Source organism: Gallibacterium melopsittaci, assembly GCF_042433085.1.
GTDB classification, from domain to species: Bacteria; Pseudomonadota; Gammaproteobacteria; order Enterobacterales; family Pasteurellaceae; genus Gallibacterium; species Gallibacterium melopsittaci.
In genome coordinates, this window is the sequence record NZ_JBHLWA010000045.1 from 1 (window position 1) to 53,860 (window position 53,860).

Here is a 53,860-nt window from a genome sequence, read left to right on the forward strand (position 1 = left end):
ATGGACTGAGTCCTGTTCAATACAGAATTCAGTCCTTAAAATAATCGTCCAACTTTTCGGGGTCAGATCACAACAGCACCTTTTTTATTTATTCCATAAAAAACCCAGTTATCAAAACTGGGTTTATTTCATTTATTTACTTTCAGCATATTGCTTCAAAATAACATACATTTCATCTTTTAAGCGTAATTTCATTTTCTTTAAGGTTTCAATTTCCTCTGGAGTGCCGTAATCAATCTTATCTATCATATTTTGAATTTTATGATCGAGTTCATTATGCTCATCAAACAACCTAGCAAAATGCTTATCTTCATTTTTTAATACGCTAATTAAATCACGATATTCTGGAAACATAATTTTCTCCTCTGGATAATTGCTCATAATTAATATAGCGTTTTTCCTTCTTGGCTGCTGTGAACAACATCACACTTTACTTTAATTGTTGCTTTATTTTCTCTAATAATGCTTCACAACAACTATCTAATAATTCATATGTTTCAGCAAAATTTCCTGTATACCAAGGATCAGGAATGTGATCTTTAGGTAATTGCGGACAAAGATCAGTAATTTTAAAAATTTTCTCTGGATGTATGCCAAATAGATCTTCTAAATCACTGATATTGCTGTTATCCATACCAATCAAATAATCAAACTGTTGAAAATCTTGTTTTTTTACTTGTCTGCTACGAAAATTATTACTCTCGATTTTATGTAAATCCAACATATCTGCCGTACCGCAATGCATTCCTTCACCACTATGCCAACCTGCTGTGCCTGCACTATCCACAAAAATTCGATCAGCTAAATTTGCCTTTTTTACCTTATGCTTAAAAATAAATTCTGCCATTGGTGAACGACAAATATTTCCCAAACAAATAAATAATACTTGAACTTTCTGCATCCGATCTCCCTGAAATTATCTATAAAAAAGGCAGATCAAAAATTACTGCCTTATAGATTAGAGATCAAGTAGTTAATTAGCTTAACCAACCTAATTGATAAACAATAAAGAACAGTGCGAATGCAGTTAAATATAATAAGCCAATTAATGATAACCAGTATAAGCCACCTTTAACTTGATGAGATCTACCTCTTAGTGTTAACAACATATTTAAAGTGGCAAAAATTGGTGTAGTAACAAAAGAAGCTATCATGGCAAATTTTAACATTGGTCCTAAGGCATTATTAAAGAAGAAGATAATCATCGCTCCCGATAAAGTAGCAAGAATAAATGAAATATTTAAATAAGCTGCTCGAGTACCTTTTTTATGCAGTAATAGTCGCAAACTCTCTACATTAGTACGTGAATAACCATCAATAACGGTTAATGTAGTGCCGAACATACAAAGAAATGCAATTAAAGCAATCAATCCTCTTGCCCATTCCCCGATTGTAGAAGAATACATACCTATCAGTTGTGCAACATATTTACCACCAACCATTTCAACTGGTACCCCTGAACCATATTGCACTAATGCCCCTAATGCGAGAAAGACTAGTGCTAAAATAGCCGTACCAATGTATCCAACATTAAAATCAAAGATCCCATCACGATAAGAAACTTCAGTGATACGTTTTTTCGCCACTACCCACATTGAATTAATTGCAGAAATTTCGATTGGTGCAGGCATCCATCCCATTAACGCAACAATAAAAGCTAATGCACCTAATTGCCATGGACTTTCACTCACATAATCTGCTGGAGCAACGCCACCTCGAACAGCAGCAATAGCAACTGCTAATACGGTTGCTATCGTCAAGCAAATCATAACTAATTTAGATAAACCATCTAATAGACGATATTGCCCTAATAATAAAATTCCTAAACTTACAACCAAAACAGTCAAACTCAGCGTTGGTACAGGTAATGGAATCACAAACGATAAAATCACAGCCGAAAGTAATGCTACTGCTGCAGTATTAATCATAGTGGCAAAAATATTTAATAAGAAGAAAATCCAAAGGTAAAACACACCTTTCTCTTTATACCCTTCTAGTAAGGTTTTATTCGTTTCTAAGGTATATTGCACCCCAAAACGGAAAAATGGATATTTAAATAAATTGGCTAAAATAATAATAATCGCTAACTGCCAACCATAAATTGCACCTGATTGCGTAGAGGCAATTAAATGTGAACCGCCAACTGCAGCAGATGCCATTAAAATACCAGGACCTAATGCAGAAAGACGGCGCTTTATTGTAGAAGATTGATCATTCGTAGTAGTTGTAATATTCATAGTAGTTCTCTAGATAGTTATCATAATATTGTGTTATCTAGAAAATAACATCACAAAAAAATTAGCAGATCAATCTACAAAAAAAGAATCTTTGTGAAGAAAAATTTTATAAAAAACTACTTTTTTATAATTTATAAGCATAAAAAAATCACTTCATTTTCCGCTAAAGACGTTTGTTTCTTATCTCAAATTATTAGTGGTGATTAATTTTTTTATAAAAGTTGTTACATAAAAATTTAATTGCTGATTATTTAAACTATTTACCTTTTAAATTAATAACTTACTGCCACTATTTAATATAAAACATTTCACTAATAATCCTACTTTCAAGTACAATCTTGCTTTTGCTCCCAACAAATAAAATACAATATTTATGTTATTAACTATTCTTTATTTAATTGGTATCACTGCCGAAGCGATTACTGGTGCATTAGCGGCTGGTAGAGAAAAAATGGATATTTTCGGCGTGATTATTATTGCTTCTGTCACTGCCATTGGGGGCGGTTCTGTACGAGATGTGTTGTTAGGACATTATCCGTTAGGTTGGGTCAAGCATCCTGAATATATTGCGATTGTCGCTGGTGCTGCGGTATTAACCGTTATTATTGCCCCATTAATGCGTTATCTAAAAGCCGTTTTCTTAATTTTAGATGCACTTGGTTTGATTGTTTTCTCTATTATCGGCGCACAAGTTGCGTTAAATATGGGACATGGTTTTATTATTGCTTCAGTTGCTGCCATCATTACAGGTGCATTTGGTGGTGTGCTACGGGATTTACTCTGTAATCGTATTCCATTGGTCTTTCAAAAAGAGTTATATGCAAGTATCGCTTTTCTTGCAACTGCAATTTATATCGGATTACAAGAAACTCATATTCCACCAGATGCAGTCACTCTCATCACATTAGCAGCCGGTTTTCTAGCTCGCCTTTTAGCAATTAGATTTAGGTTAAGTTTACCGGTATTTGATTACCAAGAGGATAAAAACTGGTCTTGGATGGAAAAACTGCCTAAACGGAAAAAATAAAATGATGAATCAAATTACTTTTTATCAACGTTTTCAACAGAATATTCTAAATGGCAGCAAAACGATCACAATTCGTGATGCAAGTGAAAAAGATTTCACTGTTGGTAGTATTGTTGATGTATTTACTTTTGAACAACATCAATGGTTCGCAAAAATCAAAATTCTTTCAGTTACGGCAATTTCTTTTCAGGAATTAACTGACATTCACGCACAACAAGAAAATATGACACTGAATGAATTAAAAACAGTCATTCGAGAAATTTATCCTAATACGAATCAACTGTTTGTGATCCATTATCAACTGGTTGAACCGTAACTCGTTGTCGCCAATAAGTGGCAAACTTAGGTTTTCCTTTCGCCGTTTCACCACGATATTTATAAGTAATCACACTACCAATCGGTGGTGGATTTGTACGTTCTGCAAGAGAAAACCCCGAACCAATTTTAAATTTTCCTCGATAATTCTCACAAGTAAGCGATCCCATTACATTATGGAATTGTCCTTTCCCTTTATGATGAGCTATCACTGTACACTCTTCATCTTGATGACGTTTAAGTTTTAAAATTTGATTGCTACGTCCTACCAAGTATTCAGCTTTTGGATTTCGCACTACTACACCCTCACCCCCTAATTTTTCCACCTGATCCAAAAACTGAAAAACCGCCTGTTTATTTTCAATCGGTAATTGTGGAATAATTTCAATATAAGAAGAAGGATGTTTAACTAAATAATCTTGTAATACTGCCAAACGCTGCCATAAATCCCCTTGTGCTTTTGGAACATCAAAGACATATAGTTTCAATTTATGCCAACCTTTATCCTCTAAACTTCTAGTAATACTAGAAATTTCTTCAAATTTCCCTCGTTCACTAAATAATTCACCATCAATCGCAAATGGGGGAAAATCTTTAATAAAGTACTCTGGAGGAAATAAACGATTCTCTTGCCGAGTAACTAATTGTTTACCATCCCAATAACCTCGTACCCCATCCAATTTCTCACTCATTACCCAACCTTGCAGATCTTGATCACGATACTCATTTAATAACATCACCGACTCTTTTGCGATGACAATCGAACAATAACAAAAACAACATAGCCCTAATAAAAAACGCATATTCATTCCTCAACATAATTACCGCAATAAGCATACAAACTTAATTTGAAACAAATAACTGTTAGTCAAAAAAATGTGAGCTAATTCGAAGAAATGAAATTAACTTCAAGTAACAGATTGGAAATAAAATATTTTAATGATAATTTATCGACGCTTTTACAACACTAACTACTAAGGTGATCGAAATGAAAAAATCATTATTAATCTTATCTTTGTGTAGTATTTTTAGTATTGCTGCAACTGCAAGTAATACCCTCACGATCAATATGAAATTATTAGATCCTACAAATGGTGATAAAGATATTGGCGTTGTTGAAGTAACTGAATCGCCATATGGTCTTGTATTTACACCAAAACTTCACGATTTAACACCTGGTGTACATGGTTTCCATATTCATGAAAATGCCAGCTGTGCAGCAAAAGAAAAAGACGGTAAATTAACCGCTGGATTAGGTGCTGGTGGACATTGGGATCCAAATAAAGCAAAACAACATGGTTTCCCTTGGCAAGATGATGCTCACTTAGGTGACTTACCTGCATTAGCAGTTAATCATGATGGTAATGCCTTAAATCCTGTATTAGCACCACGTTTAAAATCATTAGATCAAATTAAGGATAAAGCATTAATGATTCATGCTGGTGGCGATAATCATTCTGATCATCCTGCTGCACTCGGCGGTGGTGGAGCAAGAATGGCATGTGGCGTGATTAAATAATCTTCGTGTTTTTCTTATTAAAAAGCTGTACTTCTTCAAGTACAGCTTTCCTTTTTAATATTATTTTAATTATGCTTTGTGTTTCATCGCAGGGAATAAAATCACATCACGAATTGAAGCGGCATTAGCAAACAACATCGCTAAACGGTCAATCCCTAATCCTTCACCTGCTGTTGGTGGTAAACCGTGTTCCAATGCAACAACGAAGTCTTCATCTTTAAACATCGCTTCATCATCGCCTGCTTCTTTGGCTGCTACTTGTGCATCAAAACGTTCATTTTGATCCTCAGCATCATTTAATTCTGAGAAACCATTACCAATTTCACGTCCTCCAATAAAGAGTTCAAAACGATCAGTTACATCTGGATTTTGATCATTACGACGCGCTAATGGCGAAATCTCGGCAGGGTGTGCCATTAAGAAAGTTGGTTGGATCAAGTGGTGTTCTGCAACTTCTTCAAAAATAGCATTAACTAAACTACCCAACCCCCAAGATTTTTGTACTTCAATTCCTAATTTCTCTGCAACAGCTTTTGCACGCTCAAGATCATAAAGATCTTCTTTTACAATGCCTTTTTCTGCACCATACTTCAATACGGCATCGTGCATTGTAATACGTTCAAATGGTTTACCGAAATCAAATTCATATTCACCATAAGGAACAATAGTTGTCCCTAAAATATCGATTGCTAATTTACGCAATAATTCTTCAGTATTATCCATCAAATCATGATAATCAGCATAGGCTTGATAGTATTCCAACATTGTAAATTCTGGATTATGGCGTACAGAAACCCCTTCATTACGGAAATTACGGTTTAACTCAAATACACGTTCAAATCCACCAACCACTAACCGTTTTAAGTATAGTTCTGGCGCAATACGGAGATACATATCAATATCAAGAGCATTATGGTGAGTTACAAATGGGCGTGCAGATGCCCCACCTGGGATCACTTGCAACATTGGTGTTTCCACTTCCATAAAGCCTTTGCCAATAAAGTATTCACGAATACCCGCAATCACTTTAGAACGAATAACGAAAGTACGGCGTGATTCTTCGTTACTAATTAAATCGAGATAACGTTGGCGATAACGCATTTCTTGATCTGATAAACCATGGAACTTATCTGGCAATGGACGTAATGCTTTAGTCAATAACTCAATTTCTGTACAACGCACAGTTAATTCATTGGTTTTTGTTTTAAATAATGTCCCTTTTGCACCAACAATATCACCAAGATCTAACATCGCCATCACTTCTTCATACGCACCTTCAGGCAATAAATCACGAGCAACATAGAGTTGGATCTTACCGCTCATATCTTGAATAGTGATAAAACTAGCTTTTCCCATTTTACGACGAGTCATAATACGTCCCGCTACCGCAACAGGAATTTCCTTATCTTTTAGTGCTTCACCATCTTCATTTTCATAAGAAGTATGTAAATCACCTGCAAGACTATCGCGACGAAATGTATTTGGAAACGCATTTCCTTTTTGACGTAAACTTGCTAATTTTTCACGACGAGCTAGCATCTCACCATTTAGGTCAAGTTCTTGATTATGTTCTGACATAGTTATACCTTTTATTTCTCAATTATTTTTACAATCCAGCTTTTAAACTTGCTTCAATAAAGCGATCCAAATCTCCATCTAATACGGCTTGAGTATTACGATTTTCCACACCTGTACGCAAGTCTTTAATACGTGCATCATCTAACACATAAGAACGAATTTGGCTACCCCAGCCAATATCGGATTTACTGTCTTCCAACGCTTGCTTTTCAGCATTTTTCTTTTGTAACTCAAGCTCATACAATTTAGCTTTTAATTGTTTCATCGCTTGATCTTTATTTTTGTGTTGCGAACGATCATTTTGACATTGCACCACAATACCACTTGGCATATGGGTAATACGCACCGCACTTTCCGTTCTATTAACGTGTTGCCCACCTGCCCCTGACGCACGATACACATCAATCCGCAAATCAGCAGGATTGATTTCAATATCAATATCATCCGTAATTTCAGGATAGACAAACACTGCACTAAATGATGTATGACGACGATTATTAGAATCGAAAGGACTTTTACGCACTAAACGATGAATCCCTGTTTCAGTTCGCAACCAACCAAAAGCATATTCACCACTAACACGAATTGTAGCCGACTTAATTCCAGCTACATCACCATCTGATACTTCCATTAATTCAGTTTTGAAGCCTTTACTTTCTGACCAACGTAAGTACATTCGCAATAACATTTCGGTCCAGTCTTGTGCTTCTGTTCCCCCCGATCCCGCTTGTAGATCAACATAACAATCGGAACTGTCATGTTCACCACTAAACATACGACGAAATTCTAATTTTGCTAAATTTGCTTCTAACTGATCTAACTCAACAATCGCTTCATCAAAGGTTTCTTGATCGTCTGCTTCAACTGCCAACTCTAACAAACCTTCTACATCTTCTAAACCTTGTTGTAGATCTTTAATAGTATTGACAACAGCTTCCAATGAAGAACGTTCTTTACCTAACGCTTGTGCTTTCTCTGGATCATTCCAAATATCGGGCTGCTCCAATTCTGCATTCACTTCTTCTAAACGCTCTACCTTACTATCAAAGTCAAAGATACCCCCTAAGCGCTAGGGTTCTTTCACCAATATCGCTAATTCTGTTTTTAATAGGGTTAATTTCAAACATAATTTCAATCTTAAGTCACATTAGAAATCGGCAATTATAGAATATTCCTGTTATGAAGCCTAGTTTCTTTCAGAGAAATTTGTCAGCCACATCCAGATTTATGTGTGTTAGAATACATCGCTTAAGTAAAAATCAAGACCATAAATATTTATTACAAGGAGGAAACTCAATGAAATCAGAATTAGATACTTCAACACTTTCCTACCGAGATAAAATGGCGATTGAAGAGTATGAACGTCTCAGTCCTCGCCTACTCTACGAGATCATTCGTCAAGACGGAATAGAGGAATTAACACGTCCAACCAAAGCACTTATTTTTTCAGGAATCACTGCTGGTCTAGTTGTGACTTTTTCATTTGTTTTTAAAGCAATTTTTACTGCTTATGTTCCTAATGAACCTTGGGCACCACTAATTACCAATATGGGCTACACAGTTGGCTTTTTGTTGGTTATTTTAGGAAGAATGCAACTATTCACTGAAAATACAATTACCACTGTTGTCCCTTTGTTTAATCCACTAACTTGGCGTAAAGTAACGGCAGTTTCACGGCTATGGTTTATCGTATTTATTTCTAACCTCATTGGTACGGCTTTAGCAGCGTTATTCTTACAAAATCACCAAGCTTTTAATCCAGAGTTTGTCAATGCAATGCATGAAATTGCTATGCATGTAAAACATATGACTGTATCAGAAAATATTTTGAAAGGAATTCCTGCTGGTATTCTGATTGCCTCGGTCGTGTGGATGATGCCGTCAGTAAATAGTGGGAAGTTTATTATGATCTTCTTCTTTATCTATTTGATCGCATTAGGTGATTTTGCTCATGTTATCGTTGGTTCTGCGGAAGTCGCTTATTTAATATTCCAAGGTGAAGCCTCTCTCTATGACTACTTTATTACATTCCTTCTGCCAACCTGTTTTGGTAATATCTTAGGAGGAACAGTTGTCTTTACAATGATGATTTATGGTCAGGTCAATCAAGAAATTGAATTGCGAGCTAACCGTTAGCCATACACAAAAAGAAGGCAGAAAATATACTTTCTGCCCTTCTATTACGCCAACCTATTAAGCATTTAAAATCTTACGAATCTCTTCTGCACTGAGATGATATTCATGAGGGCAAGCACGCCAAGCTGCCAACATTTTTTGATATTTATCTGCCATACAAATTTGTGCGTCACTATCCTCAGTATAGAACACTACATCTGTATAAAGTTTCTCGGTTTCACGTAAGAACTTAACGTATTGGCAATATTTTTTCTCTCTTACCGCACAGTAACCAACAAATTTAATTTGGTGTGCACTCACCACTGATGGATCTTGTAGATTATTATAAGAAACTTGTAACGCATGATACATTTCCAATGTATCTCGTACCATCTTACATTCAGCCTCTGTTAAATAAGAAAAACCCTTATCTAACTCTTGTAACTCTTTTGCAAAACCACTTTGTACAATGGTTTTCAAACGACGATAATACGTAGCTTGTTCTGGATTAAGTAATGCCATTAATTCATATTGATTAGCTAAAATTAAACGTTGAGTGGAGGTCATTTCCATAATGCTATCCTTCTTACAAAACTAAAAATTTAATGCTGCTTACTGTAAAAGATCACAAATAACACAGCATTAATTTGAATCAAAAAAAGAGGAGATTAATCGATTTCATCGACAATATTTTTATCCAATGTTTCTTTTGGTTTATTATCAGATTTTCCATCTGATACTTTAAATTGTAAATTTTGGAAATAGGCTTCTCGATAAGTCACATAAGGATCTTGTGCTTGTTTAAGCAGAGCATCTTGATCTAACACACTAGCTCGCTTATCAACACCTTGAATTCCCCATTTCAATAAGCTCCATGGGCCTAATAGTGACAGCATTGGATAAGTCATATCTACGATATGCCCTAAATCTTGACGAGGTGTTGCTGCACCATAACCAGGTAAAACAACATAACTTCCCGTTCCCACACCATAATACCCCAACATATCACCAAATTCTCTGGTTTCATGCACTCGCAATGGCTTACTTGCACTCGCAATATCAATAAAACCGGCTAATCCAAAGACACTATTAATCCAAAAACGATCGAAATGAATCATCGCTTGTTTAAAATTGCCTTCTAATAAGCGATTCACAAAACTCATTGGCTCATCTAAATTACTAGTAAAGTTAGTCAATCCTGTTTTTACTGGTGCAGGCACATAATCCCGCCAACCTTGTGCCACAGGGCGTAATACATAAGGATCGAGATAATTGTAATTAACATTCCACATTGCCCGATTAAATCCTTGCAAAGGATCATTTCGTTCACCATTTTCATTATGACTAGCACAACCAGTAGTCACTGCAATCGCTGTCACTAGCATTAAAGATTTTTTATTCAGCCACTTTTTCATCATTTTATTTCCATTTGGATCAATAACTTTACTATTCTAATCAAAAATTACTGGTAAAAAAATGTTTACCAAAAAATAATACTTGCCTTTATTGAATAAATATTCAAAAATACTGCATATTTTTTCATTTAAAATAATCTTTCGTTTGTATTTAAACGTTTGCTCCATTAAAATAACCCGATTTTTTCGTTTATAGAAAAAACTTTCAGACACGATTTAGCCAACATAGTAAATGTATTATGCTATTACTATGTGATCTAAGTTGTGGTTAATGAGCATTCGTAAGTGTTCGACCAACACATAAATTTTATTTAGGAGTAATTGATGTCTGAACAAGCTATTCTCGTTCTTGCTGATGGTTCAATTTTTCGTGGCACAGCCATCGGTGCATTAGGACACACAATCGGTGAAGTCGTTTTTAATACCTCAATGACTGGCTACCAAGAAATCCTCACCGACCCATCCTATACCAAACAAATCGTTACCTTAACCTATCCTCACATTGGTAATACAGGTGCAAATAATGAAGATGTTGAATCTAATGCAATTTATGCCGCAGGTTTAATTATTCGTGATTTACCGTTATTACATAGTAATTTCCGTAGTGAAATGTCATTACAACAATATCTTACACAAAATAATGTGGTAGCGATTGCGGATATTGATACTCGCCGTTTAACCCGTTTATTACGTGATAAAGGTGCAATGCCAGGTTGTATTATGGCTGGTGAAATCGATGAACAAAAAGCCCTAGAATTAGCACAAAGTTTTGGTTCTATGGCAGGTAAAGATTTAGCAAAAGAAGTCACTTGTGATACACCTTATGAATGGACAGAAAAAGTATGGCAACTTGGTGTAGGCTATCCACAACAAGATCATTTCCGTTTCCACGTTGTTGCTTATGATTTTGGGGTTAAACGTAATATTTTAAGAATGTTGGCAGAACGTGGATGCCGAATTACTGTCGTACCAGCGACGACACCAGCCCAAGAGGTATTAGCGTTAAATCCTGATGGTATTTTCTTGTCGAATGGTCCAGGCGATCCCGAACCTTGTGAGTATGCAATTACCGCAATCAAAACTCTACTTGAAAGTAAAAAACCAATTTTTGGTATCTGTTTAGGACATCAATTATTAGGCTTAGCTGTTGGCGGAAAAACAAAAAAAATGGCATTTGGTCATCACGGTGGCAATCACCCAGTAGAAGATCTTGATAATAATAAAGTATTAATTACTAGCCAAAACCACGGGTTTGAAGTGGATGCAGACAGTTTGCCAAATAACGTACGCATTACTCATCGCTCACTCTTTGATGGTTCTGTACAAGGCATTGCTTTAACGGATCAATCCGCTTTTTCATTCCAAGGTCACCCAGAAGCAAGTCCTGGTCCACATGACGTAGCTTATCTATTTGATAAATTTATTCATGAAATGGAAGTTGCTCGTCATACTCATACTGCTGCTTCTTATGTGGTTCGTTACTAAACAAGATACAAATTAATGGAAAATAGATTATGCCAAAACGTACAGATATAAAATCAATCCTTATTATTGGTGCGGGTCCAATCGTTATCGGGCAAGCGTGTGAATTTGATTATTCAGGTGCACAAGCCTGTAAAGCCTTACGAGAAGAAGGCTATAAAGTTATTTTAGTCAATTCAAATCCAGCGACTATTATGACCGATCCTAATATGGCAGATGTCACCTACATTGAACCAATCCGCTGGCAAACCTTAGCAAAAATCATTGAAAAAGAACGTCCTGATGCCATTCTTCCAACCATGGGAGGACAAACAGCATTAAACTGTGCTTTAGATCTCTCTAAAAATGGAGTATTAGCGCAATATAACGTTGAGTTAATTGGTGCAACTGAAGATGCGATTGATAAAGCAGAAGATCGTGGTCGTTTTAAAGAAGCAATGCAAAAAATCGGACTCAACACACCAAAATCTTTTGTTTGTCATAGCTTTGCAGAAGCTTGGCAAGCTCAAGAAGAGGTCGGTTTTCCAACCTTAATTCGTCCCTCTTTTACGATGGGTGGTTCTGGTGGTGGAATTGCTTACAACCGCCAAGAATTTCAAGAAATTTGCGAACGTGGCTTTGATGCGTCGCCAACCCACGAACTCTTAATTGAGCAATCCGTTCTTGGATGGAAAGAGTATGAAATGGAAGTGGTGCGAGATAAAGCAGATAACTGTATTATCGTCTGCTCAATCGAAAACCTCGATCCAATGGGCGTACATACTGGTGATTCAATTACTGTTGCTCCTGCACAAACATTAACCGACAAAGAATATCAAATTATGCGTAATGCTTCGCTTGCAGTATTACGTGAAATTGGTGTTGATACGGGTGGTTCCAATGTGCAATTTGCCATTAACCCAGAAAATGGTGAAATGATTGTGATTGAAATGAATCCTCGTGTGAGTCGTTCTTCTGCATTAGCATCAAAAGCAACTGGTTTCCCGATTGCTAAAGTCGCTGCTAAACTTGCCGTAGGTTATACCTTAAACGAATTACGCAATGATATCACTGGCGGTTTAATCCCAGCTTCCTTTGAACCATCTATTGATTATGTGGTTACGAAAGTACCTCGTTTCGCCTTTGAGAAATTCCCACAAGCCGATGATCGTCTTACCACGCAAATGAAATCCGTTGGTGAAGTTATGGCAATGGGCAGAACCTTCCAAGAGTCATTACAAAAAGCCTTGCGTGGCTTAGAAACAGGCATTTGTGGCTTTAATTTACGTTCAGAAGACAACGAAAAATTACGCCATGAAATTTCTAACCCAGGACCAGAACGCTTACTCTATGTTGCCGATGCTTTTGGTTTAGGTTGGTCTTTAGATGAAGTTTATCGCTATACCAAAATCGATCCTTGGTTCTTAAGACAAATTCAAGATCTTGTTTTAGAAGAACTCGCATTAGAAAAGAAAACCTTTGATCAATTAGATTATGCTGAATTACGCCGTTTAAAACGTAAAGGATTCTCGGATAAACGTATCGGACAACTGACGAAAGTTAGCGAAGAACAGGTAAGAAATCGCCGTTATGAACTCAATCTGCACCCAGTGTATAAACGTGTCGATACTTGTGCTGGTGAATTCAAATCAGATACTGCTTATCTCTATTCAACTTATGAAGAAGAGTGCGAAGCAAATCCATCTACTCGTAAGAAAATTATGATTCTTGGTGGTGGTCCGAACCGTATTGGTCAAGGGATTGAATTTGACTATTGTTGCGTCCACGCTGCTTTAGCCTTACGAGAAAGTGGTTTTGAAACCATTATGGTGAACTGTAACCCAGAAACAGTTTCTACTGACTTCGATACTTCAGATCGCCTTTATTTTGAGCCACTTACCTTAGAAAATGTATTAGAAATTATTCATCTCGAACAACCATTTGGGGTAATCGTACATTATGGTGGACAAACACCATTAAAACTGGCTAATGCACTACATGCCAATGGTGTTAATATTATCGGTACCTCAGCAGATAGCATTGATGCGGCAGAAGATCGCCAACGTTTCCAACAAATTCTTAATGATCTTAACTTAAAACAGCCACCTAATCGCACTGCTCGCAATAGTGAAGAAGCTGCTAAATTAGCAGAAGAAGTGGGCTACCCATTAGTCGTTCGCCCATCTTATGTATTAGGCGGACGTGCAATGCAGATTGTCTATAACGAAGAAGAATTAAATCGTTATATGCGTGAAGCTGTGCAAGTGTCCGAAGATAGTCCGATCTTATTAGATCACTTCCTTGATAATGCCACTGAAGTCGATGTGGACTGTATTTGTGATGGCGAAATTGTTGTGATTGGCGGTATTATGCAGCACGTTGAGCAAGCAGGTATTCACAGTGGCGACTCTGCATGTTCATTACCAGCCTATTCCTTGAGTCAAGCTATTCAAGATGAAATCCGTCGTCAAACCGCAGCAATGGCAAAAGCCTTAAAAGTGGTTGGTTTAATGAATGTGCAATTTGCCGTACAAAATGACACAATTTATGTCCTCGAAGTCAATCCGCGTGCATCTCGTACTGTCCCATTTGTGAGTAAAGCAACTGGCGTACCATTAGCCAAAATCGCCGCTCGTGTGATGGCTGGCATCTCCCTCACAGAACAAGGCTTCACCCAAGAAGTGATTCCAGAAAAATTTGCAGTGAAGGAAGCCGTATTCCCATTTATCAAATTCCCTGGTGTCGATACGATTTTGGGACCTGAAATGCGTTCTACTGGTGAAGTAATGGGGGTTGGTACAACATTTGAAGAAGCCTTTATCAAAGCACAACTCGGTGCAGGTGAACGTATTCCACAAACAGGCAAAGTGTTCTTATCCGTTGCCGATCAAGATAAACAACGTATTTTACCTGTCGTGAAACAATTACAACGCTTAGGTTTTGGGCTATGTGCAACTTACGGTACAGAACAGTTCTTAGCTGAACACGGTATTGTCGTGCAACATATCAATAAAGTGCGTGAAGGCCGCCCTCATATCGTTGATGCAATTAAAAATGATGAAATTGCATTAGTGATTAATACGGTTGATGGCAAACCAGAATCCATTGCAGACAGTCATTCTATTCGTCGTAATGCACTACAACATAAAGTTATGGTGCTAACAACTGCGAATGGCGCATCTGCACTCGTTAGTGGTTTAGATAAATTAGAACAACTCGGTATTTATTCACTACAAAGTTAATTATTATATCCTCTGTTATCTTTTATTAAGATAGCAGAGGATTTCTTATTTTAATCTCTCCTTTAAATTTTCTCGTTTTTTAGCCTTAAAATTTATTTTTCAATATCCAAGCAAACGATTGCATTTTTCGATAGTAGATTTTTTTTATCTCAGGTAAAATTCACCTCTCTTTTTTATAAGTGTCATTTTTTATAAAGGTAATTCAATGGCTAATATGCTTGAACAACGTTTTGAACTCTCCGCCCGTAAAAGTTCTTTACGTCAAGAAGTAATTGCGGGACTCACTACTTTCTTAGCAATGGTTTATTCTGTGATTGTGGTGCCAGGAATGTTAAGTAATGCGGGCTTCTCTGCAGAATCCGTATTTATTGCAACCTGTCTAGTGACTGGTCTAGGCTCAATCTTAATTGGTTTCTGGGCTAATGCACCAATGGCAATTGGGGTAGCAATTTCACTGACTGCATTTACTGCATTTAGTTTAGTACTTGGACAAAAAGTGAGTATTCCAGTTGCATTAGGTGCTGTTTTCCTAATGGGGATCTTATTTAGTATTATTTCAGCCACGGGAATCCGTGCCTGGATTTTACGTAATCTACCAGCCAGTATTGCTCATGGTGCAGGGATCGGAATTGGCTTATTCCTCTTATTAATTGCCGCTAATGGTGTTGGCTTAGTTGTTGGAAATAATGCTGGATTACCTGTAAAACTCGGCGAGTTTACTTCATTCCCCGTAATGATGTCATTATTAGGTTTAGCGGCAATTATTGGCTTAGAACGTTTAAAAGTAAAAGGCGGTATTTTATTAGTGATCATTGCGATTACTTTAATTGGCTTAATTTTCGATCCAAACGTTAAATTTGCGGGCCAAATTTTTAAACTTCCATCATTTGGCGAAACATCACATTTCTTACAATTAGATATTGCTGGAGCATTACAACCAATGGTACTACCAGCAGTATTTGCCTTAGTAATGACCGCAGTATTTGATGCAACAGGGACAATTCGTGCTGTTGCTGGACAAGCAAATCTATTAGATAAAGACGGGCAAATTATCAATGGCGGTAAAGCATTGACCTCTGATTCTGTAAGTAGCATTTTCTCTGGATTATTTGGAACTGCACCCGCTGCCGTCTATATTGAATCTGCTGCGGGTACTGCCGCTGGCGGTAAAACAGGTATTACAGCGATTATCGTTGGGCTATTATTCTTATTAATGTTATTTTTCCAACCATTAGCCGCATTAGTACCAGGTTATGCGACTGCACCAGCGTTAATGTATGTTGGTTTATTAATGCTCAGTAATGTTGCTAAATTAGATTTTGATGATTTTGTTGGTGCAATGAGTGGTTTAATTTGTGCCGTATTTATCGTGCTAACAGCCAATATTGTCACTGGTATTATGCTTGGTTTTGCAGCATTAGTAATCGGTCGTGTGATTGCTGGTGAATGGAAAAAATTAAATATTGGTACCGTTGTTATTGCCATGGCGTTGGTCATCTTCTACGCTGGTCATTGGGCAATCTAACTTCCCTAATCATAACGTGTATGAATAAAATTATTCATACACGTTTATTTTATCACCAGAAATACGTTTTCAATGTGCGTTAATTCTGTTTTTATGCTATTTTGATCAGCAGTTTTTTATCTTTAAAAAGGTCTTATCATTTATGGAAAAAGTGATTATCGATGAGAGTCAGTTTTTTCGTACAATTTCACGTATTTCTCATGAAATTATTGAGAAACATCATTCACTTGACGATGTCATCATTGTGGGTATAAAAAGGCGTGGCGCAGAGATTGCCGAATTGTTACGACAAAAAATTGCCCAACTTACCAATATCACCTTGCCTTATATGGAATTAGATATTACGTTTTATCGTGATGATCTTGAATACGCCGATTCTACCGAACTTCCTGTCTATCATGGTGCATCAGGGCATATTAATATTCAAAATAAAAATGTGATTTTAGTTGATGATGTTTTATTTACAGGAAGAACGATTCGTGCTGCACTAGATGCACTAATTGATTTTGGACGAGCGACTCGAATTGAACTCGTTATTTTTGTTGATCGTGGGCATCGTGAATTACCTATTCGTGCAGACTATGTAGGTAAAAATATCCCCACTTCTCGACAAGAACAAATTCAGGTTAAAACAATGAAATTTGATGGTTGTTATCAAGTGGATTTATTAAAGGCAGATTGAAACCTTTTACATTTTTAATACTCTAACCAAACCGTGATGTTAAATAGCAAAATAGGACAACATTGTATGAAAAATAAATGGATCAAATTCCTTCTTTTAGCGAGTTGTTTATCTGTGGCTGCAACAAGTTATGCCGTAGAAAAAGTTGTTGCAACTGTTAATGGAACACCAATTCTCAATAGTCAAGTGACTCAAGCATTAGGTAAAAAAGCGAATACACCAGCAAATAGAGCGGCAGCACTTGACGGTATTATTGATGATATGTTAGTTCAAAAAGCAATTGCTGATGCCAAAATCTCTGTTTCTCAACAACAGATTCAACAAATCATGCACCAAATTGCGGATCAAAATGGATTAACCTATGGTCAATTCTTAGATGCTTTAGACTATCAAGGTATTGGCGAAGCAAAATTTCGTCAACAAATTGCTCATCAAATCATTATGGGACAAGTACGCAATAAAACGATTAGTGAAAGTATTTCTGTATCACGTGAGCAAGTAGAACAATTAGCAAAACAGATGTATAACGATGCTAAACAAAAAGGTACACTTAAAACTGTCACTGCTCCAGAATATCTCATCAATCATATCTTGATTAAAACCAACCCATTGTTAAATGATACGCAAGCCAAACAACAATTAAGCTCACTACGTGCCGATATCTTAGCAGGAAAAACTTCTTTTGCTGATGCTGCGAAGACGTATTCAAAAGATTATCTTTCTGGTGCTAATGGTGGTAGTTTAGGTTGGAACTTTCCTGAAACTTATGAGCCAGAGTTCCAAGCGATGATTAAAAATACGAAAAAAGGAACTATCTCACAACCTTTTAAAACAAAATATGGCTGGCATATTTTACAAGTTGTTGATACTCGTCAAGGTGATAGAACCAAAGACAGTTATATGCAAAAAGCCTATCAACAAGTAGTAAATCAACAAGCAATGGAAGCCTCTAAAGATTGGGTGAAAACTTTACGCCGTTCTGCTGATATTAAGATTTTGCAAAAATAATCCTTGTAGCATAAACTGCATCACTTACCGACCGCACACACTCTGTGCGGTCATTTTTTCCCATAATAAAAAAGTAATTGTAGATAAAAGATTATGAACTCAAAAACACATCTTGGACATACTGCTCGTAAACGTTTTGGACAAAACTTTTTACATGATGATCATATTATTCAAAGTATTGTTGCTGCTATTAATCCACAAAAAGAAGATTTTCTCATTGAAATTGGCCCAGGATTAGGCGCACTGACGGAACCTGTTGCTGAACAAATTGATCATTTGACCGTCATCGAATTAGATAGAGATCTCGCTGAAAGATTACGTCATCACCCTTTCTTACATCAAAAACTTACTGTCATTGAACAAGACGTAATGCGCTTTGATTTTCAACAGCTTGCAGAGAATAGCAAACAACCTTTGCGTATTTTTGGTAATTTACCTTATAACATCTCAACACCATTAATGTTCCATTTATTCCAATACCATAATGTGATTCAAGATATGCACTTTATGTTACAAAAAGAAGTCGTCAATCGTTTATGTGCTGGAGTGAATAGTAAAGCATATGGCAAATTAACCATTATGGCACAATACTTTTGCCAAGTTATTCCCGTATTAGAAGTCCCGCCAACAGCATTTAAACCTGCGCCAAAAGTGGATTCTGCGGTCGTACGCCTTGTACCACATAAAACATTGCCTCACCCTGTAAAAGATCTTTATTGGCTAAACCGGGTATGTACTCAAGCCTTTAACCAACGCCGTAAAACATTACGTAATTCATTAATGGATCTCTTTTCTGCTGAACAATTAACCGCATTAAATATCAACTTAACCGATCGTGCAGAAAATCTTAGCATCGCCGATTATGCACGTTTAGCAAATTGGTTAGCAGATAATCCCCCACAAATAAAAAGCGATATTACCGATGAGGTGAATGACTAAAATGGAATATCTCACATTACTGCTTGGTATTGTTTTTATTCTTTGGGGAGCAGATCGTTTTACTGATGGTGCGATTGCCCTAGCTAGACGTTTTCAAATCAATGAACTCGTTATCGGTTTAACGATTGTTGCCTTTGGAACTTCATTACCTGAATTTATTACCAGTTTTTGGGGTGCATTAAAAGGTAATTCTGGTGTATCAGTTGGTAATATTGTAGGGAGTAATCTATTTAACACGCTTGTTATTGTTGGTGCTAGTGCATTAGCTACCCCTATTTTAATTAAATCAAGTTCAGTGAAAAAAGAAATTCCCTTTTCTCTCATTGCGGCACTCGCTTTTATCATCTTATGCTTTGATAAATTTCTAAATGCTCAAGACAATGACATTATCTCACGGGCAGATGGTTTAATTTTACTACTCTTTTTTGCCATCTTTCTTAGCTATACTTTCTCTACAGCTAAGCAACAAGATATGGAACAAGAAGAAATTTCCGTCATTCTGCCAATGACAAAAGTAATTTTTTATCTTGTTATTGGGCTTGCTATTTTAATCTGGGGTGGCGATCTCTTTGTTTCAGGTGCTATCCAAATCGCCCATAATTTTGGGATTAGTGAAGCAGTGATTGGGTTAACTATTGTTGCTGCTGGAACTTCATTACCAGAATTAGCTACTTCGGTTTTTTCTGCAAAAAAAGGAAGTTCCGATCTTGCAATTGGTAATGTTGTAGGAAGTAATATTTTTAATATCTTTTTTGTAATGGGGGCTTGTTCAGCAATGTTCCCTTTATCTGTGGGTGAAATTTCCTATCTTGATTTTGCAATGTTAATCATCAGTACTTTATTACTTTGGTGGTTTGCTGCAACAGGACGGAAAATTACTCGCTTAGAAGGCGGGATTTTACTTGCAACCTATTTAATCTATTTAGCATATTTATTAAGTACACTGTAAGGAGAAATTGTGGCTACTTATATTGTTGGTGACCTACAAGGCTGCTTCGATGAATTACAACTATTATTACAGCAAGTTAACTTTAATCCTAATCAAGATAAACTCTATTTAGTGGGTGATCTGGTTGCTCGTGGTGATAAATCGCTCGAATGCTTACGATTTGTGAAGTCACTTGGTTCTGCGGCTCAAACTGTTTTAGGTAACCACGATCTCCATTTACTTGCAACCGCTTATGGCATTAAAAAAGTTAAAGCAAAAGATCATGTGGATGCTATCTTCTCAGCACCTGATTTTACTGATCTTATAACTTGGTTACGTCAACAACCTTTATTAATCGATCGTGTCGTGGAACAAGGTTTTGTCATTACTCATGCTGGAATCAGTCCCGAATGGGATCTCGCCACTGCAAAACAATGTGCTAATGAAGTAGAACAAGTTTTACAGTATGGCGATTATCAAACTCTACTCACTGAAATGTATGCCGATTACCCCGATCATTGGCATCCTACACTCACTGGCATTGAGCGATTACGATACAGTATTAATGTATTCACTAGAATGCGCTATTGTTTCAATGATAAACGATTAGAATTTGCTTGTAAGTTTCCTCCACAAACTGCACCAAATGAATTAAAACCTTGGTTTGAGTTAGAAAACCCACTCTACCAACAAATTAATATTCTATTTGGGCATTGGGCAAGTCTGGTCGATTATCCAACGCCAAAAAATATTTATGCCTTAGATACAGGTTGTGTGTGGGGTAATAGAATGACGATGTTACGCTGGGAAGATAAACAATATTTCACACAACAAGCAGTGAAACCCTATATCAAATAAAAGATTTCAGTTTCAAAAACTGACATACTATTTCTATTCTCCAAAAACTAAAAAAGCCGCAGATAGCGGCTTTTATCAAACTAAATTTTAAATTATTTAACAGCGTCTTTTAATGCTTTACCTGAAACAAAAGCTGGAACTTTAGTCGCAGGGATTTTAATTTCTTTACCAGTTTGTGGATTACGTCCAGTGCGTTCTTGGCGTTGATTAACTTTGAATGTACCGAAACCGATTAATTGTACTGGATCACCTGCTTTAAGGCTTGCTGTAATTGCTTCTAAAGTTGCTTCTAATGCTTCTTTAGATGCTTTTTTACTTAAGTTAGTACGTTGTGCAATTACGTCAACTAATTCAGTCTTGTTCATAAATAATTACCCTCTATAAATTTACTATGGTTACAAATTGAATAGATTATCTCTGTTTCAATCTCTTTCATCGAAAGCCGAGATAGCTTTAATTGGTGAATATCCCCTATTCCACCCCAGCTCAAGCCTTATTATGAGCCAACAGATTAATCTAACTTGCGTCAGATTAAAAGCTCTTTGTTATCAAAATTAGAAAAAAGTCACATTAATTGGTTATTTCAACTCCGATATTACTCATTTTTGTGGCACGGATCTCATTTTTTAAATCATTAATTACTGAAATATCTCGATTTTCTAACTCATTTAAGGTGCGATAGATCGCCCATTGTATATCTAATTCGGTCGTAATTAATTCGTTCTCTTTGAGCTCTTTTTCACTTAACTCTCGAGTTTCTTCTGTTTCCAATAATGCGACAACTGTCTGTAATGATAATATGCTAACTTTTACCGCCTGTTCTAAGGCTTCTCCTGCAATAATGGTATGCAATAAATCAGATAAAGCCTCACATGCATCTACTGCTGGCACAATACCAAAAAAATCATAGTCATTTATATCTGGAATGATCTCTTCAAACTTCTCTAATTGATGCTCAAAGTTAATTTTGGCATCCTTCACTGTTAAATATTCCCAAACGAGATTTAGGATATTGTGATACATTTTGGCATGTTGTGGTTGCTCAGTAATCTGACAAAACATGACAAAATTTGGATACATACGCTCACATAAACACGCCATAAAGACCAGTTGTTGCCAGCTTTCTAAATTAGCTAAGCGCTTTTGAATTGGGTTTCGCATTCTCTTTCCTTATGCTTTTTTATAGGCTTTAGAATAATGGTGAATCGCATCAACAAAGATTTTTGGACTCTCGACTGGCACATCTTGATGAATACCATGCCCTAAATTAAAGACGTGTCCATAGCCTTCCCCATATCCCGCTAAAATTGTTTTTACTTCTTGCTCAATACGTTCTGCTGACGCATATAACACGCTTGGATCCATATTTCCTTGTAACGCAACACGATCACCAACACGTCTTTTTGCTTCCGCAATATCAATCGTCCAATCTAAACCGATTGCATCACAACCTGTTGCTGCAATCGCTTCCAGCCATAAGCCACCACCTTTGGTAAACAAAGTAACAGGCACTTTGCGTCCCTCAGACTCACGAATTAATCCAGCGACAATCTTTTCCATATAACGTAACGAAAACTCTTGATACTCCTGATGTCCTAATACACCACCCCAAGTATCGAACACCATTACGGCTTGTGCACCTGCTTTAATTTGTGCATTTAAATATAAAATGACACTGTCGGCTAATTTATCCAGTAACTGGTGTAATAGCTGTGGTTCAACATAAAGCATTTTCTTAATTTTGCTGAATGACTTACTAGAACCACCCTCAACCATATAAGTCGCTAATGTCCAAGGGCTTCCTGAAAAACCAATTAATGGTACTGAACCTTGTAATTCACGACGAATTGTTCTTACTGCATTCATCACATAGCCTAATTCATCTTCAGGATCAGGAATTGGTAATTTGGCTACCTCTGCTTGACTGGTAATGGGTTTCGCAAATTTTGGTCCTTCTCCTGCACCAAAACTTAACCCAAGTCCCATTGCATCGGGAATAGTCAGAATATCAGAGAATAAAATCGCCGCATCTAATGCATAACGGCGTAATGGTTGCAAAGTTACTTCACAAGCTAATTCCGCATTACGGCATAATGACATAAAATCACCAGCTTGAGCTCGTGTCGCTTTATACTCTGGCAGGTAACGTCCTGCTTGTCGCATCATCCATACAGGTGTCATATCCACAGGCTGACGTAATAATGCACGTAAATAACGATCATTTTTTAATTCAGTCATAAATTTTTAATCCTCTGCACAGAGTGCTAATGTTGTTTTAATTAATTTGCGTGCGATTGTTCCTTCTGGCGGTAACATTGGCAAGGTTTCATCGTAACGAAACCATTTCGCATCATGGATCTCACTATCTTGTAAACGAATCTCACCACTTTCATAATCCGCCAAAAAACCCACCATCAATGAATTTGGAAACGCCCAAGGCTGACTACCAAAGTAACGAATATTTTTTACTTTAAGTCCAACCTCCTCAAAGATTTCACGTTGTACGGTTTGTTCTAGACTTTCACCTGCTTCAACGAACCCTGCCAATGTTGTGTATATACCTCCAATATGGCGTTGATGATTGGCCAACAAAATTTCTTTTCCTCGTCTTACTGCCACAATAATTGAAGGACAAATGACTGGATAATGACGATAACCACATTTAGGGCATTCCACAGCAAATTCATCAGTAGGTAAATAATTTCGTTCACCACATTTGCTGCAAAAACGGTGAGTAGTAAAAAAATAATTTAATGCAACGCCTCGATTTAAAAGATTAAACTCTTCTTCATCACGATACAGTTGTGTGCGTAATGAGACGTACTCACGTTGTTGATCATTGGGTATTTCTGCCACTAACCATAATGGCTGTTGATGAAATTCTCCAATCACACATCCTTGTAATCCTGCAACGCCATTTTCAACTGCATTACCATAAGGTAATTCATTCTTTCGTAAATAGAGTGCTGAACCTTGAGTTAATAACCAATAACCTTGATCTTGTGATTGAATAGTCTGCATCATTTTTTATACCTCTTTTAATTATCAACGTGCGACTGCATAACAATGGATTTTTTCCGCTCGCTATTATAGCGGAAATTCCGTGAATACTTCTGTGTTTTTCATACCTTATCTAAAGGATTTAACGCATTTATCAATCTGATTTCCTCAAAGAGATCTAATTCCGTTAATAAGATAGTGCGTAATTGGATTTTTTCTTGTTCTAGTAAACGTTGCCGTTGCGTTCCTGCTAATAAAGGTTGTGCTGGTGTAAACCATTCTCCTTGCCGTAAAAAAACAAGATTACCAATACTACAATCCGTAATTTGTCCTTGCCGTACAATTAAAATTTCATCAGCGCCTTGCCGCTGTTGGTATAACTGATTTAACGGTTCACGATGACAGTATTTAAATTGATAGTCGATCTGATCGGCAATCACTGGTTGGAAAGAACGAAATTGACGTCGTTGATAGGGAAAAAACTGCATTTGAAAATCAGTCTGGTTATAGTCAATGCGGCAGCGTACTAATCCTTGTTGAAATTCAGTTGGCACTTGAATAATTGTTGCAAAATCAAAGTGTTGATAATTCATTTGATAGCAGTGTTGTACCGTTCTCTGGTAGCGTGCTTGATGATAGCTTAAATTCTGTATTTCTCCATTTTGAATGGCAACCGTTTCAAAGCAAAAAAACATTCTCTATCCTCGTTGCGTTGGAATATATACTTTAGCTAGCAACTCTTGGTATTCACTCTCCACATCACTATGGCGAGTGATGCCACCACCACTACGAAACTGTAAACCCTGTCCCGTGTTCTCAATATAACGGATACATACCGCACTTTCTAAACATTCACCATCAAAATAGCCAAATACTCCCGTATAAAAGCCTCTTGGCTGCTGTTCTGCACGCTGAATAATCTCTACCGTTTTCGCTTTTGGAGCCCCACTAATTGAACCTGCAGGTAGCATTTTTTTGATAATCGCTAACGGATCATCTCGCCAATTTAAAGGCAAATCACCAGCAATTTCCGAACTTGTTTGCCAAATTGCCCCTCGTTCAGTCTGAATTAATTCTGCATAACGAAAACGCAAGACTTCAATATTGCTCGCCACCATCGCTAAATCATTTCGCATTAAATCAACGATGGTATTATGCTCCCATAATTCTTTTTGCGAAGATAATAACTGTGCTTTTGCATCTGGCAATGTTGCATCGATCGTCCCTTTCATTGGATAAGTATAAATTTTATTCCCTTGTGTCCGCACAAAACATTCTGGTGAAAAACAGACAAATTTATCCTGATACAGTAATTTATACGAGGCATTGCTCTGCATAAAAATATCAATCAAACGGTAGTTCGTTTTAATCTTTGTAGGGTAAGTTAAATTTAATAAATAGCTATTACCACGTTGAATTTCTTGCTGGACTAAGGAAAAACCCTGTTTATAGTTCGAAAAATTCATTGGCGAAACGTCTAATTGCAACGCTTTATCTGGTACAGAAAAAGTTGATGGTACGTTATTTTTACCGAAAATATCAAAATAAAGCCCTTGTTCGGCAGCCTTATCCAATGGCACAACAATAGGCTGCTGTTGTTCAAAATCAATCAGAAAGAAAAAAGGTGTCGTCATAAATTTTAGTGTAAAAGTAAAAATGGTGCACAGCACTGTTTAAATTTCTTACCTGAATGACATAAACAAGGCTGTTTCATTGTTAATTTGCAAGGTACTGTTGGATCAAGAAAATACCATTGTTCAGCAATTTTCACAAAAGCAGAAAGTTCATGGTGGGCTTGTATATGTTCACCTTCTTGGTAATAGGCTTTAAATTCGACTAATGCGTGGCTTTTATCTGCTTCAGGAATAACTTTAATAATTTCCAAACCACACCATTGCGTATTCAATGACCACTGACGTAACGCCTTTTTATTTAATAATGCCTGCTGAGCAGGGACTGTTGTATCCACAATATAATCAATCTCAGTGAGTACAAAGGCAGCATAACGTGAACGCATTAATTGCTCAGCAGTTTGTGCAAATTTATGCTGTTGATGTAATGGTTGACAACAATCTGTATAGGCTAAACCTGATTGGCAAGGGCATTGCATAATGTTTTATCCTGTAAAAATAAAATCATTATAATCAAAAAATAGTGATCAAATGAGATAGGTAATAAAAAATAAAACCCCAGCCAAAATGGCTAGGGTTTTAATGTTTCTAGAACAATTAAAAATAATTATTCTGCAACAATAACTACGTTTAATGAAGCAAACACTTCACCGTGGAATTGGAAACGTACTTCGTGTTCACCAAGAGTGCGTAATGCACCATTAGGAAGACGAACTTCACTCTTCGCAACTTCAACGCCTTTAGCTGTAATTGCATCAGCGATGTCACGGGTACCGATAGAACCGAATAAACGTCCTTCATCACCTGCTTTAGAAGCGATAGTTACTGAACCTAATGCTTCAAGTTTTTCAGCACGGTCAACTGCAGCAGCTAATGCTTTCGCTGCTTTTTCTTCTAATTCAGCACGACGAGATTCAAAATACTCGATGTTTGCTTTAGTTGCCATAACTGCTTTCCCTTGTGGGATTAAGAAGTTACGTGCATAACCAGATTTTACATTTACTTGATCACCAACATTACCTAGGTGAACAATTTTATCTAAAAGAATGACTTGCATTACCGTATCCTCTCTTGTTGATTACTGATGATTGTCAGTGTACGGTAACAACGCTAAATAACGTGCACGTTTGATTGCACGAGCTAATTGGCGTTGGTACTTCGCACGAGTACCGGTAATACGGCTAGGGACAATTTTGCCGCTCTCTGTAATGTAGTTCTTTAATGTAGCAATATCTTTATAATCGATTTCAACTACATTTTCCGCTGTGAAGCGGCAGAACTTACGACGACGGAAATAACGTGCCATGTGGCTATTCTCCTAATCTATAAATTCGATTTGCTCGGCATGTAATACTAATTGGTCTATACCTTGATTAGTTTTATGCGAATGGATAAATCCTGATACACAAATTTTACTGCCGACCGTAATGCCTTGAGTTTTACTTGTTAATTGATGACCACTAAGTTGAATAGGGATTTTGCACCATGCTTGCCGAGTTAATCCAGCTTCTTGCTGTTGTGAACGATGTTCTAACCAAAATTGGCAATGCGCTATTCCACTTGGGCTTTGATGTCGTTTTGGCTGCGAAACAACGGTTCCAATCAGCGAAAAACGATTATCAATCTTCAAATTACTCTTCAGCATCCTCAAAATCGTTGTTATCAACATCAGCTAAAGCTTTACGATCATCTTTTGCTTTAACCATTGGGGACGCTTCTGTTACGGCGTGCTTAGTACGAATAATTACGTTACGAAGAATTGCATCGTTGTAACGGAAAGTTGTTTCAAGCTCGTCGATGACTTCTTGCGGTGCTTCTACATTCATTAACACATAGTGTGCTTTATGTAGTTTGTTAATTGGGTAAGCCAATTGACGGCGGCCCCAATCTTCTAAGCGATGAATTTGACCACCAGCTTCTTTTACAGAACCTGTGTAGCGTTCAATCATGCCAGGTACTTGTTCACTTTGATCTGGGTGAACCATAAACACGATTTCGTAGTGACGCATTACTGCTCCTTACGGGTTAATCAGCCTCCGACTATAGACCAGTCGCCAATCTGCGGAAGCAAGGAACGAAAAAACGGAACGACTGTGAGGTCGCAAATTGTACTCAAATCTACTTAAAAAGCAAGTTAAAAAACTACTTTATCGCCAAAAGCTGGAACATTTTTGCGGCGACTTGTTCTACGGTAATCTGCGCCATTAAATCTTTACCATAAACTTTTGTACCCCACGGTAAAGCCTGCCAATTTTTCCCATATTGTTGTTGTGCATTCTGTGCATAAACCGAGATGACATTATCGACATCATAATAAGGACCTGTACGTTGTGGATTATGACAAGCATACAAACCTAACACCCGTGTTCGCTGCATCGTTGCCATATGTGCTGGTCCTGAATCTGGAGTAATTACAAGATCAGCTTCGCCTAATAAAGCGACTAACTGTTGCAATGAGGTTTTCCCTGCCAAATTCAATATAGGTAATGGACAGCCTTGACATATCTGTTCTGCCACAGACATTTCATAAGCATTAGGCGATCCAGTAATAATGACTTGGATATTTTTTTCTGCCGCTAACCGTGCGATTTCAATATAACGATCTAATAGCCAATCTTTCTCTTTTTTGCTCGAACAAGGTGAGATAACAACGGTTTTTCGTGTAGGATCAATAAATTTCTGTACATATTGACGATCCTCATCACTAATTGGAAAGTGCCAATAAGGCGATTGTATCGGCACACCAATATATTCCGCAAAACTCAAAAAACCATCTAATACATGATAGCCTTGTGCAATCCCAACTTTACGATTAGTAAATAGCCATTGCCCTTCTTTAGCTCGTTCCTTATTAAAACCAATTTTATATTTTGCCTTAATACCTAATGACAAAATAGAAGCGCGAATGGCAACTTGCATATCCAGTAAGGCATCAAATTGATATGTGCGTAATTGTTTCCATAACGCAAGCACACCTCTCCAACCTTGTTTTTTATCAAATACGATAAATTCAATATTAGGAATATTTTTAAAGAGTTGTGCTTCAACTTTACCAATAATCCAAACAATCTTTGTTGTCGGATAATAGGCTTGAATTTGCTGTACAGCTGCCAAAGCATTACATACATCTCCAATCGCAGAGAGACGCAAAATACATAATGATTTTGGCGGTTGAGAAAATAGACTCATGGAATTCACTCTCAATATGCTAAAATTGCCAACTATTTTAATCAAAAACCATTTTCTACGCAGTAACACGAGGACAAAAATGCGTAAAATCCACTATTTATTTCACTCTGCACTCAAGGATACCGATTTAACCAGTTATTTTGATCCTGAATTTTGGCAACAACAGCACAAAATTTTAGGCTCAGCAAAAGGGCGAGGTACAACGTGGTTTATCAATACGCAAGCAGAAGTGGAATGTAATAGTGCCTTACGCCATTATTATCGAGGTGGATTGTTTGGTAAATTGATTAAAGATCATTTTTTCTATTTAGGTTTATCTCGTAGTCGAAGCATTAAAGAATTTAAGTTATTACAACAACTTAAACAAAGAGGTTTACCTGTCCCTACGCCTATCGCCGCACGAATTACCCGCACTTTCTGTTGCTATCGTGCCGATATTTTGATTGAGTTAATTGAAAATGGACAAGATCTCGTTGCGGTACTACAACAGCGTGCTTTACCTGATTCATTATGGCGACAAATTGGACAACTGATTAAACAGCTGCACGATCAACAAGTCTTCCATAGTGATCTCAATGCCCACAATATTTTGCTACAAACAGAAGCTCAACAGCCAAAATTATGGCTACTTGATTTTGATAAATGTGATTTTCGTGCAGGAGATGAATGGAAAGCCGCTAATTTACAGCGGCTATATCGTTCATTTCAGAAAGAAATTCAACGCTACCAAATTCATTTTAGCGAACAGAATTGGCAAGCGTTACTACAAGGTTATCAAATCGCTTGAGTAATTTTAGCAAATACACTTTCTGGTACTAATTTTTGAATATCCCCACCGTGCAATAGAATTTCTCGCACCATTGTTGAGGAAACATACGACCATTTTTCTGATGGTGGGAAAAATAGGCTTTCCACGCCATTGGTTAATAAACGATTTAAATGTGCCAGTTGTAATTCATAGTCAAAATCACTAGATGTTCTAGCTCCACGAATAATCCCGTGAATTTTACGTTCTAAAATTAAATTCGCTAACAAGCCATCAAAAGCAAGAATTTCAACATTATCCAGATCAGCGGTAGCAGCTTGCACCATTTCCAAACGTTGTTGTAATGAGAACATTGGCTTTTTACTTGGACTCGCTGCAACCGCTACAATTAATTTAGGGAACAGCTTGGCAGCACGACAAATAATATCAAGATGTCCGTTAGTAATAGGATCAAATGTTCCTGGATAAATCATTGTAATCATTCTATTTTTTCTCACTTAAATAAGGTGTTAATAAAGTTAATGTACGCCGTAATGCACCACGATTCTGTTGTAAGAAAGCAAATCCTTGCTCACCATATTGGCTTGCTTTTACTGAATCTGCCAATAAAGTGGTAATGGTTGCAGTTAAATCATCAACTGCACTTTCCACAACCAGTACCGCCGATAAAGAAACTAACGTGCTATAAATCTGTTTGAAATTAAAAGTATATTTCCCAGTCACGACAGGTATTTTAAATAATAGTGGTTCTAATGGATTATGCCCACCACGTTCAATTAAACTTCCGCCAACAAATGCAATATCTGCCAACGCATACAATTTTAATAACTCCCCCATCGTATCACCAAATAACACTTGTGTTGTTGGCTCAATATACTGACATTCACTACGTTTTTGGTAATGCAGTGAATTTATTTGTAGTAAATTTTCAACTTCATTAAAACGAGCAGAATGACGAGGGACTAAAATTAATAATAAATCAGGATAAGCTGCTAACAAACGTTGATGAGCCGCTAAAATCAATGTTTCTTCACCTGCGTGTGTACTACCTGCAATCCAAACAGGACGTTCACCAATCAGTTGTTTTTTTGCTGCCCGATAATCTTCAATTTCCTGATCAGAGAGTGCCAGATCAAATTTTAAATTTCCTGTACACAGTACTTTATCTTTTGGCACACCTAAGCCTTGATAGCGTTCTGCACTTAATTGATCTTGTGCGGCAACAGTAGTTAAACCTTGCCAAACCTCGGTTAATCCAGCAGAAAAATATTGATAATGTTTAGCGGATTTCGCTGATAGACGTGCATTAATTAATAACGTTGGAATATTTTGTAAGCGTAATTGATGTAATAAATTAAACCATAATTCTGTTTCGACAATAATAAAGGCTCTCGGTTGTAATTGTGTGATAAAACGACGCATTAGAAAGGGCAAATCAAAAGGCAGATAACAATGCTGCACTTGTTTACCAAATAATGTGCGTACTTGATCCGAACCACCTGGCGTAAAAGTAGTAATGGTAAGTGGAGTCGCTGGATATTGCGCTAAGAGTTGGCGAATTAAGGGCACAACTAGTAAGACTTCACCAACAGAAGCCGCATGAATAACGATACTATTTGGTCGTAATACATCTCTCCAACAAGCAAAACGCTCCCGCCAGCGCTGGCGATAACCAATCTCTTTTCGACTTTTCCAGCCGAATAGAACTAACACAATAGGCAATAATAAGTATAAAAGTAGTGTATAGAGTAGGCGTAGCATTATGATTTCTCTGTTAAAAAGCGATCCACACCATTTTTACAGTAAATTATTTTGTCATTAATTGCTTGTGCTAGCAGCTGATCATTCTGTGGTAAAGCATCTCTTGCTTCTTCTTTATGCCATAAATGATAAGCAATCGCTGCAAAACGAATATCTCGACGTTTCATTCCTGCATTAAAAAAACGAGCAACAAACTCACTATCTTCCCTGCCCCAACCAACAAAATCATTATTAAAACCATTTACTTTTAAAGCATCTTCACGGAAAAATGCCATATTGCACCCCCGTACACCTTTATAATAGTTTGTTTTTGCTTTATGTAATATTTGGTTTATCCAATAGAGATGGCACGCTGATAAACGCTTCTCTAATCGAGTTTCAATACCAGGTTGGTACCATTTTATCATTGGATAATGGCTTGGTTGGCGTAAAATCTCATCTGTTTTTGCTGCTGGTAAAGAAACCCGACTACCTTGAACAAACACGTTACGCTTTGCATAACGGATATGATCTTGAACAAATAAAGGGTGTAGCACCATATCACCATCAATCACAATAATATAATCACCTTTGGCTGTTGCTAATGCTCGATTTCTTGATTCCGCTAATTTAAACCCTTCATCTGGCTGCCAACAATGAATTAGTGGAATTGGATATAATGCTTGATAACGTTCAATCACTTTTTTTGTTTCTTCTGTTGAACCATCATCAGCAACTAATACTTCTGTTGGTAATTGATGTTGCTGTAATACTGAATTTAATACTGCCTCTAACGCATCTGGACGGTTATATGTCGTAATAATCAGTGATGTTGTAATACGCTGATTGTACTCCATTAACTTGATATATTTATAATACGCGCCCATTGCATTTGCACAGGAAATTACAAATCCATCTTGCCCATCTAAAAAACCTTTTTTCAAAAAATAATGCTTAATAAATGATGAAACACCATGTGAGATGGCAGAAAACACAGAAGATTTTTTTCTACCTACTTGTTGTTCAGCAAACAATGTCGTGTACTGCTGCATTTTTTGAATTAAATCTGCTGCACCAGCAAAAGAATAATGTAAAAAAGGCTGTTTTAATTGAACAAGAGCAACATCTGTTGGAATGTCTAATGCTTCATGTACTAATTTTTGATTGAAACGTACATAATGACGATGATAAAGGCGTGGTACATAATTAGGATACCAGCCACACGTTTTAATCGCTTTACCACGATAATGATTTAAACGAGATAACGCATAAACTATCTTAACTTGGTTTAAATCCAACGTACGAAGTTCTTCCACTAAAGCATTTGGCAAGACTTCATCACTATCAATATTCAAAATCCAATCATTCTTCGCATATTCTGCTGCAAGATTTTTTAATGGACCAAAACCAATAAAAGGCGAGTGTTTAATCACGACATTATTAAATTTTTGTGCAAGCTCAAGCGTATTATCAGTTGAACCATTATCTAATAGCACGATTTCATCAAATTGTGTTAATGCACTTAATACTTGTTCTAAATATTTCGCTGAATTTTTAACTAGCATCGTAACGCTAATTGGCAATTTTGCACTCATTTCATTATCCTTTTACTGATTAAGCTCCATAAACAAAAATCCTCTTGACCTACTAGGTTTCAGAGGATTTTTCATCTACAAGATTAAGTTTAAATTAATCCTTCACACGTGAAACATATTCACCTGAGCGTGTATCCACACGAATCACTTCACCGATTTGTACGAATAATGGAACACGCACTACTGCGCCAGTACTTAATGTTGCTGGTTTTCCACCAGTACCTGCTGTATCCCCTTTCAAACCTGGGTCAGTATCAACAACTTCTAACTCAACAAAGTTTGGTGGAGTTACACTGATTGGCGAACCGTTCCATAAAGTAACGATACAATCAGCTTGATCTAATAACCATTTATCATTATCGCCAACCGCTTTTGCATCGGCTGCAAGTTGTTCAAAGGTTTCATTGTTCATGAAGTGCCAGAACTCTTCATCTTTATATAAGAATGTTAAGTTAGTATCCACAACATCTGCTGCTTCTACTGTTGTACCTGATTTAAAGTTCACATCTAATACTTTGCCAGAAATTAATTTGCGAATACGAGTACGGGTAAATGCTTGACCTTTACCTGGTTTCACAAATTCATTTTCAACAATTACACAAGGCTCACCGTCTTGCATAAATTTAAGACCTGGTTTGAAATCACTGGTAGAATAACTTGCCATAATATCCTCATTAATGAAAAAATAGCGTCCTTTATTGTAAATAAAAAGGCTCTCGTTTTTAAAAGTGCTTATGATAACTCAAAACCACCTGATTAGAGAAGTATCAAGTTGGACAGATTATCTTACAACAGCCATTTCTGATCCAATTGAACTGATTAATTATCTAGAATTACCGATTGAAAATTACCAACAAGATTTTTCTGCACGCCGCTTATTTGCTATGCGTGTACCTTTACCATTTGTAGCAAAAATGCAAAAAGGCGATCCCAATGATCCCCTTTTTTTACAAGTAATGACCTCGCAAGCGGAGTTCTTATCTGCTGTTGGTTTTGTGAAAGATCCTTTACAAGAACAAGATAATCCCGTGCCAAACTTACTACATAAATATCATAATCGGGTGTTATTAATGGTTAAAGGTGGTTGTGCGGTGAATTGTCGTTACTGTTTCCGCCGCCACTTCCCTTATGCGGATAATCCAGGTAATAAAGCTAACTGGACAAAAGCCATCAACTATATTGCACAACATCCTGAAATTGAAGAAGTCATTTTTTCAGGTGGCGACCCTTTAATGGCAAAGGATCACGAAATTGCTTGGTTAATTGAACAATTAGAACAAATTGATCATCTTAAAACGTTGCGGATTCATACTCGTTTACCCGTTGTTATTCCACAACGCATTACTGATGAATTACAACAACTTTTTACAAAATCTAAACTGAATAAAGTAATGGTGTTACACATTAATCATGCTAATGAAATTGATGAGCTACTTGCCACTTATCTCTCCAAACTCAAACAAGCTGGAGTAATGCTATTAAATCAATCGGTATTATTAAAAGGGATTAATGATAATGCTCAAACTTTAAAAGCATTAAATGATAAGCTCTTTTCAGTCGGCGTATTACCTTATTATTTACATCTATTAGATAAAGTAGAAGGCGCAAGCCATTTTTGGCTCGATGATCAGCAAACATTAGCAATTTATCGTGAATTAATTGCGATATCTTCTGGTTATCTTGTACCTAAGTTAGCACGAGAGATTGCTGGTGAAAAAAGCAAAACTTGGTACAGCTAAAAATATTCTGATAGAAATAAAGATTAAACTTAGTAATACGTGTTTTTTTCCTTTAAAATAACACTCCTTGATTTAGGAAAAACATAACATCTTCTAGATGTTATCTACAGGAATTTTGATGCGAAGTAAACTTTGAATCTTACTTTGCTAAAATAACAATACTATTTGCCATATTGTTAACAATTTGAGGTATATCGTGAGTAATATAGACAAGGAACAGCAACCTGAACAACAAGACAACAATAAACAAAACGAATTGAATTTAGATTTCGATGAGTTTGAACCAATCACCCCAAAAAGAGCTACTAAACCACAAGAATCAACATCATCATTGTTTGATAAAGTTAAAGGTTTATTTGCTAAGAAAGCACTTAAACAAGAAGAAGCTACACCATCATTTGAAGCTACAAATGAAAATGATCAATATACTGAATTTGATGTTGAGCCTGTAACTGCGAATAAAGCAAATACTATTAAAAGTTTACCGACTCGTTATCGTCGTTTAGCTATTACATTAGCTGTTTTAATCATTATTATCTGCCTATTCATTTGGTTAAAACCAAATAGTCAACCAGTAGATAATCTACAATCTCAAGATAACAATTTACCGATTGAATTCCAACCAATTGATCCTAATGCTGCTGCAGAAGCTAATACTCCGCCACAACCAAATATGGATAATGCAACTGCCACTAACGATGCAACTGCAAACCCAAATGATGCAGCAACAACAGCAAATGCTCTCACACAAGATGCTAATGTAACTGCACAACAGGCTCCAGCAGTAGATAACACTCCAATTACTACGGATGCACCTACTACTGCAAATGCAGCTGAAGATAGTTCTAGTGTACCAGCCGCTGCTGCTCCAACTGCACCTGCAGCAACGCCTGCTGAGAAAACGGCTCAACCTGCTTTAACACAAGAACAAATTAATAAGATTGAGAAGAAAGCATATGAAGCAGAACAAGCTCGTTTAATCGCCCAAGCTAAAGCAAGAGCAGAACAACGTGCACGTGAAGAATTTAAAGCAAAACAACAACAAGAAAGCCGTAAGGCACAAGCATTACTCAATGGTAAAGATGTACCAGTCGTTGAAGCCAAGCCAGTGCCTAGAACAACAACTAAAGCTACAACATCAACCTCTGCCGCAACATCATCCACCAGTGGTACAACAAAATATTTAACTGTCCCTGCGGGTACTTCATTGATGCAAGTTTTCCGTGACAACAAACTAAATATTGCCGATGTTAATGCAATGACTAAAGCCAATGGTGCAGGAAATGCATTAAGTAGTTTTAAACCAGGCGATAAAGTTGCTGTTAAAGTAAATAATGCAGGACGTGTATCTGAACTTCAATTACCAAGCGGTGCAAAATTTATCCGCCAAGATAATGGTTCATATATTTATAAAAAATGATCTTACAAAAAACCTATTGCCAGATGGCAATAGGTTTTTTCCCTCTACACCTTAAACTGAATTAGCTCGAATAACTTCTCCATCTTCTTTAATAAAATCTTCCGTTAATTTTTTAGGTAAGATAGTTAAGACTTCTTCAGATGGGCGACATAATTTTACTCCCATAGAAGAAATAACAATTGGACGATTAATCAAGATTGGAAACTCAATCATTTTTTGAATTAAAAAATCTTCTGTTAAATCAAGATTATCTAAATCTAACTCCACATATGGTGTAACATTTTTTCTCAATAATTGTCTAGCACTGATATGCATCCGTTGTAATAAATAACGTAACTCTTCTACGGAAGGTGGTGTATCTAAATAATAAATAACTTTTACAGGAAAGCCCAAATGTTGAATCAAAGCAAGTACATTACGTGAAGTACCACAGTTTGGATTATGATAAATCGTGATAGTTTCCATAATAGTTTCTAATCAATCTTATAAATAGCAACCATATAAAAAAGGTCTAGCATTCGCTAGACCTCTCATTTCAAATATTAAAATTAATTAAATGAATCTTTTAAACGTTCACTAGCTCGTCTTGCTTCACCTTTATGTTGTAATTTATTAAGTTGACGCTCTAATTTCTCTTGTACATCGTTAATTGCACAATACATATCCTCATGTTCTGCTTTGGCAACAAGATCTCCGAATGGAGTTCCGATCATTGCTTCCACCCCAAATCCTTTTGGCAGTTTTTGTAAGATAAAATGAGGATTAATTAATTGGGTTTGCCATTTGCCTAATTTTGCTAAACGTTCCTCAATATGAGTACGGATTGCAGGGGTAATTTCCATTTGTTTACTTGTAATATTTAGGGTCATAACATTTACCTCTCATTGTATGAAAGCTGTTTCCAGCCAAGAAAAAAAATCCTGTTCTTGTTTAAGAACATAATGCGAGAACATTCTCTTTTCAAGCCTTTTTATGTTTATTTTTCAGAATAGTGAAGTAAATCAAACTTAGCGAATAAATTATTTGCTCAAGAAACTTTCGCTTTTTTCGTCCTATTTTATTTTTATGTTAGAATCTCGCCCATTATTTTGTTTTACTCAAAAAATTATGCTAACTGATTTCTCTGAAATAACTTATTCAATACAATTAGAACAGAAAAAAAACTATTTAACTCAATTACTTGCCCCATACACCCAAACTGAGCTTGCATTATTTTCATCTGCACGACAACATTATCGTATGCGTGCAGAATTTCGGGTATGGCACGAGCAAGAAGAGTTATATCACATTATGTTTGATCAACAGACCAAACAACGACAACGTATTGATACATTCCCGATTGCTAGTTTATTAATCAATCAAATGATGCAAGCACTATTGCCATTATTAAAACAGCAGCCCGTTTTACGTTATAAGCTGTTCCAGATTGATTATTTGAGTACCTTAAGCAATAAGATTATTGTTAGTCTGCTTTATCATAAAACGTTAGATGACGAGTGGCTTGCTGCTGCGAAACAGTTAAAAGTCCAATTAGAACAACAAGGTTTCAATTTACAGTTGATAGGACGTGCCAATAAACAGAAGATCTGTTTAGATCAGGATTTTATTGATGAAGTATTGCCAATCAATGGTAAAAACTATATTTATCGTCAAATAGAAAATAGCTTTACTCAACCGAATGCGGGCGTAAATTGCCAGATGATTGAATGGGCATTAGCGTGCACACAAAATGCCACAGGCGATTTATTGGAACTCTATTGTGGAAATGGCAATTTTTCGATTGCGTTGGCACAAAATTTTAATAAAGTGCTCGCAACAGAAATCGCTAAACCTTCTGTGCAAGCAGCACAATTCAATATTACAGCGAATCACATCGAAAACTTACAGATTATCCGAATGTCTGCTGAAGAGTTTACTCAAGCATTACAGGGGGTGCGTGAATTTAATCGTTTAAAAGGTATTCAGCTGCAAGATTACCAATGTAATACCATTTTTGTTGATCCGCCGCGTGCAGGTTTAGATCCAGCAACACTGCAAATGGTACAACAGTACGACAACATCTTATATATTTCCTGTAATCCTGAAACATTAGTACAGAATTTAGCGACTTTATGCCAAACACATCGCATTGAAAAAGCGGCACTTTTTGATCAATTCCCTTATACCCACCATATCGAAAGTGGTGTTTATTTGGTGAGGAAATAATGGAAATTCAGTTAATTAATGAAAGCCAACAACCAGAAAAATTTCAACAGTTAATTGATAAATGGCAATTCATACATCAAGATAACGCACTGTTTGCTTTAGTCCTGACTGATCAACGCTTAGAATTGCATAAAACAGATGAAGCAAAATTAGGACCAATTGCAGTAGATTTTGTTGAAGGGGCTATGGCACATCGGCGTAAATTTGGTGGTGGTAGAGGTGAAGCTGTTGCCAAAGCTGTTGGGATAAAAAAGGGGAAATTGCCACATGTCCTAGATGCCACAGCAGGATTAGGGCGAGATGCTTTTGTATTAGCCTCGATTGGCTGCCACGTTTCATTAGTCGAACGTCATTCTGTAGTAGCAGCATTATTGGAAGATGGTTTGCAGCGTGCTTATCAAGATGCAGAAATTGGTGAGTTTATGCAGCAACGAATGCAGTTATTACCCATAAAAACGATCGCAGAACTAGATCCACAAACCAACCATTTTGATGTGGTTTACTTAGATCCTATGTTTCCGCACAAAACAAAAAGTGCATTAGTAAAAAAAGAGATGCGCGTATTTCAATCATTGGTGGGAGCAGATTTAGATGCCGATCAGTTACTTGAAATCGCCTTGAAATTGGCACACCGAGTTGTTGTTAAACGTCCCGATTATGCCAATTATTTAGCTGACAAAATCCCTCATTTTAGCCAGAAAACGAAAAATCATCGTTTTGATATTTATATTGCCAATTAGCTATGACTTTCTGCCGTTTGCGTAAGACTTAACATAGCGAGCTTACGCATAATGGCATTTAACACTACACCATAAACTGGCACAAAAAAGAGTAATCCAATAAAGAGCTTAAATAAGTAATCCACAAAACCTATTTCGACCCAATTCGCCGCCATAAAAGGATCGGTACTGTGATAGAAAGCTATCGCAAAGAAAGCAAAAGTATCACAAAGACTACCAAATACCATTGAACTTGTTGGAGCAATCCACCACGTTTTTAATTGTCTGAGGCGGTTAAAAACTAATACATCTAATAATTGCCCTAATACATAAGCCGCAAAACTGGCAAAAGAGATCCGAAATACAAAGAGATTAAAAGTCACTAATGCAGCTAACCCTTGATACTGTGAATCTGAAAACAGCGTAGAAATCACATAACTTACGACTAATGCGGGCAACATTACCCAAAAAATAATCCAGCGAGCTTCTTTTGCCCCGAATACTCGCACCGTTAAATCCGTGGCAAGAAAGATAAATGGGAAAGTTAATGTTCCCCATGTGCTATGAAAACTAAAATCTAACCAAGCTAGATTAATTGTAAAGGGAATTTGAACGAGATAATTGCTGATCGCAATGATAAAAATATGAAAAAAAGTTAATAAAATAAGTGCGCGACGTTTTTCACGGTCGCTAAATAGCGTTTGTGCTGAAATCATTTTGTGTCCTTTTTATTACATTACATCACTTGGGGTGAGGGAACCCAACTCAAAAATAAGGTGTGCATAATACGCTCTTGGCAAAATTTTTCAACAAAAAAGCGTATAATGAACTAGCTATTCAATAAAGGAGAAAATATATGACACAAAAAATTGCCCTTCTATTAGCACAAGGTTTTGAAGATGCCGAAGCTTTAGTCCCAACTGATCTATTTAGACGTGCAAACTTATCCGTTGATCTAATTTCACTTGAAGAATCTGAAGTAGTTACTTCTGCACATAACGTCAACATTCATGCTGATCGTTTATGCACACAAACTGATTTATTGCAATATGATGTGATTGTTCTACCAGGTGGAAAAGTCAATCCTGATAAATACCGTGCATTACATGATTTATTGCAACAATTTATCTCTCATCATAAATGGATTGCAGCAATTTGTGCGGCTCCAACAGTATTAGCAGAATTAGGCTTATTACGAAACAAAAATGCTGTTTGCTATCCTTCTATGCGTCAAATTCTATTAGACAATGGCGTCAATTATCACCATGTTCCTGCTGTAGTAGATACGCCTTTTATCACCGGTAGAGGTCCTGGCGCTGCCTTTGATTTTGCCTTAGCGGTAATCAGTGCATTGCAAGGCGTAGAAGTTGCTGAACAAATAAAACAACAATTATTTTATTAACCGACAACAACGGGAGTGTATTATGCAAAACTATGGTGCAACCATTAGTCAGTTTGGTGAAGCAGATGTTCTTACCTTTCAAGAACATTTACCTCTTCCAGAAATTTCACCACACCAAGTATTAATTGAAAATCATTTTGCAGGTATTAATCCTGTTGATTTTAAAACTCGCAAGGGTTTAGGTTGGGGAGCAGGAAAATTTAAATCACGTTTTCCTGCTGTATTGGGGTTTGATGTCGCTGGAGTTGTCATTCAAGCGGGTAGTGAAAGCGGTTCTAACATAGGTGATCGTGTGGCAGCACTTACCTTTGAAGGTGGCTGTTATGCACGTTATGTTGCCGTTGATGCGGCTTTAGTGGCAAATGTGCCTGAACAGGTTTCTTTAGTTGAAGCAGGTGCAATGCCAACCGTTGCTGTCACCGCTTATCAAATATTACAACAAGCTAACTTACAACCAGACCAACATATTCTGCTTTCTGCACCATTAGGTGGTGTAGGTCATCTATTGTTGCAATTACTTGCTAAACAACCAGTGAAAATTTCGGTTATTTGTTCTAAAGCGAAAAGTGAAGCTGCATTAGCGTTAGGTGCAACACAATGGTTTGATTATCACCAGCCAGAAAATTATCCCGATTTACAGGCAGATCTCTTTATTGATTTAGTCGGTGGTGAAAGTGGGGTAAGTGCATTAAAAATGGTGAAAAAAGGTGGACGTGTGATCTGTATTCCAACCATTCATGTACCTTTATTACAACAAGCTGGTGCAGAACAACAATTAATTGTGGAAAAAATGCTTGCCGTACCAAATCCAGATGATCTCGCTACTATGTTAGGTTACTTAGCTGATAACACATTACATTTACAGATTGCAAAAATTTTCCCAATTAAAGAGATACAAACTGCACATCGTTTATTGGAAACTGGTACAACACTGGGAAAAATTGTTTTAGATCTTAATCACTTATAACAAATAAGTATTTCTTTATAAGAAATAAAAATTTGTACTAAGAAATGACTATACAACCACGAGTATCAGATCTTAAAATAAAAAAAGCCGCTCGGGTGAGCGGCAATAACCTAAGGAACTAATTTAAACAACCATTATGTTGCAGCTTTTAAGACAAAGCGATTTTAGAAAAGTTCAATTAAATTTAAAAAATAAGGATTTTTTTCATGCCATTACTAGACAGTTTTAAAGTTGACCATATAAAAATGCAAGCGCCAGCTGTGCGTGTTGCTAAAACTATGCAAACACCAAAAGGCGACCAAATTACTGTTTTTGATTTACGTTTTTGCAAACCAAACAAAGATAATATCAGTCCAAAAGGGATTCATACCCTTGAACATCTTTTTGCAGGATTTATGCGTGACCATTTAAACAGCGACAATGTAGAAATTATTGATATCTCTCCAATGGGATGCCGTACTGGTTTCTATATGAGTCTAATTGGCTCACCGACTGAACAACAAGTTGTTGTTGCTTGGGAAAAAGCTATGCAAGATGTATTAAAAGTTGAAAGTGAAAAACAGATTCCAGAATTAAATGAATATCAATGTGGAACCTATACCGAACATTCACTTGCAGATGCACAAGCGGCCGCTAAAAAAGTATTAGAGCAAGGCATTGGCATCAACAATAATCAGGATTTACTCCTTGATGACAGCTTTTTAAATCACTAATTTTTTAAGCCAAGTTTTCTAACTTGGCTTTTTATTTTTTACTCGTTCTATACACTATATTTGCACACAACAGAGGATATTTTATGACGACATTGGGTACACCGCTTACACCTGTAGCGACAAAAGTAATGATGCTAGGTTCTGGTGAGTTAGGTAAAGAGGTTGTGATTGAATTACAACGTCTTGGGGTAGAAGTGATTGCGGTTGATCGTTATGACAACGCACCTGCACAACAAGTCGCACACCGTGCTTATACCATTTCAATGTTAGATGGTGCGGCACTAAAAGCATTAATTGAAAAAGAAAAGCCTGATTATATTGTCCCAGAAGTCGAAGCGATTGCGACTGATACGCTAGTCGAATTAGAACAACAAGGTTTTAACGTCATTCCTACCGCAAAAGCGGTGAAATTAACAATGAATCGTGAAGGAATTAGACGTTTAGCGGCAGAAGAATTAGGTTTGCCTACCTCGCCATTCCGTTTTGTTGATAATTTCACTGATTTTCAACAAGCCGTAAATGATATTGGTTTACCTTGTGTCGTAAAACCGATTATGAGTTCTTCTGGGCATGGACAGAGTATTCTAAAAAATCCAAATGATTTAGCAAAAGCCTGGCAATATGCTCAAGAAGGTGGTCGTGCTGGCGGTGGTCGAGTCATTGTCGAAGGATTTATCAAATTTGACTATGAAATTACGTTATTAACCGTGCGCCATCGTGATGGAACTTCTTTCCTCGCTCCAATAGGACACGTTCAAGTGGATGGTGATTATCGTGAATCTTGGCAACCACAAGTAATGAGTGAAATTGCGTTACAAAAAGCTCAACAAATCGCCGAAAAAATCACTGGTGCTTTAGGTGGTTATGGTATTTTTGGTGTTGAAATGTTTGTTTGTGGCGATGAAGTCATTTTTAATGAAGTTTCACCACGTCCACATGATACCGGTATGGTTACCTTAATCTCACAAGATCTTTCTGAGTTTGCATTACACGCTCGAGCTATTCTTGGTTTACCGATTCCACAAATTAAGTTACTTGCCCCAAGTGCGTCCAGAGCGATTGTTGTTGAAGGCAAATCAACCCAAGTCAGTTTTGCTAATTTAGAAAACGTTCTCGCTGAACCTGATACAGGCTTACGTTTATTCGGCAAAGGAGAAGTGAACGGACACCGTCGCTTAGGCGTGATTTTAGCCAGTGCAGAAGATACAGAACAAGCTCGTGCTAAAGCAAAACGCGCTTACGATCAATTAGTAGTCACACTATAAATCACAATAAGGTCGGATTTTGATCCGACCTATACCGTAATCACATTACTCAACAATTTTAATCTTTAACTCACCTAATTGATCAATCCCCATTTGGATATGATCACCAGGTACAACTTTCCCTACGCCTTCTGGTGTCCCAGTAAAAATAATATCACCTGGTTCTAAGGTAAATAATGTTGATAAATGGGCAACCGTTTCAGCCACAGACCAAATTAAATCACGAATATCGCTACGTTGTTTTTCTGCACCATTCACATTTAACCAGATAGCACCAGAAGTAATATGCCCTACTTGACTAACTGGATAGATTGGCCCTATCGGTGCAGAAGCATCAAACGCCTTACCTATTTCCCAAGGACGTCCCATTGCTTTCATCTGATTTTGTAAATCACGCCGTGTCATATCTAATCCTACGGCATATCCCCAAATATATTCTAATGCAGTATCCGCAGAAATATTTCGACCAGACTTACCAATCACCGCGACTAATTCACCTTCATAATGCAAATTCTCAGTCAGACTTGGATAAGGAAAAGCATAAGTTTCCCCTGGCATCACAGGACGAATAGCATCTGCTGGCTTACAAAAGAAAAATGGTGGTTCACGATCAGGATCGTGTCCCATCTCTCGAGCATGGGCTGCATAATTTCGTCCAACACAATAAACACGACGTACCGCAAAAAGCTGGTCACTATTGACTACTGGAATTGCGGCAACTGGTGGTGGGGTAAAAACATATGACATAGTGTTTGCTCCTTGTTATTTAATCATTTTTTAACGTAAAACCTTGATTGAGTTTTTCTGTTATTTTTACTGCTATAGTCTATTTTGCAATGACTATTCTCTATTTAAAAAGATAAATACTGCAAATCTTGACTTAAAAATTTATTTTGATCCGCTTCACAAATTTAAAATTTGCTTATTTTCAGGGTAGAAAAACTCCTCTATGATTTCTATCGAAACGTTTCGATGACAAAAAAATAGGAGTAAAAAATGAAAAAAGTAGGCATTTTAAATTCGCACCTCTCTCATGTCATTGCAACTTTAGGTCATACCGATTCACTTACGCTTTGTGATGCGGGGTTGCCAATTCCAAGACACGCAGATTGTGTTGATCTCGCATTAACTCCAGGTATCCCAAGTTTTCTTGCTGTTTTTGATGCCGTTGTGAGTGAATGCTTCGTTGAAAAAGTCTTACTCGCAGAAGAAATTAAAGAAAAAAATCCAGTCATCCATACTGCTTTATTACAACGTTTGGCGCAATTAGGACAACAACAAAATAACGAAATCATCATTGATTACGTTTCACATACAGAATTCAAACAAACAAGCCAAGCAAGTAAAGGCTTTGTCCGTTCTGGTGAATGTACTCCTTATGCCAACATTATTATTTATTCAGGTGTTCCTTTTTAAGAGGAAAAAACGATGCAACCAATTCTTAAATTAGACAATATCTGCAAATCTTTCCCTGGTGTACGTGCTTTATATAAAGCAGGATTGTCAGTCTATCCAGGTAGAGTAATGGCATTAATGGGCGAAAATGGTGCAGGTAAATCTACCTTGATGAAAATTTTGACAGGCATTTATACCAAAGATGAAGGTTCGATTCACTATCTTGGTCAAGAAGTTACCTTTAAAAATCCTAAAGCATCGCAACTTGCGGGAATCAGTATTATTCATCAAGAATTAAATATTATTCCTAATCTTACTATTGCGGAAAATATCTTTTTAGGTCGTGAATTTACCACCCGATTTGGCGGAATCGATTGGGCAAAAATGTCTGCTGAATCAGAAAAATTACTCCGCCGTTTAAAAGTAAAACATAGTCCATCTACCCCAGTTGATCAGTTATCACTTGGTGAATTACAGATGATCGAAATTGCTAAAGCACTTAGTTTTGATGCCAAAGTGATCATTATGGATGAACCGACTGATGCCCTCACTGATACCGAAACAGCTGCACTATTTGATGTGATTCGTGAACTCAAAACACAAGGTTGTGGCATTGTATTTATCTCTCACCGTATGCAAGATATTTTTACCATTTGCGATGATGTCACAATTTTACGCGATGGCGAATTAATTGCCGAATGTGAGTTAAGCCAAATCAATGAAGAGCAATTAATCGAACTGATGGTTGGTCGGAAACTATCCGAACAATATCCACATATCAACTCTCCAATTGGTGAAACCGTGTTAGAAGTTAAAAATCTTAGTGGTCACGGTGTGCATAACGCTTCCTTCCGTTTAAATAAAGGTGAAATTTTAGGTATTTCTGGATTGATGGGTGCTGGCAGAACTGAACTAATGAAATTAATTTATGGTGCTTATCATAAAACCAGTGGTGAAATTTATTTGCATCAAAAACAACTGTCCATTCACTCACCACAAGATGGTTTAAATAATGGCATTGTCTATATTTCGGAAGATCGGAAAGGTGACGGTTTAGTGTTAGGTATGACGATCAAAGAAAATATGACCCTAACTGCCTTAAAACAATTAACCGAACATTACTCTATTAATCATAAGAAAGAAAAAATGACCGTAACAGATTTCATTGATCTGTTTAATATTAAAACCCCATCAATGGATCAAACAATTGGTTTACTCTCTGGTGGTAATCAACAGAAAGTAGCAATTGCTAAAGGGTTAATGACTCGCCCTGATGTGTTAATTCTCGATGAGCCAACACGTGGAATTGATGTTGGTGCAAAAAAAGAAATCTATCAATTAATCAATAAATTTAAAGAAGAAGGGATGAGCATCATCATTGTTTCTTCAGATATGCCTGAAATTATTGGTATGAGCGATCGCGTTTTAGTGATGAATAACGGTGAAATTAGTGCTGAGTTTTTGCGTGATGATGTTAGTCAGGAAAAACTCCTTACCGCCGCAATTACACAAATTCATTAATTAATAAGGATGTATTATGGCTACCCCAACCATGACAAATAAACAATTTAATTTAAAAGAATTTTTAATCGAACAACGTTCTATTATTGCGTTACTTGTTCTTATTGTTATCGTTTCATTTATTAGTCCAAATTTTTTCACAATCGATAACTTATTGAATATTCTCCGTCAAACCTCTGTGAATGCGATTATCGCAGTAGGGATGACATTTGTTATTTTAACCGCTGGCATCGACCTCTCTGTTGGTTCAATCCTTGCATTAACTGGTGCAGTGGCTGCGTCACTAGTAAACCTTGAGCTTTCAATTTTTGTTGTGATTCCACTCGTATTACTCTTTGGTACCTTACTTGGTGGTGTTAGTGGTGTCATCATTGCTAAAGGTAAGGTACAGGCCTTTATTGCTACCTTAGTTACCATGACATTATTACGTGGTGTCACTATGGTTTATACCGATGGTCGTCCTATTAGTATTGGTTTTTCAGATGCAGCCGATCAATTTACTTTCCTTGGTACTGGTTACCTACTCGGTATTCCATTCCCAATCTGGTTAATGGCAATTATTTTCGCCGTTGCTTGGTATCTACTTAAACATACACCAATCGGTCGTTATATCTATGCACTTGGTGGTAATGAATCTGCGACCCGTTTATCTGGTATTAATGTTGATAAAGTAAAAATCTTTGTTTATGCCGTCAGTGGTTTCCTTGCAACCGTTGCAGGTCTTATTGTTACTTCCCGTTTATCCTCTGCCCAACCAACTGCAGGCGTATCTTATGAATTAGATGCGATTGCTGCTGTCGTTGTTGGTGGTACCAGTTTAATGGGCGGTAAAGGACGAATTATGGGTACTTTAATCGGGGCATTAATTATTGGTTTCTTAAATAATGCTTTAAACCTTTTAGATATTTCGTCTTATTACCAAATGATTGCTAAATCTATTGTGATCTTACTTGCTGTACTCACAGATCATTTTTGTAGTCGTAAATCAGCCTAACTTATTTAGTCAACCCTAATTAAAGGAGAACCTTTATGAAAAAACTTACTCTTATCGCATCCGCTTTAGTTCTCGGTACGCTTGCAAGTAATGTTGCATTAGCAAAAGATACTATCGCCCTTGCTGTTTCCACATTAGATAATCCATTTTTCGTTACCTTAAAAGAAGGTGCTGAAAAAGAAGCACAAAAATTAGGCTATAATCTCGTTGTTTTAGATTCGCAAAACGATCCATCTAAAGAGCTTGCTAATGTTGAAGACATCACTGTTCGTGGTGCAAAAGTTTTATTAATCAACCCAACTGACTCAACTGCCGTTGCGAATGCAGTTCGTGTTGCTAATAAGAAAAAAATCCCAGTCATCACTTTAGACCGTGGTGCCGCACAAGGTGAAGTCGTAAGCCATATCGCATCTGACAACGTTGCTGGTGGTAAAATGGCGGGTGATTTTATTGCGAAAAAATTAGGTGATAATGCCAAAGTTATCCAATTAGAAGGTATTGCAGGTACCTCTGCTGCTCGTGAACGTGGTGAAGGATTTAAACAAGCTGTTGATGCACACCACTTTAATGTCCTTGCTAGCCAACCAGCCGATTTTGACCGTACTAAAGGATTAAACGTAATGGAAAATCTTTTAACCGCTCAACCAAGTGTACAAGCTGTATTTGCACAAAATGATGAAATGGCATTAGGTGCAATTCGTGCGATCCAAGCAGCAAATAAATCTGTGGTCATTGTTGGTTTTGATGGAACAGATGACGGTGTCAAAGCCGTAAAAAGTGGCAAACTTGCTGCAACTATTGCTCAACAACCTGATCTTATTGGTGCACTAGGCGTACAAACTGCAGATAAAGTGATTAAAGGTCAAGCTGTTGAAGCGAAAATCCCAGTGCCATTAAAAGTGGTTACTAAAGAATAATTACTATAAACGTGGGTGGAAGGAATATTTTTCACCCACTTTCAAATATTGTTGTATTGATTAAGCATCTAAGGAGTTTTTATTATGTCTGCAAATAAAATGCTTACCGTACTTGGTAGTATTAACGCTGATCACGTCATTCAAGTACCCTATTTCCCTCAACCAGGCGAAACGCTATCAGGTAAAAATTATCATATTGTTTTCGGAGGTAAAGGGGCAAATCAAGCAGTTGCAGCAGCTCGTTTAGGTGCCAAAGTCCAATTTATTGCTTGTATCGGTAATGATGATATTGGGCAACAAATGAAAACCTCCTTTCAACAACAAGGTATTGATGTTAATAGCATTACCACGATTGATGGTGAAACTACGGGTATTGCAATGATCCAAGTTGCTCAAAATGGTGAGAATAGTATTGTCATTTCTGCTGGAGCAAATGCACATTTATCTACTGATCTTGTCGCTAAATTTGCACAACAAATTACGCAAGCAGAAGCGATCTTAATGCAATTAGAAACGCCATTAGAAGGTGTTATGTATGCAGCTAAAATTGCGAAACAAGTGGGTACACACGTTGTACTTAATCCTGCACCTGCCCGTGCATTACCTGATGAGTTATTTTCGCTGTTAACTATGATTACCCCTAATGAAACCGAAGCTGAAATTCTCACTGGTGTAAAAGTGGTTGATGAAGAGAGTGCAAAACGTGCTGCACAAATTTTCCATCAAAAAGGGGTAGCGATTGTATTAATTACCTTAGGGGCAAAAGGGGTATTTATTAGCCACAATCAACTACAAAAAATTATTCCTGGTTTCCGTGTAGAAGCTAAAGATACTACGGCTGCAGGTGATACCTTTAATGGTGCACTTGTTACCGCTTTACTCGAAAATCAATCGCTTGAAGAAGCTATCCAATTTGCACATGCTGCCGCAGCAATTAGCGTTACCCGTTTTGGTGCACAATCTTCTATTCCAACCAAAGAGGAAACCATTGCTTTTTTACAAAAAGCGGAATAACTTAGCCAACTCGCAGTAATAGGGGTGATTTATGGCAACAATGAAAGACATTGCAAGAATTGCAAAAGTTTCTACATCAACAGTTTCACATGTCATCAATAATAGTCGTTACGTCAGTGATGAGATGCGTGAAAAAATTATGAAAGTTGTACAAGAATTAAATTACACCCCTTCTGCTGTTGCTCGTAGTTTAAAAGTTAAAGAAACCAAAACCTTAGGTATGTTAGTGACTGCCACCAGCAATCCATTTTTTGCGGAAGTGGTAAGTGGCGTTGAACAATATTGTAATCAACATCAATACAATTTAATTATTTCTAGTACTGATGGTGATGAAGCTCGCTTATTACAAAATATCCAAACATTAATCCAAAAACAGGTTGATGGTTTATTGTTAATGTATTCTGATGCACGTCATTCACTGGTGAAACAACTCAATGTCCAGCTACCTATGGTCATTATGGATTGGTGGCCAACTGCACTTAATGCGGATCGAATTTACGAAGATTCAGAAGCAGGCGCTTATTTAGCGACTAAAACCCTGATTGAACAAGGTCATCAGAAAATTGCCATTATCACGGGTAAATTAGATAAATCTTTAGCACATAACCGTTTAATTGGTTATCAAAAAGCGTTACAAGACGCAAACCTTACAATTAACCCTGAATGGATTATTGAAAGTCATTTCGATTTTGAAGGCGGTGTTGAGGGAATGAAAAAATTATTGCTAGCCAAAGATCGTCCAACGGCTATTTTTGCGTGTAGTGATACGATTGCGGTTGGCGTTTATCAAGTTGCTTGGCAGCAAGGTTTACGCATTCCAGAAGATATTTCCGTGATTGGTTACGATAATATTATGCTTGCACAATATTTAACGCCACCGCTCACCACGATCCATCAACCTAAAGCAGAATTGGGGAAACTTGCAGTAGAAACGTTATTACAACGAATTAAATCACCACAACAAGAGTATAAAACGTTAATGCTTGAGCCTGAATTAATTGTGCGACAATCAATTAAGAAACTTTAAGCCAACAAATTATTTCTTTCTTATTTAAATTGTGATCCACTACACAATTCAAATCACACTTACTTGCATATTTATGCATTAACATCTATTTTACAATTTTATTTAATTCTAATAACACAACATCGGGATGGCTCATATGGCAAAATTTAAAACACTTCTCCTTTCATCACTTCTTGTTTCATCTGTCGTACTTGTTGGTTGTAATGATGAAAAAGAAAAACCGACAACTAATACAACAGCCAATACAACAGAACAAGCTGCCCCAGCACCTGCTGCGACAAGTGACAATTCTGCACCAAAACTGGCTTCTAAGTTTGTTACGATTGCAACTGGTGGGGCTTCAGGTCCTTATAACATTATTGGTACTACACTTGCCGAAATTTATTCAACAGATTTAAAAGCAAACTCTAAAACCCAAACGACAGGTGCTTCAGTAGAAAATATTAATTTATTGAATAGTAAAAAAGTTGAAATGGCATTTGTGATGCGTGACGCATTAAGTGATGCGGTAAATGGTTTAGGTAGTTTTGAAAATAAAAAAATTACAACAGTAAGTGAAATTGCAGGACTTTATCCAAATTTCGTACAAATCATTACATCGAAAAAAACAGGCATTAAAACCATTTCTGATTTAAAAGGTCATCGTGTTGCAACAGGTGCTCAAAACTCTGGAGTAGAAGTGAATGCACGTAAATTATTAGCTGGTTTCGGTATTACCTATAACGATATTACTGTTGATTACTTAGGTTATGCAGAAGCAGTTGATGCGTTAAAAGCTGGACGTATTGATGCAGCATTTTTAACCAGTGGATTACCAAATTCATCCTTAATGGAATTACAACAAGGTTTTGATCTTCAGTTAGTCAGTATTCCAAAAGAGGGTGCTGAAAAAATTATGCAAGAGTATCCTTACTTCACTTCAATGGTAATCCCAGCAGGGACTTACAATAATGCGGAAGATATTCCAACTATTGCTATCCGTAACGCATTAATTGTACGTTCAGATTTAAGTGATGATGATGTATATCTACTCACTAAAACCTTCTTTGAAAGTTTGGATAAATTAAAATCTTCACACCAAGCCGCCAAAGATATCAGCTTAGAAGAAGCTCAAAAAGGTGCAATTGCCCCATTACATCCGGGTGCAAAACGTTATTATGACGAAATGAGCAAAAAACAATAATGCGAAAAAGTTATAAGATCATTACCTTCTTAGTTGTCGTTGGCGTAATGATCTTTTCTTTTCCAATCGATACGATCTTTATTCACTATGGCAAAAGTTCGTGTCGTTTACCAACAAATGAATTTACATTGCAGTGGAAACACTCTGTAGAAAAACAATTATGGCAAGAACATTATTTCCAACAAGATAATGTTCTCATTTTGGATAAAGTATTCCAGCAAACATTCGGTGCGGGGTCACCAGCAGATGGAAAAGCGATTACTGCTCCGTATGGTTTTGTGGGTGTTGCAAAACACATTACTTTGCCAGAACTGAATTGGGTGGTTTCATCCAATATGCAAGGAGTCTTGTTTACTAATGATTTTGTACTCCCTGTTTACCAACTCGTTCCTGATTATAGCGAGATAAAAATTATTCCAATAAAACAAAATCTATTTTCTTTTTTATTAGGAGTGAAATGTCATGTCAAACCACGAACACACTAACCCAGATACGGATTATCAAGACATTTTAGAAAAATACGATAAAGAATCTGTCACTAAATCTGTTCAATCTCATTGGCAAAAACATATTATTACGATTGTTGCCGTTGCTTATTCTTTATTTCATCTCTATATCACTTTTTATCCACTACCTACCTTATTACAACGTGCTTTACACGTTGGTATTGGTGCATTACTGATTTTCTTAATTTATCCCGTCAGTAAAAAATACAGCAAACGAGGTATTATGTGGTTTGACTGGATTCTTGGACTATTAGCGCTGATTACTGCGGGTTATCTCTGTTATGAATATCAAGCCTTAATGACAACACGAGGCGGTATTCCAAATGAAAATGACATCATTTTTGCCATTATTACTACGTTAATCGTTATAGAAGCGGCAAGACGTTTAACAGGTTATATCTTAATTATTTTTTCTTTATTGTTTTTACTCTATCCTTTTATCAGCTCAATGGACTTTATGCCAGATCGTCTTTTAACGCGTTACTATGATATTGGCGATATTTTTGGGCAACTCTATCTAAAAACTGAAGGACTTTACTCTTCCGCAATCGGTGCCTCCGTTAGCTTTATTTTCTTATTTATCTTATTTGGTGCTTTTCTGGCTAAATCAGGTATGGGCAAACTTTTCAATGATTTAGCTCTCGCTTTAGCAGGTAGTCGCCAAGGCGGACCAGCAAAAGTAGCAGTGATTTCAAGTGGTTTTATGGGAAGTATTAATGGTGCAGCAGTCGCCAATGTTGTTAGTACTGGTGCATTTACTATTCCACTAATGAAAAAAATTGGTTATAAACCAAACTTTGCTGGTGCAGTAGAAGCAAGTGCCTCTGTTGGTGGGCAAATCTTACCGCCAATTATGGGAGCTAGTGCCTTTATTATGGCAGAAACCACTGGCGTTAAATACAGCACTATCGCTTTAGCAGCACTATTACCTGCATTACTCTATTACATTAGTGTTATCGCTCAAGTCCATTTCCGAGCTGGTAAACGTAATCTTAAAGGACTTTCTAAAGATCAATTACCACAATTAAAACTCGTCTTAAAAGAACGTGGTCATATGTTTATTCCAATTGTGGCATTAGTCGTCTTTTTAATTGAATCCGTACCTGTTGGTTATGCTGCTACTTATACTATCCTGATTACCATTGTAGTCAGTTGGTTACGCAAAGAAACTCGTATGGGCGTGAAAGAAATTGTTGAAGCTCTAGAAGATGGGGCTAAACAATCATTACCAGTTATGGCGGCTTGTGCCGTAGTTGGCATTATTATTGGTGTAGTAAATCTTACTAGTTTCGGTACTGTAATGACCTCCTATATTGTTACGTTTGGTGCAGGTTCACTATTACTTACCTTAATTCTCACTATGTTAGCCTCTATTGTTTTAGGAATGGGTTTACCTTCTATTCCTGCATATATCATCACAGCAACCATGGCGGCACCAGCATTAGCCGACTTCAATATCCCATTATTAGTGAGCCATATGTTTGTATTCTATTTTGGTATCTTTGCTAACATTACACCACCTGTGGCATTAGCTTCATTTGCAGGTGCAGGTATTGCTGGTGGCGATCCAATGAAGACTGGCTGGCAATCATTACGCCTTGCATTAGCAGGTTTCATCATTCCATTTATCTTTGTTTACAATCCAAGTATGTTAATGATTGATGTGCATAATGCAGCGATTACCGCCAACTCTTTCCCATTACCAGCCATTAGTGAGATTATTTCGGTCTGTGTCACCTCTATTTTGGGCGTAATTGGTTTATCTGCTGCGGTAGAAGGTTACTTCAAACACAATATCAATCCATTATTTAGAATTATCTTAGCGATTGGTTCAGTACTCTTAATCTCACCAGAATTTATCTCTGATATTGTAGGTATTGTGATTTTATTGATTATGTTATTCATTAATATCAAACAGAAGGCATCTTCTAAGATCATATAATAATAAAATAAACCTCTCTTATTTAAAGTAAGAGAGGTTTTTATAAAAATTTAAGATCTATATAAATTAAAGAATTTCCTTCGCTTTAGCTACCACATTCTCAACAGTGAAACCAAAGAGTTTAAATAATTCACCTGCTGGTGCTGATTCACCAAAACGAT

Annotated in this window: 58 protein-coding genes; 30 read left to right on the plus strand and 28 right to left on the minus strand. The window is 36.9% G+C overall.

Translation table 11 applies throughout. The annotated features are described in order from the left end of the window. Positions 1-132 precede the first annotated feature (132 nt). The 3 genes from ACFFHT_RS09255 to ACFFHT_RS09265 form a co-directional block, all read right to left on the minus strand. Positions 133-354, minus strand: coding sequence for an HP1242/YdcH family protein (locus tag ACFFHT_RS09255; RefSeq protein ID WP_382375556.1), 222 nt, complete (start codon positions 352-354; stop codon positions 133-135). A 76-nt stretch (positions 355-430) separates the two neighbouring features. Then, positions 431-901 (minus strand): low molecular weight protein-tyrosine-phosphatase, encoded by a 471-nt coding sequence (locus ACFFHT_RS09260; protein ID WP_382375558.1) that lies wholly within the window; start codon positions 899-901, stop codon positions 431-433. A 76-nt stretch (positions 902-977) separates the two neighbouring features. After that, positions 978-2,237, minus strand: a complete 1,260-nt coding sequence (locus ACFFHT_RS09265) for an NRAMP family divalent metal transporter (protein WP_382375560.1) — start codon at positions 2,235-2,237, stop codon at positions 978-980. A 373-nt stretch (positions 2,238-2,610) separates the two neighbouring features. Here ACFFHT_RS09265 and ACFFHT_RS09270 point away from each other — a divergent pair, with 373 nt between their 5' ends. Together ACFFHT_RS09270 and yqfB are read left to right on the plus strand one after the other, a co-directional pair. After that, positions 2,611-3,264: a trimeric intracellular cation channel family protein gene (locus ACFFHT_RS09270; RefSeq protein WP_382375562.1), complete on the plus strand. Its 654-nt coding sequence runs from the start codon at positions 2,611-2,613 to the stop codon at positions 3,262-3,264. Positions 3,265-3,268: 4 nt separating this feature from the next. Further along, on the plus strand, positions 3,269-3,580 hold the full coding sequence (gene yqfB, locus ACFFHT_RS09275) for a N(4)-acetylcytidine aminohydrolase (RefSeq protein ID WP_382375657.1): 312 nt from the start codon (positions 3,269-3,271) through the stop codon (positions 3,578-3,580). On the opposite strand, the gene ACFFHT_RS09280 is transcribed toward yqfB, so the two are convergent. Beyond that, the gene (locus ACFFHT_RS09280) at positions 3,531-4,382 is read right to left on the minus strand and encodes a DNA ligase (RefSeq protein WP_382375564.1); all 852 of its coding nucleotides are present in this window, start codon (positions 4,380-4,382) and stop codon (positions 3,531-3,533) included. The two genes, yqfB and ACFFHT_RS09280, sit on opposite strands and share 50 nt — an antisense overlap. Positions 4,383-4,567: 185 nt before the next feature. Between ACFFHT_RS09280 and sodC the strand changes: the two genes are divergently transcribed. Continuing rightward, positions 4,568-5,098, plus strand: coding sequence for a superoxide dismutase [Cu-Zn] SodC (gene sodC, locus ACFFHT_RS09285; protein ID WP_382375566.1), 531 nt, complete (start codon positions 4,568-4,570; stop codon positions 5,096-5,098). A gap of 69 nt (positions 5,099-5,167) precedes the next feature. Here sodC and lysS read toward each other — a convergent pair whose 3' ends face one another. Next, positions 5,168-6,676, minus strand: a complete 1,509-nt coding sequence (gene lysS / locus ACFFHT_RS09290) for a lysine--tRNA ligase (protein WP_382375568.1) — start codon at positions 6,674-6,676, stop codon at positions 5,168-5,170. Positions 6,677-6,704: 28 nt separating this feature from the next. Continuing rightward, a protein-coding gene (prfB, locus tag ACFFHT_RS09295) for a peptide chain release factor 2 (RefSeq protein ID WP_382375570.1) occupies positions 6,705-7,803 on the minus strand; the annotation gives its coding sequence in 2 pieces (ribosomal slippage) (positions 6,705-7,727 and positions 7,729-7,803; 1,098 coding nt in all). 169 nt (positions 7,804-7,972) lie between these two features. Between prfB and ACFFHT_RS09300 the strand changes: the two genes are divergently transcribed. Further along, positions 7,973-8,812: a formate/nitrite transporter family protein gene (locus ACFFHT_RS09300; RefSeq protein WP_382375572.1), complete on the plus strand. Its 840-nt coding sequence runs from the start codon at positions 7,973-7,975 to the stop codon at positions 8,810-8,812. 57 nt (positions 8,813-8,869) lie between these two features. Here the strand turns inward: ACFFHT_RS09300 and ACFFHT_RS09305 are convergent, their stop codons facing one another. Both ACFFHT_RS09305 and ACFFHT_RS09310 read right to left on the minus strand, forming a co-directional pair. Next, on the minus strand, positions 8,870-9,364 hold the full coding sequence (locus ACFFHT_RS09305) for a YfbU family protein (protein WP_382375574.1): 495 nt from the start codon (positions 9,362-9,364) through the stop codon (positions 8,870-8,872). Between the two features lie 95 nt (positions 9,365-9,459). Next, a complete protein-coding gene (locus ACFFHT_RS09310; protein WP_382375659.1) occupies positions 9,460-10,206 on the minus strand; it encodes an MlaA family lipoprotein in 747 nt (248 codons plus the stop codon). Positions 10,207-10,530: 324 nt separating this feature from the next. On the opposite strand from ACFFHT_RS09310, the gene carA reads away from it, so the two are divergent. The 8 genes from carA (at position 10,531) to apaH (ending at position 20,849) form a co-directional block, all read left to right on the plus strand. Continuing rightward, the gene (gene carA / locus ACFFHT_RS09315; RefSeq protein ID WP_382375576.1) at positions 10,531-11,691 is read left to right on the plus strand and encodes a glutamine-hydrolyzing carbamoyl-phosphate synthase small subunit; all 1,161 of its coding nucleotides are present in this window, start codon (positions 10,531-10,533) and stop codon (positions 11,689-11,691) included. A 29-nt stretch (positions 11,692-11,720) separates the two neighbouring features. After that, entirely contained in the window at positions 11,721-14,909 is a 3,189-nt protein-coding gene (gene carB / locus ACFFHT_RS09320; protein WP_382375578.1) for a carbamoyl-phosphate synthase large subunit, read from the plus strand. 205 nt (positions 14,910-15,114) lie between these two features. Then, positions 15,115-16,434, plus strand: a complete 1,320-nt coding sequence (locus tag ACFFHT_RS09325) for an NCS2 family permease (protein ID WP_382375580.1) — start codon at positions 15,115-15,117, stop codon at positions 16,432-16,434. 142 nt (positions 16,435-16,576) lie between these two features. Then, a complete protein-coding gene (gene pyrR, locus ACFFHT_RS09330; RefSeq protein WP_382375582.1) occupies positions 16,577-17,116 on the plus strand; it encodes a bifunctional pyr operon transcriptional regulator/uracil phosphoribosyltransferase PyrR in 540 nt (179 codons plus the stop codon). A gap of 66 nt (positions 17,117-17,182) precedes the next feature. Then, complete coding sequence (locus tag ACFFHT_RS09335) at positions 17,183-18,124, plus strand: peptidylprolyl isomerase (RefSeq protein ID WP_382375584.1); 942 nt, start codon at positions 17,183-17,185, stop codon at positions 18,122-18,124. Positions 18,125-18,217: 93 nt separating this feature from the next. Next, positions 18,218-19,063, plus strand: a complete 846-nt coding sequence (rsmA, locus tag ACFFHT_RS09340; RefSeq protein WP_382375586.1) for a 16S rRNA (adenine(1518)-N(6)/adenine(1519)-N(6))-dimethyltransferase RsmA — start codon at positions 18,218-18,220, stop codon at positions 19,061-19,063. 1 nt (position 19,064) lies between these two features. After that, positions 19,065-20,012, plus strand: coding sequence for a calcium/sodium antiporter (locus ACFFHT_RS09345; RefSeq protein ID WP_382375588.1), 948 nt, complete (start codon positions 19,065-19,067; stop codon positions 20,010-20,012). Positions 20,013-20,021: 9 nt separating this feature from the next. After that, complete coding sequence (apaH, locus tag ACFFHT_RS09350) at positions 20,022-20,849, plus strand: bis(5'-nucleosyl)-tetraphosphatase (symmetrical) ApaH (RefSeq protein WP_382375590.1); 828 nt, start codon at positions 20,022-20,024, stop codon at positions 20,847-20,849. Between the two features lie 92 nt (positions 20,850-20,941). On the opposite strand, the gene hbs is transcribed toward apaH, so the two are convergent. The 12 genes from hbs to ACFFHT_RS09410 all read right to left on the minus strand — a co-directional run bounded on the left by hbs (position 20,942) and on the right by ACFFHT_RS09410 (position 28,669). Then, positions 20,942-21,214, minus strand: coding sequence for a non-specific DNA-binding protein Hbs (gene hbs / locus ACFFHT_RS09355; RefSeq protein WP_382375592.1), 273 nt, complete (start codon positions 21,212-21,214; stop codon positions 20,942-20,944). Between the two features lie 205 nt (positions 21,215-21,419). Then, positions 21,420-22,010 (minus strand): YjaG family protein, encoded by a 591-nt coding sequence (locus tag ACFFHT_RS09360; RefSeq protein ID WP_382375594.1) that lies wholly within the window; start codon positions 22,008-22,010, stop codon positions 21,420-21,422. 9 nt (positions 22,011-22,019) lie between these two features. Beyond that, on the minus strand, positions 22,020-23,087 hold the full coding sequence (gene hemE / locus ACFFHT_RS09365; RefSeq protein WP_382375596.1) for a uroporphyrinogen decarboxylase: 1,068 nt from the start codon (positions 23,085-23,087) through the stop codon (positions 22,020-22,022). 6 nt (positions 23,088-23,093) lie between these two features. After that, positions 23,094-23,870: an NAD(+) diphosphatase gene (gene nudC / locus ACFFHT_RS09370; protein ID WP_382375661.1), complete on the minus strand. Its 777-nt coding sequence runs from the start codon at positions 23,868-23,870 to the stop codon at positions 23,094-23,096. A gap of 101 nt (positions 23,871-23,971) precedes the next feature. After that, entirely contained in the window at positions 23,972-24,544 is a 573-nt protein-coding gene (locus ACFFHT_RS09375; RefSeq protein ID WP_382375598.1) for an aminotransferase class IV family protein, read from the minus strand. Positions 24,545-24,547: 3 nt separating this feature from the next. Continuing rightward, on the minus strand, positions 24,548-25,483 hold the full coding sequence (locus ACFFHT_RS09380) for an aminodeoxychorismate synthase component I (protein ID WP_382375600.1): 936 nt from the start codon (positions 25,481-25,483) through the stop codon (positions 24,548-24,550). Between the two features lie 5 nt (positions 25,484-25,488). Further along, entirely contained in the window at positions 25,489-25,959 is a 471-nt protein-coding gene (locus ACFFHT_RS09385) for a YchJ family protein (RefSeq protein ID WP_382375602.1), read from the minus strand. A 128-nt stretch (positions 25,960-26,087) separates the two neighbouring features. Then, complete coding sequence (rplI, locus tag ACFFHT_RS09390; protein WP_382375604.1) at positions 26,088-26,537, minus strand: 50S ribosomal protein L9; 450 nt, start codon at positions 26,535-26,537, stop codon at positions 26,088-26,090. Between the two features lie 21 nt (positions 26,538-26,558). Further along, positions 26,559-26,786: a 30S ribosomal protein S18 gene (rpsR, locus tag ACFFHT_RS09395; RefSeq protein WP_005759927.1), complete on the minus strand. Its 228-nt coding sequence runs from the start codon at positions 26,784-26,786 to the stop codon at positions 26,559-26,561. 12 nt (positions 26,787-26,798) lie between these two features. Beyond that, complete coding sequence (gene priB / locus ACFFHT_RS09400; protein WP_382375606.1) at positions 26,799-27,125, minus strand: primosomal replication protein N; 327 nt, start codon at positions 27,123-27,125, stop codon at positions 26,799-26,801. Further along, positions 27,112-27,489: a 30S ribosomal protein S6 gene (gene rpsF / locus ACFFHT_RS09405; protein WP_065234351.1), complete on the minus strand. Its 378-nt coding sequence runs from the start codon at positions 27,487-27,489 to the stop codon at positions 27,112-27,114. The genes priB and rpsF overlap by 14 nt, the downstream gene beginning before the upstream one ends. Positions 27,490-27,622: 133 nt before the next feature. Then, positions 27,623-28,669: a glycosyltransferase family 9 protein gene (locus ACFFHT_RS09410; RefSeq protein ID WP_382375608.1), complete on the minus strand. Its 1,047-nt coding sequence runs from the start codon at positions 28,667-28,669 to the stop codon at positions 27,623-27,625. A 79-nt stretch (positions 28,670-28,748) separates the two neighbouring features. On the opposite strand from ACFFHT_RS09410, the gene ACFFHT_RS09415 reads away from it, so the two are divergent. Beyond that, positions 28,749-29,456, plus strand: coding sequence for a 3-deoxy-D-manno-octulosonic acid kinase (locus tag ACFFHT_RS09415; protein ID WP_382375610.1), 708 nt, complete (start codon positions 28,749-28,751; stop codon positions 29,454-29,456). On the opposite strand, the gene coaD is transcribed toward ACFFHT_RS09415, so the two are convergent. From coaD to efp, 4 genes are all read right to left on the minus strand, one after another. After that, positions 29,444-29,917 carry a pantetheine-phosphate adenylyltransferase gene (gene coaD, locus ACFFHT_RS09420; RefSeq protein WP_382375612.1) on the minus strand — a complete coding sequence of 158 codons (474 nt, stop codon included), beginning with the start codon at positions 29,915-29,917 and terminating at the stop codon, positions 29,444-29,446. The genes ACFFHT_RS09415 and coaD overlap by 13 nt on opposite strands. A 1-nt stretch (position 29,918) precedes the next feature. Continuing rightward, entirely contained in the window at positions 29,919-31,196 is a 1,278-nt protein-coding gene (waaA, locus tag ACFFHT_RS09425) for a lipid IV(A) 3-deoxy-D-manno-octulosonic acid transferase (RefSeq protein ID WP_382375614.1), read from the minus strand. After that, positions 31,196-32,770 carry a glycosyltransferase family 2 protein gene (locus ACFFHT_RS09430; protein WP_382375616.1) on the minus strand — a complete coding sequence of 525 codons (1,575 nt, stop codon included), beginning with the start codon at positions 32,768-32,770 and terminating at the stop codon, positions 31,196-31,198. Before ACFFHT_RS09430 ends, waaA begins: the two co-directional genes overlap by 1 nt. 94 nt (positions 32,771-32,864) lie before the next feature. Continuing rightward, positions 32,865-33,434, minus strand: a complete 570-nt coding sequence (gene efp / locus ACFFHT_RS09435; protein WP_382375617.1) for an elongation factor P — start codon at positions 33,432-33,434, stop codon at positions 32,865-32,867. Between the two features lie 64 nt (positions 33,435-33,498). Here efp and epmB point away from each other — a divergent pair, with 64 nt between their 5' ends. Both epmB and ACFFHT_RS09445 read left to right on the plus strand, forming a co-directional pair. After that, a complete protein-coding gene (gene epmB, locus ACFFHT_RS09440; RefSeq protein ID WP_382375619.1) occupies positions 33,499-34,509 on the plus strand; it encodes an EF-P beta-lysylation protein EpmB in 1,011 nt (336 codons plus the stop codon). Positions 34,510-34,705: 196 nt separating this feature from the next. Then, complete coding sequence (locus tag ACFFHT_RS09445; RefSeq protein ID WP_382375620.1) at positions 34,706-35,929, plus strand: LysM-like peptidoglycan-binding domain-containing protein; 1,224 nt, start codon at positions 34,706-34,708, stop codon at positions 35,927-35,929. Positions 35,930-35,980: 51 nt separating this feature from the next. On the opposite strand, the gene arsC is transcribed toward ACFFHT_RS09445, so the two are convergent. Then, the gene (gene arsC / locus ACFFHT_RS09450; RefSeq protein WP_382375622.1) at positions 35,981-36,394 is read right to left on the minus strand and encodes an arsenate reductase (glutaredoxin); all 414 of its coding nucleotides are present in this window, start codon (positions 36,392-36,394) and stop codon (positions 35,981-35,983) included. Positions 36,395-36,477: 83 nt separating this feature from the next. Beyond that, the gene (raiA, locus tag ACFFHT_RS09455) at positions 36,478-36,798 is read right to left on the minus strand and encodes a ribosome-associated translation inhibitor RaiA (protein WP_382375624.1); all 321 of its coding nucleotides are present in this window, start codon (positions 36,796-36,798) and stop codon (positions 36,478-36,480) included. A 238-nt stretch (positions 36,799-37,036) separates the two neighbouring features. Here raiA and trmA point away from each other — a divergent pair, with 238 nt between their 5' ends. Together trmA and ACFFHT_RS09465 are read left to right on the plus strand one after the other, a co-directional pair. Beyond that, a complete protein-coding gene (gene trmA / locus ACFFHT_RS09460) occupies positions 37,037-38,134 on the plus strand; it encodes a tRNA (uridine(54)-C5)-methyltransferase TrmA (RefSeq protein ID WP_382375663.1) in 1,098 nt (365 codons plus the stop codon). After that, positions 38,134-38,874 carry a class I SAM-dependent methyltransferase gene (locus ACFFHT_RS09465; protein WP_382375626.1) on the plus strand — a complete coding sequence of 247 codons (741 nt, stop codon included), beginning with the start codon at positions 38,134-38,136 and terminating at the stop codon, positions 38,872-38,874. The genes trmA and ACFFHT_RS09465 overlap by 1 nt, the downstream gene beginning before the upstream one ends. On the opposite strand, the gene ACFFHT_RS09470 is transcribed toward ACFFHT_RS09465, so the two are convergent. Next, complete coding sequence (locus ACFFHT_RS09470) at positions 38,871-39,569, minus strand: 7-cyano-7-deazaguanine/7-aminomethyl-7-deazaguanine transporter (protein ID WP_382375628.1); 699 nt, start codon at positions 39,567-39,569, stop codon at positions 38,871-38,873. The genes ACFFHT_RS09465 and ACFFHT_RS09470 overlap by 4 nt on opposite strands. A 140-nt stretch (positions 39,570-39,709) precedes the next feature. Here ACFFHT_RS09470 and ACFFHT_RS09475 point away from each other — a divergent pair, with 140 nt between their 5' ends. From ACFFHT_RS09475 to purT, 4 genes are all read left to right on the plus strand, one after another. Further along, positions 39,710-40,255, plus strand: a complete 546-nt coding sequence (locus ACFFHT_RS09475) for a DJ-1 family glyoxalase III (RefSeq protein ID WP_382375630.1) — start codon at positions 39,710-39,712, stop codon at positions 40,253-40,255. A 22-nt stretch (positions 40,256-40,277) separates the two neighbouring features. Continuing rightward, entirely contained in the window at positions 40,278-41,222 is a 945-nt protein-coding gene (locus tag ACFFHT_RS09480; protein WP_382375632.1) for an NADP-dependent oxidoreductase, read from the plus strand. A gap of 206 nt (positions 41,223-41,428) precedes the next feature. Further along, on the plus strand, positions 41,429-41,935 hold the full coding sequence (luxS, locus tag ACFFHT_RS09485; RefSeq protein ID WP_382375634.1) for an S-ribosylhomocysteine lyase: 507 nt from the start codon (positions 41,429-41,431) through the stop codon (positions 41,933-41,935). Between the two features lie 83 nt (positions 41,936-42,018). Continuing rightward, positions 42,019-43,200 (plus strand): formate-dependent phosphoribosylglycinamide formyltransferase, encoded by a 1,182-nt coding sequence (gene purT, locus ACFFHT_RS09490; protein WP_382375636.1) that lies wholly within the window; start codon positions 42,019-42,021, stop codon positions 43,198-43,200. Between the two features lie 45 nt (positions 43,201-43,245). On the opposite strand, the gene ACFFHT_RS09495 is transcribed toward purT, so the two are convergent. After that, positions 43,246-43,947: a fumarylacetoacetate hydrolase family protein gene (locus ACFFHT_RS09495; RefSeq protein ID WP_382375638.1), complete on the minus strand. Its 702-nt coding sequence runs from the start codon at positions 43,945-43,947 to the stop codon at positions 43,246-43,248. A 249-nt stretch (positions 43,948-44,196) separates the two neighbouring features. Between ACFFHT_RS09495 and rbsD the strand changes: the two genes are divergently transcribed. The 9 genes from rbsD (at position 44,197) to ACFFHT_RS09540 (ending at position 53,699) form a co-directional block, all read left to right on the plus strand. Then, positions 44,197-44,616, plus strand: a complete 420-nt coding sequence (rbsD, locus tag ACFFHT_RS09500) for a D-ribose pyranase (protein ID WP_382375640.1) — start codon at positions 44,197-44,199, stop codon at positions 44,614-44,616. A 12-nt stretch (positions 44,617-44,628) separates the two neighbouring features. Next, positions 44,629-46,116 (plus strand): ribose ABC transporter ATP-binding protein RbsA, encoded by a 1,488-nt coding sequence (gene rbsA / locus ACFFHT_RS09505; protein ID WP_382375642.1) that lies wholly within the window; start codon positions 44,629-44,631, stop codon positions 46,114-46,116. A gap of 16 nt (positions 46,117-46,132) precedes the next feature. After that, positions 46,133-47,110, plus strand: a complete 978-nt coding sequence (gene rbsC / locus ACFFHT_RS09510) for a ribose ABC transporter permease (protein WP_382375644.1) — start codon at positions 46,133-46,135, stop codon at positions 47,108-47,110. Positions 47,111-47,145: 35 nt separating this feature from the next. Further along, entirely contained in the window at positions 47,146-48,027 is an 882-nt protein-coding gene (gene rbsB / locus ACFFHT_RS09515) for a ribose ABC transporter substrate-binding protein RbsB (RefSeq protein WP_382375645.1), read from the plus strand. A gap of 84 nt (positions 48,028-48,111) precedes the next feature. After that, positions 48,112-49,041, plus strand: a complete 930-nt coding sequence (gene rbsK, locus ACFFHT_RS09520) for a ribokinase (RefSeq protein WP_382375647.1) — start codon at positions 48,112-48,114, stop codon at positions 49,039-49,041. 31 nt (positions 49,042-49,072) lie between these two features. After that, entirely contained in the window at positions 49,073-50,068 is a 996-nt protein-coding gene (locus tag ACFFHT_RS09525) for a substrate-binding domain-containing protein (protein WP_382375649.1), read from the plus strand. A gap of 136 nt (positions 50,069-50,204) precedes the next feature. Continuing rightward, positions 50,205-51,251, plus strand: coding sequence for a TAXI family TRAP transporter solute-binding subunit (locus ACFFHT_RS09530; protein ID WP_382375651.1), 1,047 nt, complete (start codon positions 50,205-50,207; stop codon positions 51,249-51,251). After that, positions 51,251-51,736: a DUF1850 domain-containing protein gene (locus tag ACFFHT_RS09535; RefSeq protein WP_382375653.1), complete on the plus strand. Its 486-nt coding sequence runs from the start codon at positions 51,251-51,253 to the stop codon at positions 51,734-51,736. Before ACFFHT_RS09530 ends, ACFFHT_RS09535 begins: the two co-directional genes overlap by 1 nt. Then, complete coding sequence (locus ACFFHT_RS09540) at positions 51,714-53,699, plus strand: TRAP transporter permease (protein ID WP_382375655.1); 1,986 nt, start codon at positions 51,714-51,716, stop codon at positions 53,697-53,699. The genes ACFFHT_RS09535 and ACFFHT_RS09540 overlap by 23 nt, the downstream gene beginning before the upstream one ends. The last annotated feature ends 161 nt before the right edge of the window (positions 53,700-53,860 follow it).

Bases quoted from the DNA above. Each gene is read 5' to 3' on its own strand.
- hemE (WP_382375596.1), bottom strand. From the start codon at position 23,087: ATGACTGAATTAAAAAATGATCGTTATTTACGTGCATTATTACGTCAG.
- trmA (WP_382375663.1), top strand. From the start codon at position 37,037: ATGCTAACTGATTTCTCTGAAATAACTTATTCAATACAATTAGAACAG.
- purT (WP_382375636.1), top strand. From the start codon at position 42,019: ATGACGACATTGGGTACACCGCTTACACCTGTAGCGACAAAAGTAATG.
- ACFFHT_RS09430 (WP_382375616.1), bottom strand. From the start codon at position 32,770: ATGAGTGCAAAATTGCCAATTAGCGTTACGATGCTAGTTAAAAATTCA.
- arsC (WP_382375622.1), bottom strand. From the start codon at position 36,394: ATGGAAACTATCACGATTTATCATAATCCAAACTGTGGTACTTCACGT.
- ACFFHT_RS09305 (WP_382375574.1), bottom strand. From the start codon at position 9,364: ATGGAAATGACCTCCACTCAACGTTTAATTTTAGCTAATCAATATGAA.
- ACFFHT_RS09470 (WP_382375628.1), bottom strand. From the start codon at position 39,569: ATGATTTCAGCACAAACGCTATTTAGCGACCGTGAAAAACGTCGCGCA.
- ACFFHT_RS09495 (WP_382375638.1), bottom strand. From the start codon at position 43,947: ATGTCATATGTTTTTACCCCACCACCAGTTGCCGCAATTCCAGTAGTC.
- ACFFHT_RS09280 (WP_382375564.1), bottom strand. From the start codon at position 4,382: ATGCGTTTTTTATTAGGGCTATGTTGTTTTTGTTATTGTTCGATTGTC.
- carA (WP_382375576.1), top strand. From the start codon at position 10,531: ATGTCTGAACAAGCTATTCTCGTTCTTGCTGATGGTTCAATTTTTCGT.
- ACFFHT_RS09375 (WP_382375598.1), bottom strand. From the start codon at position 24,544: ATGTTTTTTTGCTTTGAAACGGTTGCCATTCAAAATGGAGAAATACAG.
- ACFFHT_RS09380 (WP_382375600.1), bottom strand. From the start codon at position 25,483: ATGACGACACCTTTTTTCTTTCTGATTGATTTTGAACAACAGCAGCCT.
- ACFFHT_RS09325 (WP_382375580.1), top strand. From the start codon at position 15,115: ATGGCTAATATGCTTGAACAACGTTTTGAACTCTCCGCCCGTAAAAGT.
- ACFFHT_RS09270 (WP_382375562.1), top strand. From the start codon at position 2,611: ATGTTATTAACTATTCTTTATTTAATTGGTATCACTGCCGAAGCGATT.
- ACFFHT_RS09475 (WP_382375630.1), top strand. From the start codon at position 39,710: ATGACACAAAAAATTGCCCTTCTATTAGCACAAGGTTTTGAAGATGCC.
- ACFFHT_RS09385 (WP_382375602.1), bottom strand. From the start codon at position 25,959: ATGCAATGCCCTTGCCAATCAGGTTTAGCCTATACAGATTGTTGTCAA.
- ACFFHT_RS09535 (WP_382375653.1), top strand. From the start codon at position 51,251: ATGCGAAAAAGTTATAAGATCATTACCTTCTTAGTTGTCGTTGGCGTA.
- ACFFHT_RS09415 (WP_382375610.1), top strand. From the start codon at position 28,749: ATGCGTAAAATCCACTATTTATTTCACTCTGCACTCAAGGATACCGAT.
- waaA (WP_382375614.1), bottom strand. From the start codon at position 31,196: ATGCTACGCCTACTCTATACACTACTTTTATACTTATTATTGCCTATT.
- rbsD (WP_382375640.1), top strand. From the start codon at position 44,197: ATGAAAAAAGTAGGCATTTTAAATTCGCACCTCTCTCATGTCATTGCA.
- ACFFHT_RS09465 (WP_382375626.1), top strand. From the start codon at position 38,134: ATGGAAATTCAGTTAATTAATGAAAGCCAACAACCAGAAAAATTTCAA.
- efp (WP_382375617.1), bottom strand. From the start codon at position 33,434: ATGGCAAGTTATTCTACCAGTGATTTCAAACCAGGTCTTAAATTTATG.
- ACFFHT_RS09360 (WP_382375594.1), bottom strand. From the start codon at position 22,010: ATGCGAAACCCAATTCAAAAGCGCTTAGCTAATTTAGAAAGCTGGCAA.
- ACFFHT_RS09300 (WP_382375572.1), top strand. From the start codon at position 7,973: ATGAAATCAGAATTAGATACTTCAACACTTTCCTACCGAGATAAAATG.
- ACFFHT_RS09255 (WP_382375556.1), bottom strand. From the start codon at position 354: ATGTTTCCAGAATATCGTGATTTAATTAGCGTATTAAAAAATGAAGAT.
- ACFFHT_RS09265 (WP_382375560.1), bottom strand. From the start codon at position 2,237: ATGAATATTACAACTACTACGAATGATCAATCTTCTACAATAAAGCGC.
- ACFFHT_RS09410 (WP_382375608.1), bottom strand. From the start codon at position 28,669: ATGAGTCTATTTTCTCAACCGCCAAAATCATTATGTATTTTGCGTCTC.
- ACFFHT_RS09260 (WP_382375558.1), bottom strand. From the start codon at position 901: ATGCAGAAAGTTCAAGTATTATTTATTTGTTTGGGAAATATTTGTCGT.
- rbsB (WP_382375645.1), top strand. From the start codon at position 47,146: ATGAAAAAACTTACTCTTATCGCATCCGCTTTAGTTCTCGGTACGCTT.
- hbs (WP_382375592.1), bottom strand. From the start codon at position 21,214: ATGAACAAGACTGAATTAGTTGACGTAATTGCACAACGTACTAACTTA.
- ACFFHT_RS09525 (WP_382375649.1), top strand. From the start codon at position 49,073: ATGGCAACAATGAAAGACATTGCAAGAATTGCAAAAGTTTCTACATCA.
- luxS (WP_382375634.1), top strand. From the start codon at position 41,429: ATGCCATTACTAGACAGTTTTAAAGTTGACCATATAAAAATGCAAGCG.
- ACFFHT_RS09345 (WP_382375588.1), top strand. From the start codon at position 19,065: ATGGAATATCTCACATTACTGCTTGGTATTGTTTTTATTCTTTGGGGA.
- rsmA (WP_382375586.1), top strand. From the start codon at position 18,218: ATGAACTCAAAAACACATCTTGGACATACTGCTCGTAAACGTTTTGGA.
- rplI (WP_382375604.1), bottom strand. From the start codon at position 26,537: ATGCAAGTCATTCTTTTAGATAAAATTGTTCACCTAGGTAATGTTGGT.
- rbsC (WP_382375644.1), top strand. From the start codon at position 46,133: ATGGCTACCCCAACCATGACAAATAAACAATTTAATTTAAAAGAATTT.
- lysS (WP_382375568.1), bottom strand. From the start codon at position 6,676: ATGTCAGAACATAATCAAGAACTTGACCTAAATGGTGAGATGCTAGCT.
- raiA (WP_382375624.1), bottom strand. From the start codon at position 36,798: ATGACCCTAAATATTACAAGTAAACAAATGGAAATTACCCCTGCAATC.
- rpsR (WP_005759927.1), bottom strand. From the start codon at position 26,786: ATGGCACGTTATTTCCGTCGTCGTAAGTTCTGCCGCTTCACAGCGGAA.
- ACFFHT_RS09310 (WP_382375659.1), bottom strand. From the start codon at position 10,206: ATGAAAAAGTGGCTGAATAAAAAATCTTTAATGCTAGTGACAGCGATT.
- coaD (WP_382375612.1), bottom strand. From the start codon at position 29,917: ATGATTACAATGATTTATCCAGGAACATTTGATCCTATTACTAACGGA.
- priB (WP_382375606.1), bottom strand. From the start codon at position 27,125: ATGCTGAAGAGTAATTTGAAGATTGATAATCGTTTTTCGCTGATTGGA.
- rbsK (WP_382375647.1), top strand. From the start codon at position 48,112: ATGTCTGCAAATAAAATGCTTACCGTACTTGGTAGTATTAACGCTGAT.
- pyrR (WP_382375582.1), top strand. From the start codon at position 16,577: ATGGAAAAAGTGATTATCGATGAGAGTCAGTTTTTTCGTACAATTTCA.
- ACFFHT_RS09480 (WP_382375632.1), top strand. From the start codon at position 40,278: ATGCAAAACTATGGTGCAACCATTAGTCAGTTTGGTGAAGCAGATGTT.
- carB (WP_382375578.1), top strand. From the start codon at position 11,721: ATGCCAAAACGTACAGATATAAAATCAATCCTTATTATTGGTGCGGGT.
- ACFFHT_RS09540 (WP_382375655.1), top strand. From the start codon at position 51,714: ATGTCAAACCACGAACACACTAACCCAGATACGGATTATCAAGACATT.
- sodC (WP_382375566.1), top strand. From the start codon at position 4,568: ATGAAAAAATCATTATTAATCTTATCTTTGTGTAGTATTTTTAGTATT.
- ACFFHT_RS09530 (WP_382375651.1), top strand. From the start codon at position 50,205: ATGGCAAAATTTAAAACACTTCTCCTTTCATCACTTCTTGTTTCATCT.
- rpsF (WP_065234351.1), bottom strand. From the start codon at position 27,489: ATGCGTCACTACGAAATCGTGTTTATGGTTCACCCAGATCAAAGTGAA.
- nudC (WP_382375661.1), bottom strand. From the start codon at position 23,870: ATGCAGACTATTCAATCACAAGATCAAGGTTATTGGTTATTAACTCAA.
- rbsA (WP_382375642.1), top strand. From the start codon at position 44,629: ATGCAACCAATTCTTAAATTAGACAATATCTGCAAATCTTTCCCTGGT.
- yqfB (WP_382375657.1), top strand. From the start codon at position 3,269: ATGAATCAAATTACTTTTTATCAACGTTTTCAACAGAATATTCTAAAT.
- ACFFHT_RS09335 (WP_382375584.1), top strand. From the start codon at position 17,183: ATGAAAAATAAATGGATCAAATTCCTTCTTTTAGCGAGTTGTTTATCT.